The 56,917-nt window shown below is 63.0% G+C and carries 51 protein-coding genes, 1 tRNA gene and 4 pseudogenes; 23 read left to right on the plus strand and 33 right to left on the minus strand.

From position 1 onward, the window contains the following. Positions 1-404, plus strand: a 404-nt coding sequence (locus tag ACFSOZ_RS31715) for a hypothetical protein (RefSeq protein WP_379104668.1), incomplete at its 5' end; no start/stop codon positions are given. Positions 405-580: 176 nt separating this feature from the next. Here ACFSOZ_RS31715 and ACFSOZ_RS31720 read toward each other — a convergent pair. Genes ACFSOZ_RS31720 through ACFSOZ_RS31740 form a run of 5 tightly spaced genes read right to left on the minus strand, consistent with a single transcriptional unit; the run spans position 581 to position 2,949 of the window. After that, positions 581-886: an urease subunit beta gene (locus ACFSOZ_RS31720; protein ID WP_379104670.1), complete on the minus strand. Its 306-nt coding sequence runs from the start codon at positions 884-886 to the stop codon at positions 581-583. Positions 887-893: 7 nt separating this feature from the next. Then, the gene (locus ACFSOZ_RS31725; RefSeq protein WP_379104672.1) at positions 894-1,481 is read right to left on the minus strand and encodes a HupE/UreJ family protein; all 588 of its coding nucleotides are present in this window, start codon (positions 1,479-1,481) and stop codon (positions 894-896) included. Positions 1,482-1,514: 33 nt separating this feature from the next. Beyond that, a complete protein-coding gene (locus ACFSOZ_RS31730; protein ID WP_379104674.1) occupies positions 1,515-1,769 on the minus strand; it encodes a DUF1272 domain-containing protein in 255 nt (84 codons plus the stop codon). Positions 1,770-1,784: 15 nt separating this feature from the next. Continuing rightward, a complete protein-coding gene (locus tag ACFSOZ_RS31735; RefSeq protein ID WP_379104676.1) occupies positions 1,785-2,087 on the minus strand; it encodes an urease subunit gamma in 303 nt (100 codons plus the stop codon). A gap of 28 nt (positions 2,088-2,115) precedes the next feature. Next, positions 2,116-2,949 (minus strand): urease accessory protein UreD, encoded by an 834-nt coding sequence (locus tag ACFSOZ_RS31740; protein WP_379104678.1) that lies wholly within the window; start codon positions 2,947-2,949, stop codon positions 2,116-2,118. 214 nt (positions 2,950-3,163) lie between these two features. Between ACFSOZ_RS31740 and ACFSOZ_RS31745 the strand changes: the two genes are divergently transcribed. From ACFSOZ_RS31745 to ACFSOZ_RS31755, 3 genes are all read left to right on the plus strand, one after another. Beyond that, a complete protein-coding gene (locus ACFSOZ_RS31745) occupies positions 3,164-3,418 on the plus strand; it encodes an acyl carrier protein (RefSeq protein ID WP_224665779.1) in 255 nt (84 codons plus the stop codon). A 5-nt stretch (positions 3,419-3,423) separates the two neighbouring features. Further along, complete coding sequence (locus tag ACFSOZ_RS31750; RefSeq protein WP_379104680.1) at positions 3,424-4,632, plus strand: beta-ketoacyl-[acyl-carrier-protein] synthase family protein; 1,209 nt, start codon at positions 3,424-3,426, stop codon at positions 4,630-4,632. A gap of 205 nt (positions 4,633-4,837) precedes the next feature. After that, entirely contained in the window at positions 4,838-5,542 is a 705-nt protein-coding gene (locus tag ACFSOZ_RS31755) for a glutathione S-transferase family protein (protein ID WP_379104682.1), read from the plus strand. A 30-nt stretch (positions 5,543-5,572) separates the two neighbouring features. Here the strand turns inward: ACFSOZ_RS31755 and ACFSOZ_RS31760 are convergent, their stop codons facing one another. From ACFSOZ_RS31760 to ACFSOZ_RS31775, 4 genes are all read right to left on the minus strand, one after another. Continuing rightward, positions 5,573-5,920, minus strand: coding sequence for a hypothetical protein (locus ACFSOZ_RS31760; RefSeq protein ID WP_379104684.1), 348 nt, complete (start codon positions 5,918-5,920; stop codon positions 5,573-5,575). Between the two features lie 85 nt (positions 5,921-6,005). Next, positions 6,006-6,626 (minus strand): nucleoside triphosphate hydrolase, encoded by a 621-nt coding sequence (locus tag ACFSOZ_RS31765; RefSeq protein ID WP_379104686.1) that lies wholly within the window; start codon positions 6,624-6,626, stop codon positions 6,006-6,008. A gap of 114 nt (positions 6,627-6,740) precedes the next feature. Next, positions 6,741-7,844, minus strand: a complete 1,104-nt coding sequence (locus tag ACFSOZ_RS31770) for a hypothetical protein (RefSeq protein WP_379104689.1) — start codon at positions 7,842-7,844, stop codon at positions 6,741-6,743. A 110-nt stretch (positions 7,845-7,954) separates the two neighbouring features. Then, the gene (locus tag ACFSOZ_RS31775) at positions 7,955-9,769 is read right to left on the minus strand and encodes a methyl-accepting chemotaxis protein (protein WP_379104691.1); all 1,815 of its coding nucleotides are present in this window, start codon (positions 9,767-9,769) and stop codon (positions 7,955-7,957) included. Between the two features lie 193 nt (positions 9,770-9,962). Here ACFSOZ_RS31775 and ACFSOZ_RS31780 point away from each other — a divergent pair, with 193 nt between their 5' ends. From ACFSOZ_RS31780 to ACFSOZ_RS31800, 5 genes are all read left to right on the plus strand, one after another. After that, entirely contained in the window at positions 9,963-10,892 is a 930-nt protein-coding gene (locus ACFSOZ_RS31780) for a D-alanyl-D-alanine carboxypeptidase family protein (protein ID WP_379104693.1), read from the plus strand. 395 nt (positions 10,893-11,287) lie between these two features. Further along, complete coding sequence (locus ACFSOZ_RS31785; RefSeq protein ID WP_379104695.1) at positions 11,288-12,211, plus strand: DUF1003 domain-containing protein; 924 nt, start codon at positions 11,288-11,290, stop codon at positions 12,209-12,211. 295 nt (positions 12,212-12,506) lie between these two features. Beyond that, positions 12,507-12,583: transfer RNA gene (locus tag ACFSOZ_RS31790), tRNA-Arg, on the plus strand. A 101-nt stretch (positions 12,584-12,684) separates the two neighbouring features. Beyond that, on the plus strand, positions 12,685-13,716 hold the full coding sequence (locus ACFSOZ_RS31795; RefSeq protein ID WP_379104697.1) for a site-specific integrase: 1,032 nt from the start codon (positions 12,685-12,687) through the stop codon (positions 13,714-13,716). Next, positions 13,713-14,114, plus strand: a complete 402-nt coding sequence (locus ACFSOZ_RS31800) for a hypothetical protein (RefSeq protein WP_379104698.1) — start codon at positions 13,713-13,715, stop codon at positions 14,112-14,114. Before ACFSOZ_RS31795 ends, ACFSOZ_RS31800 begins: the two co-directional genes overlap by 4 nt. Before the next feature lie 63 nt (positions 14,115-14,177). Here the strand turns inward: ACFSOZ_RS31800 and istB are convergent, their stop codons facing one another. Both istB and istA read right to left on the minus strand, forming a co-directional pair. Further along, complete coding sequence (gene istB, locus ACFSOZ_RS31805) at positions 14,178-14,990, minus strand: IS21-like element helper ATPase IstB (protein WP_379095118.1); 813 nt, start codon at positions 14,988-14,990, stop codon at positions 14,178-14,180. Next, on the minus strand, positions 14,980-16,509 hold the full coding sequence (istA, locus tag ACFSOZ_RS31810; RefSeq protein WP_379099792.1) for an IS21 family transposase: 1,530 nt from the start codon (positions 16,507-16,509) through the stop codon (positions 14,980-14,982). Before istA ends, istB begins: the two co-directional genes overlap by 11 nt. A 27-nt stretch (positions 16,510-16,536) precedes the next feature. Between istA and ACFSOZ_RS31815 the strand changes: the two genes are divergently transcribed. Then, positions 16,537-17,229 (plus strand): P-loop ATPase, Sll1717 family, encoded by a 693-nt coding sequence (locus ACFSOZ_RS31815; RefSeq protein ID WP_379104701.1) that lies wholly within the window; start codon positions 16,537-16,539, stop codon positions 17,227-17,229. A gap of 47 nt (positions 17,230-17,276) precedes the next feature. Here the strand turns inward: ACFSOZ_RS31815 and ACFSOZ_RS31820 are convergent, their stop codons facing one another. Beyond that, entirely contained in the window at positions 17,277-18,788 is a 1,512-nt protein-coding gene (locus ACFSOZ_RS31820; RefSeq protein WP_379104704.1) for an ROK family protein, read from the minus strand. Between the two features lie 220 nt (positions 18,789-19,008). After that, on the minus strand, positions 19,009-19,914 hold the full coding sequence (locus tag ACFSOZ_RS31825) for a tagatose-bisphosphate aldolase (protein WP_379104706.1): 906 nt from the start codon (positions 19,912-19,914) through the stop codon (positions 19,009-19,011). A gap of 284 nt (positions 19,915-20,198) precedes the next feature. On the opposite strand from ACFSOZ_RS31825, the gene ACFSOZ_RS31830 reads away from it, so the two are divergent. The 5 genes and pseudogenes from ACFSOZ_RS31830 (at position 20,199) to ACFSOZ_RS31850 (ending at position 25,347) form a co-directional block, all read left to right on the plus strand. Then, positions 20,199-21,104, plus strand: a complete 906-nt coding sequence (locus ACFSOZ_RS31830; RefSeq protein WP_379104708.1) for a sugar-binding transcriptional regulator — start codon at positions 20,199-20,201, stop codon at positions 21,102-21,104. A 213-nt stretch (positions 21,105-21,317) separates the two neighbouring features. After that, a pseudogene (locus tag ACFSOZ_RS31835) lies at positions 21,318-22,072 on the plus strand (IS5 family transposase). Between the two features lie 388 nt (positions 22,073-22,460). Then, positions 22,461-23,438 (plus strand): ABC transporter substrate-binding protein, encoded by a 978-nt coding sequence (locus ACFSOZ_RS31840; RefSeq protein WP_379104711.1) that lies wholly within the window; start codon positions 22,461-22,463, stop codon positions 23,436-23,438. A 102-nt stretch (positions 23,439-23,540) separates the two neighbouring features. Then, the gene (locus tag ACFSOZ_RS31845) at positions 23,541-24,599 is read left to right on the plus strand and encodes an ABC transporter permease subunit (protein WP_379104713.1); all 1,059 of its coding nucleotides are present in this window, start codon (positions 23,541-23,543) and stop codon (positions 24,597-24,599) included. Then, positions 24,592-25,347, plus strand: a complete 756-nt coding sequence (locus ACFSOZ_RS31850; RefSeq protein WP_379104715.1) for an ATP-binding cassette domain-containing protein — start codon at positions 24,592-24,594, stop codon at positions 25,345-25,347. Before ACFSOZ_RS31845 ends, ACFSOZ_RS31850 begins: the two co-directional genes overlap by 8 nt. Before the next feature lie 199 nt (positions 25,348-25,546). Here the strand turns inward: ACFSOZ_RS31850 and ACFSOZ_RS31855 are convergent, their stop codons facing one another. Beyond that, positions 25,547-26,623, minus strand: coding sequence for an NAD(P)H-dependent flavin oxidoreductase (locus ACFSOZ_RS31855; RefSeq protein ID WP_379104717.1), 1,077 nt, complete (start codon positions 26,621-26,623; stop codon positions 25,547-25,549). A gap of 76 nt (positions 26,624-26,699) precedes the next feature. Continuing rightward, positions 26,700-27,809 carry a LacI family DNA-binding transcriptional regulator gene (locus ACFSOZ_RS31860; RefSeq protein ID WP_379104719.1) on the minus strand — a complete coding sequence of 370 codons (1,110 nt, stop codon included), beginning with the start codon at positions 27,807-27,809 and terminating at the stop codon, positions 26,700-26,702. Positions 27,810-28,386: 577 nt separating this feature from the next. Here ACFSOZ_RS31860 and ACFSOZ_RS31865 point away from each other — a divergent pair. From ACFSOZ_RS31865 to ACFSOZ_RS31880, 4 genes are all read left to right on the plus strand, one after another. After that, entirely contained in the window at positions 28,387-29,349 is a 963-nt protein-coding gene (locus ACFSOZ_RS31865; protein WP_379104721.1) for a sugar-binding protein, read from the plus strand. Between the two features lie 122 nt (positions 29,350-29,471). Further along, positions 29,472-31,010, plus strand: coding sequence for a sugar ABC transporter ATP-binding protein (locus ACFSOZ_RS31870; RefSeq protein WP_379104765.1), 1,539 nt, complete (start codon positions 29,472-29,474; stop codon positions 31,008-31,010). Between the two features lie 74 nt (positions 31,011-31,084). Then, complete coding sequence (locus tag ACFSOZ_RS31875; protein ID WP_379104723.1) at positions 31,085-32,080, plus strand: ABC transporter permease; 996 nt, start codon at positions 31,085-31,087, stop codon at positions 32,078-32,080. 48 nt (positions 32,081-32,128) lie between these two features. Next, a complete protein-coding gene (locus ACFSOZ_RS31880) occupies positions 32,129-33,028 on the plus strand; it encodes an aldose 1-epimerase (protein WP_379104725.1) in 900 nt (299 codons plus the stop codon). 58 nt (positions 33,029-33,086) lie between these two features. Here ACFSOZ_RS31880 and phnN read toward each other — a convergent pair whose 3' ends face one another. From phnN to ACFSOZ_RS31925, 9 genes are all read right to left on the minus strand, one after another. Beyond that, positions 33,087-33,716, minus strand: coding sequence for a phosphonate metabolism protein/1,5-bisphosphokinase (PRPP-forming) PhnN (gene phnN, locus ACFSOZ_RS31885; protein ID WP_379104727.1), 630 nt, complete (start codon positions 33,714-33,716; stop codon positions 33,087-33,089). Next, positions 33,713-34,867 carry an alpha-D-ribose 1-methylphosphonate 5-triphosphate diphosphatase gene (locus ACFSOZ_RS31890; RefSeq protein WP_379104729.1) on the minus strand — a complete coding sequence of 385 codons (1,155 nt, stop codon included), beginning with the start codon at positions 34,865-34,867 and terminating at the stop codon, positions 33,713-33,715. The genes phnN and ACFSOZ_RS31890 overlap by 4 nt, the downstream gene beginning before the upstream one ends. Before the next feature lie 51 nt (positions 34,868-34,918). Continuing rightward, a complete protein-coding gene (locus ACFSOZ_RS31895) occupies positions 34,919-35,626 on the minus strand; it encodes a DUF1045 domain-containing protein (protein WP_379104731.1) in 708 nt (235 codons plus the stop codon). Positions 35,627-35,779: 153 nt separating this feature from the next. Further along, entirely contained in the window at positions 35,780-36,592 is an 813-nt protein-coding gene (iolB, locus tag ACFSOZ_RS31900) for a 5-deoxy-glucuronate isomerase (protein WP_379104733.1), read from the minus strand. Between the two features lie 5 nt (positions 36,593-36,597). After that, on the minus strand, positions 36,598-36,816 hold the full coding sequence (locus ACFSOZ_RS31905; RefSeq protein WP_378918623.1) for a DUF3329 domain-containing protein: 219 nt from the start codon (positions 36,814-36,816) through the stop codon (positions 36,598-36,600). A 73-nt stretch (positions 36,817-36,889) separates the two neighbouring features. Next, positions 36,890-37,807 (minus strand): myo-inosose-2 dehydratase, encoded by a 918-nt coding sequence (iolE, locus tag ACFSOZ_RS31910; protein ID WP_379104735.1) that lies wholly within the window; start codon positions 37,805-37,807, stop codon positions 36,890-36,892. 71 nt (positions 37,808-37,878) lie between these two features. Continuing rightward, on the minus strand, positions 37,879-39,729 hold the full coding sequence (gene iolD / locus ACFSOZ_RS31915; RefSeq protein WP_379104737.1) for a 3D-(3,5/4)-trihydroxycyclohexane-1,2-dione acylhydrolase (decyclizing): 1,851 nt from the start codon (positions 39,727-39,729) through the stop codon (positions 37,879-37,881). A 34-nt stretch (positions 39,730-39,763) separates the two neighbouring features. Continuing rightward, positions 39,764-41,698 carry a bifunctional 5-dehydro-2-deoxygluconokinase/5-dehydro-2-deoxyphosphogluconate aldolase gene (locus tag ACFSOZ_RS31920; protein WP_379104740.1) on the minus strand — a complete coding sequence of 645 codons (1,935 nt, stop codon included), beginning with the start codon at positions 41,696-41,698 and terminating at the stop codon, positions 39,764-39,766. A 141-nt stretch (positions 41,699-41,839) separates the two neighbouring features. Next, on the minus strand, positions 41,840-42,685 hold the full coding sequence (locus tag ACFSOZ_RS31925) for a MurR/RpiR family transcriptional regulator (RefSeq protein WP_379104768.1): 846 nt from the start codon (positions 42,683-42,685) through the stop codon (positions 41,840-41,842). A gap of 156 nt (positions 42,686-42,841) precedes the next feature. Here ACFSOZ_RS31925 and ACFSOZ_RS31930 point away from each other — a divergent pair, with 156 nt between their 5' ends. Continuing rightward, positions 42,842-43,951, plus strand: a complete 1,110-nt coding sequence (locus ACFSOZ_RS31930) for a Gfo/Idh/MocA family protein (RefSeq protein WP_379104742.1) — start codon at positions 42,842-42,844, stop codon at positions 43,949-43,951. A gap of 19 nt (positions 43,952-43,970) precedes the next feature. Here ACFSOZ_RS31930 and ACFSOZ_RS31935 read toward each other — a convergent pair whose 3' ends face one another. Beyond that, positions 43,971-44,672, minus strand: coding sequence for a helix-turn-helix transcriptional regulator (locus ACFSOZ_RS31935; RefSeq protein WP_379104744.1), 702 nt, complete (start codon positions 44,670-44,672; stop codon positions 43,971-43,973). Between the two features lie 126 nt (positions 44,673-44,798). Between ACFSOZ_RS31935 and ACFSOZ_RS31940 the strand changes: the two genes are divergently transcribed. Next, positions 44,799-45,434: a LysE family translocator gene (locus ACFSOZ_RS31940; RefSeq protein ID WP_379104746.1), complete on the plus strand. Its 636-nt coding sequence runs from the start codon at positions 44,799-44,801 to the stop codon at positions 45,432-45,434. A gap of 51 nt (positions 45,435-45,485) precedes the next feature. Here the strand turns inward: ACFSOZ_RS31940 and ACFSOZ_RS31945 are convergent. The 8 genes and pseudogenes from ACFSOZ_RS31945 to ACFSOZ_RS31980 form a co-directional block, all read right to left on the minus strand. Then, positions 45,486-46,562, minus strand: a pseudogene (locus tag ACFSOZ_RS31945) (3-deoxy-7-phosphoheptulonate synthase); the annotation flags it as partial. A 233-nt stretch (positions 46,563-46,795) separates the two neighbouring features. Continuing rightward, a complete protein-coding gene (locus ACFSOZ_RS31950; RefSeq protein WP_379104749.1) occupies positions 46,796-47,080 on the minus strand; it encodes a DUF1330 domain-containing protein in 285 nt (94 codons plus the stop codon). Positions 47,081-47,249: 169 nt separating this feature from the next. Beyond that, a pseudogene (locus ACFSOZ_RS31955) lies at positions 47,250-48,045 on the minus strand (SDR family oxidoreductase). A gap of 37 nt (positions 48,046-48,082) precedes the next feature. Beyond that, complete coding sequence (gene iolG / locus ACFSOZ_RS31960; protein ID WP_379104752.1) at positions 48,083-49,084, minus strand: inositol 2-dehydrogenase; 1,002 nt, start codon at positions 49,082-49,084, stop codon at positions 48,083-48,085. Between the two features lie 111 nt (positions 49,085-49,195). Further along, the gene (locus ACFSOZ_RS31965) at positions 49,196-49,963 is read right to left on the minus strand and encodes an ATP-binding cassette domain-containing protein (RefSeq protein WP_379104755.1); all 768 of its coding nucleotides are present in this window, start codon (positions 49,961-49,963) and stop codon (positions 49,196-49,198) included. Between the two features lie 2 nt (positions 49,964-49,965). Beyond that, positions 49,966-51,042: an ABC transporter permease gene (locus tag ACFSOZ_RS31970; protein ID WP_379104758.1), complete on the minus strand. Its 1,077-nt coding sequence runs from the start codon at positions 51,040-51,042 to the stop codon at positions 49,966-49,968. Between the two features lie 98 nt (positions 51,043-51,140). Further along, positions 51,141-52,082 carry a sugar ABC transporter substrate-binding protein gene (locus tag ACFSOZ_RS31975; protein WP_379101028.1) on the minus strand — a complete coding sequence of 314 codons (942 nt, stop codon included), beginning with the start codon at positions 52,080-52,082 and terminating at the stop codon, positions 51,141-51,143. Positions 52,083-52,427: 345 nt separating this feature from the next. Next, a pseudogene (locus ACFSOZ_RS31980) lies at positions 52,428-53,138 on the minus strand (substrate-binding domain-containing protein); the annotation flags it as partial. A gap of 329 nt (positions 53,139-53,467) precedes the next feature. Between ACFSOZ_RS31980 and ACFSOZ_RS31985 the strand changes: the two are divergent. Together ACFSOZ_RS31985 and ACFSOZ_RS31990 are read left to right on the plus strand one after the other, a co-directional pair. Next, positions 53,468-53,836: a hypothetical protein gene (locus ACFSOZ_RS31985; RefSeq protein WP_379104760.1), complete on the plus strand. Its 369-nt coding sequence runs from the start codon at positions 53,468-53,470 to the stop codon at positions 53,834-53,836. Between the two features lie 687 nt (positions 53,837-54,523). After that, positions 54,524-54,730, plus strand: coding sequence for a hypothetical protein (locus ACFSOZ_RS31990; RefSeq protein ID WP_379104762.1), 207 nt, complete (start codon positions 54,524-54,526; stop codon positions 54,728-54,730). Positions 54,731-56,917 lie beyond the last annotated feature (2,187 nt).

The raw sequence follows: 56,917 nt of genomic DNA on the forward strand, positions 1-56,917 counted from the left end.
ATGCGCAGGGACTTGAAAGCCCGGAGACCGTCAACCGCATCGTCGGCTCGCAGGTCAAGCAGGAAGAGGCCAACGCCACCGTCGAAGCCGGCAACGTCAACACCGCAATCGACCGGACGCGCGAAAACATCGGCACGGTGCGCAAGACGTCCAAGCTCGACAAGGTCGATATCGTGTTCCTCACCGATGCCGCGCGCAGCGAAGGCGGCCCGCCGCCAGTGATCGAGAGCAAGGTCAAACAGCATCAGGACGACATCGCGGAACTGCGCAAGGAGATCGAGGCCAACGCCTTGCTGTTTAACGCCATCGAGTCGCGGCGTGTGCTTGCGCAGGATATTCTTGCCGTCGAATTCGACACTCCTGGAAAGATCGTCATCTACGCCGCGGCCAAGCCGTCGAACTAGAGCAGTTCCAGGAAAAGCGTGAAACGGTTTTCCGTCCGGAATTGCGTCAAAACAGAGAGATAAAGCGGCTCGACGTTTCCGTGAAACGGTGACCCGCCCTGGGCCAAAAGCGCCGCTTGTCGTTGCCTCAAAACCGCTCGACACTTTTAGGCGACAGGCATGAGACACCATCGATCTCACAGCTTGCCCATCACCTTCTGCTGAAATCCATAGACCTCGCGCTTGCCGCCGAGCGGCACCAGCGTCACGTCGCGCTCCTGGCCGGGCTCGAAGCGCATGGCCGTGCCGGCGGCGATGTCGAGGCGCATGCCGCGCGCACGGTCGCGGTCGAATTTCAGCCCTTCATTGGTCTCGAAGAAATGGTAGTGGCTGCCGACCTGGATCGGCCGGTCGCCGCTGTTGGCCACTTTCAAGGTGACGGTCGGCAGGCCCTTGTTGAGCTCGATGTCGCCGTCCTTGGGGATGATTTCGCCCGGGATCATCGTGCCCTCACACGACGCCGAAGGCGAGGCCGACGCCGATCGCCGCGCAGGCAGCACCGGCGGCGCGGGCCAGGCCACGGAACCTGATGCCAAGACCGAGCCCGGCCGCGATGCCGACGGCATGCAGCAGCACGGTGGCGATGGCAAAGCCGGCCATGTATTCGAGCCCGCCGGCGTTTTCCGGCACCTCGGTGCCATGGGCGTGGCCGTGGAACAGCGCGAACAGGCCGATGATGGCGACGCCGGCCGATACAGGCAGATCGACTGCCAGCGCCACCAGCAGGCCGAGCGCCACGGCCGACGCCAGTATGCCGGGTTCAACGAAGGGTAGGGGCATATGCAGCATGCCGAGCCCGCCGCCAACCAGCATGACGCCGACGAAGGCCGCCGGCCACGCCCAGATTGCCTTGCCGCCCTTGAGCGCCGCCCACAGGCCGACCGCGATCATCACCGTCATATGATCGAGGCCGGAGAGCGGGTGCATGAAGCCGGCCATGAAAGAGGAGGTCGTGCCGATGCCGACATGGGCATAGGCCGGCATGGCGGCGGCCAGCAGCAGGATCGCCGACAGGCATAAGCGCTTGGCTGACGTCATTCTAAGTGCCTTTCATTTGCTGTGTCGTGGTGTTCACGCGGCCTTGCGCGGGCCACACCCTTCGGCTTTGAGAACACGCTTGGTCGAAGCGGGATATTTCTTCAGCATCGCCGCCGGGCGGATCGGCCGCGCCGAAAAATTGCCGCCGCAATTGGGGCAGGTGCCGCCCAACACTTGTTCCACGCAGTCGGCGCAAAAGGTGCACTCGAAGGTACAGATCAGCGCGTCGGCCGCCTCGGGTGGCAGGTCCTTGTCGCAGCATTCGCAATTGGGGCGCAGCTCGAGCATTTTGGTCTCCTCACCTCACCGGACAGGTTCGTGCACGGTCACCAGCTTGGTGCCGTCGGGGAATGTCGCTTCGACCTGCACGTCATGGATCATCTCGGCGATGCCTTCCATCACCTGCGCGCGGGTGACGACATGGGCGCCGGCCTCCATCAGTTCGGCGACCGGGCGGCCATCGCGGGCGCCCTCGACGACGAAATCGGTGATCAGCGCGATCGCTTCCGGATGATTGAGCTTGACGCCGCGTTCGAGCCGCTTGCGCGCCACGACCGCCGCCATGGCGATCAGCAGCTTGTCCTTTTCCCTCGGCGTCAGGTTCATGCGCTTCCCTGGATTGGCATAGACAGACTCACAGTGACCATAATTTGGGCAGTCCCGCCCTTCCGTTGAGCAATTCGACGAGTGGAACCAGCCGCTGGCGCAGCTGATAGCCGTCCCCGGCGTAGAGCCTCGCAAGAAGCTTGCCAGATTTCTTCACGCTCCAGACGCTGGCGCTGCCCTGGCCGCCGACGATCGCCAGAACCGGATCGAGCAGCGCCTCGGCCCGCGGCGACACCAGCAGCAGCGTCGCCATCGCGATCGCGCCTCCGGCAACCGCCGGACGGTCGAGCGTTGCCGCGATATCGGGTCCGATGCGAAAATCCTCGGCATGAATGAGTTCGCCATCCCTGCGGACACGCCAGCGGTCATGGAAATGGCCCTGTGTGGCGCGCTCGCCCATCGCCAGGCGGCCGAAGACGGTGGCCTCCAGCACCAGCGCCTCGGCGCCGACGGCAAGCTCGACGTCGAGCGTGCGGGCAAACGCTGCCCGGTCGAAGACGATGGTTTCCTGCGGCAGCCAGGCGATGCGGCCGTTTTCGCCGACCGACAAATTGACCCGCACTTCGGCCCGGTCGGATGCGGCCTTGTAGATCTTCTCGCAAGCCTGGGTCGTGATCGACGCCGAAGCAGCCGCGCCGACGTCCACCTCCCAGCCGAGCCGGTCGCCGCCGGTCATCCCGCCGGCGGTGTTGATCAGCACGGCCTCGAGCGGATCGGCCGAGACAGTCGGCATCCTTATTTTGGCGGCACCATCCTGATAGAGGCGCCGCAGGCGCGTGCGACCCTCGCCGACAGCACAGGAAAGCCGCGCCACGCCCGCAACCCGCTGCGTCGAAATCCTGCCATCTTCGATCGTATCCATGCCAGCACGTTAAGCACTCAGGCGGCTTTGTCGATATATGGCTCGATATAGCTTGTTGCTTGACAACGTTTCGGTTTCTATAGAGGGAACCACCTTGGTACGGTCATGCAGCGCTTGGCGGGGGTATAGAGCGAAGACGGCGGCTTGATGCCAGGAAAAAAGGGGCGCTGCTCAATTGGCGTCGGGAAACGCGACATAGTGGGGAAGAAACCGAATGGCCGACCAGCTGGCAACGGATATCATCGCGAAGATCAAGGCCCATGCCGAGCCGGGCGGCGAAGAAATCACCGCCAACACTGAATTGACCTCGCTTGGTATCCATTCGCTCGAGCTGACGGAGATCATCTTCGATCTCGAGGAAGAATATGGCATCGAGATCGAGATGAACACGGTCGATGCCTGGAGCAATCTGAAGAATGTCGGCGATATGGTCGAAGCTGTTCGCGCGCTGATCGCGAAAAAAGCTTGAACTGAATGCGGCAGCGCGTCGTCATTACCGGCATGGGTGGCATTTGCGGGCTCGGCACCAGCGCGCCCGCGATCTGGAACGAGATGCGCGCCGGCCGCTCGGCGATCGGCCAGATCACCAGTCCACAGCTGCATGACCTGAAGGTCAAGGTCGGCTGCGAAATCAAGACGCTTCCCGATCACGGCATCGACCGCAAGCAATTGGTGTCGATGGACCGCTTCAGCCTGCTGGCGGTGATCGCGGCCAGGGAGGCCATGCAGCAGTCCGGCCTGGTCTCGAACGAAGCCCGCACCTATCGGATGGGGACTGTCGTCGGCGTTGGCGTCTGCGGCTGGGAGGCGATCGAAGAGAGCTATCGCGCCATCCTGGTCGAGGGCAAGAACCGCGCCGGCATCTTCACCGTGCCGAGGGTAATGCCCAGTGCGGCCTCCGGCCATGTCAGCATGAGTCTCGGCCTGCGCGGTCCGGTTTTCGGCGTCACCTCGGCCTGCTCATCGTCCAATCACGCCATCGCCTCGGCGGTCGACCAGATCAGGCTCGGCCGCGCCGACGTCATGGTCGCCGGCGGTACCGATGCGCCGCTGGTCTGGGGTATCCTGAAGGGCTGGGAAGCGTTGCGGGTGCTGGCGCCCGATACTTGCCGGCCATTCTCGGCCGATCGCCAGGGCCTGTCGCTCGGTGAAGGCGCCGGCATGGCGGTGCTGGAAAGCTACGAGCATGCCATGGCGCGGGGCGCCACCATCCTTGCCGAAATTGCCGGCGCCGGCCTTTCCGCCGACGCGTCCGACATCGTCGCACCGACCATCGAAGGACCGACGGCCGCCATGCGTGCCTGCCTGGCCGATGCCGGGTTCAATCCCGAGGATGTCGACTACCTCAATGCCCATGGCACCGGCACCAAGGCCAACGACCAGATCGAGACGGCGGCGATCAAGCGCGTTTTCGGCGACCACGCCTACAGGCTGTCGGTGTCGTCGACCAAATCGATGCATGCCCATTGCCTGGGCGCATCGGGCGCGCTGGAGATGATCGCCTGTGTGATGGCGATCCGTGAAGGCATCGTGCCGCCGACAGCCAATTTTCGCGAAGCCGACCCCGATTGCGATCTCGACATCACGCCGAATGTCGCACGTGAGCGCAAGGTGCGCACCGCGATCAGCAACGGCTTCGCGTTCGGCGGCACCAATGCGGTGCTGGCCTTCAAGGCGGTCTGATCCCAGCCGGTCTTGATCGGCCTCGGGCAGTTACCACCTGTCGCAAGGATGGTCCTGACGTCCCGACCGCTCGAGTCCATTGACTGTCCGTGCATGGCGAAAATCTCGCTGCCATATTGATCAGAATCGGCCGCGCCCCTAATTCTCCGTGGACCCGCCAAAACCAGCGCCGCTTGGCGCCAAAATCCCCCCTCAGGAGTTTTCCATGGCCGACCTGTCCGCCTTTCCGATCGCAACGCGCTGGCCGGCCAGGTACCCGGACCAGATCCAGCTCTATTCGGCCACAACGCCGAACGGGGTGAAGATCTCGATCGCCCTGGAAGAACTCGGCCTTCCCTACGAGCCGCATCTGGTCAACATCAGCAAGAACGAGAGCTGGACGCCGGAATTCCTGTCGCTCAATCCCAACGGCAAGATACCGGCGATCATCGATCCGAACGGTCCGGACGGCAAGCCGATCGGCCTGTTCGAATCCGGTGCCATCCTGCTCTACCTCGCCGAAAAGACCGGCCTGCTCATCCCGGCGGACGCGGCGCTGCGCTACGAGACCATCCAATGGGTGTTCTTCCAGATGTCTTCGGTCGGACCGATGTTCGGCCAGGTCGGTTTTTTCCACAAGTTCGCCGGCCGCGAAATCGCCGACAAGCGTCCGCTGGAGCGCTACCGCGATGAATCGCGGCGGCTGATCGGCGTGCTCGACGGCAGGCTGAAGGGCCGCAAATGGATCATGGGCAATGACTACACCATCGCCGATATCTCGCTGCTCGGCTGGGTGCGCAACCTGATCGGCTTCTACGAAGCGCGCGAACTGGTCGGCTTCGATGACTTCGCCAATGTCGGAGCGTGGCTGGAACGCGGTCTGGCGCGTCCGGCGGTGCAGAAGGGTCTGACCATCCCGGCGAAGGGCTGAGTTTAAAACCAGCCAGGCCCTAATACGGGGCTACTTTGCCTTCGCCTTGGCTTTCGAACCGCCCTTGCCCATCATCGAGGCGGCGTACGATGCAGCACCCCGCGCTGCCACGACGACGGCACCGGCTGCTACATTGGCCGTCGCCTTGACCGTGCGCATTGCGCTGCCCGCCAGCGAATCGTCAGCGTTTGCCGGCTTTTTCGGCTTTGCGGTTTTAGGCGCGGCTTTCGCCGCCGCCGGCACCACTTTCTTCGGCGGTGACTTGCCGAAGGCCGGCTTGGCGTCCTTTGAACGCTCGGCGATCGCCGGACCGGCGCCTGCTTTCGACTGGGTCGCCTTGCCCTTGGCGGGCGCAGGCTTTCTTGCCTTTTGTGCCATCGGGTGGAATCCCTCTTCTGGCAGAATTGCCGTGTCGCGATAACGGCCTGAAAGTCTTAAGGTTCCCCTTGGAGAATCTTTAGAATCAAACGGAATCGCCGATCACCAGGTCGGCGGCCCGGCGGCGGGCAAGCACCCGGTCGATGTTGGGCATGTCGTTGGAGGCGATCCAGGCGCGGGCATCCGCGTCGGAGCGGCCATGGCCGTGCCAGCGCTCGAGCAGCCGGCGCTCGAGCTCGTCGCGCGGCACGTCGACGAAGATCGAGAAATCGAACAGCGGCGCCAGCCGCGACCACGGCTCCTCGTCGAGCAGCAGGTAATTGCCCTCGACCAGGATGAACTTGGTCTCGGTGGCGACGATCGCGGCGGCGGCGCGCGACAGTTCCATGCTGCGGTCGAAGACCGGGATGGCGATATCGGGTTCACCGGCCCGGATGCGCTTCAACAGGGCCTCAAACCCGGCAAAGTCGAAGGTTTCCGGAGCACCCTTTCGCGCGCGCAGGCCGCGCCGGTCGAGCACTATGTCGTCAAAGTGGAAGCCGTCCATCGGCACCACTTCCACGGCACCTTCGGGCAGCAGATCATGCAGGCTTGCCGACAGCGTCGACTTGCCGGCGCCGGGCGGACCGGCAATGGCGACGATGAAGCGCGGCGCCTTGCCGGCGCGCTTGAAGATGGTGGCGGCGAGATGGGCGATTTCGGACATGAGAGCCTCTCTCTGGCAGGAGCTTCAAATCCACCATGGTCCGCATGATGATTTCGGCCGCATCTTGGCGGCAGTTGGCGGAAATTTCAAACCCTACGGCCGCGCGACCCCGCCTCAGGCAGCCACCGGCTGGCCGATGCGCAGGAAATCGCTGTCGAAGGGAACCTCCCATGTCGAGCCACCGGCTGCCAGCCGCATGCGGCCGTTGGACGTGGTGATCTCCCGCGGCGGCTCGCCGCCGGACAGGGGCATGGCGCCGATGACATGGCGGAAGGAAACGCTGTGGCCGTCGCCGAGCGCAAAGGCGGTCGCCACGCCTTCGCGCTTCAGCCAGTTGTCGCCGATCGAGGCGGCATGACCGACGGACGCGCGGCCGTCCTCGATGCCGAGCACGCCGCGATGGCGGCCGCTCCATGGCGCGTAGTCGCGCCCGCCATTGCTGAGCCACAGCATGGTGATCGGCAGTTCGGCCGGGTTCTTCAGCACCAGCACCAGATCGTCCTCGGCCTGGCGCGCCAGTGCCGTCCAGCCCGGTCCGCCATGGTCGGCCTCGACCAGCGTGACGAAATCCTCGCGGAGGTCGCCCATGCGGTACTCCGTCAGGTCGAGTGTGCCGCCGCCGGCGGCGGGAAAATGGCCGAGATCTGCGGACCGCGCCGGATAGGCCAGCATGAAGCGGCCGCGTGCGGGGTCAGGCTCCAGCGGATCGTCCAGCGTCGCGGCGAACCGCTTTGGCGAAAAGGCCAGCCTGCCGCCGCCCGTCATCGCCGTCATCGGGTGATGGGCGACCGAGATCGCACCGTGGCCGCCGGAAAACACATGCTCCTGGTAGAGGAAGGGATGGCCGTCGAGCAGCCTCAGGATCTTGTCGACCATCGCGCCCATCACCTTGTGGCGCAAGCGGAAGACCGCGCGCCAGCCATCGTCTGTCGCAGCACTCTCGACGACATCCCAGGCGCTGTTGGCCGGCCAGCCATGCAGCGGCGCGTCCTCGACATCGCTGCGTGAAAACGGCGCGCAGAGAAAGTCGCCGGACAGGCGGACGGTGCCCTCGGGCAGGTCCTTGGGCAGCGTCTCGCGCGCTTCGTCGATCCACGGTGCGCGATGCAGCGGCCGCAGCTGGCGCCCGTCGCCGTCGACGACCATGTCGGCGATGTGGCCGACCGTGAGATCGAGCGAGACCGAAATGCCTTTTGCCTTGATCGTGCTGGTATCCATTGCGCTCTCACCGAATCTGATGGCGCAAACAGAACCCCTTCGGCGCCGCTTGCGCAAGCACCGCAATCGGCATTTTGCATCAGGGCTCGCTTCGACCCTGGCCGCGCCTGCTACTGACGCTTGTATTCCCGCACCGGCGACTTGGTGCCGTCGGTATAGGTGACCTGCACCGACATCGACGTCACGCTGTCGGCGACCTTGAAATAGGGCTGGTAGTCGTAGGGGATGGAATATGGGTCCTTCTTGTCGCAAGGCGGTATCTCGAGCGACTTGTCGAGCGTGGCACCGTTCAGGCTGTAATGCACCTCCTTGATGGCGCAGCGGTAGGACAGCATCTGGGTGAAATAGACCAGGCCGTGATTGCCGCTGGCGTCGAAGGCGATCCACGACGTCCAGAACTGGTCGAGGATCTGCTTGTCGCCTTGCTGCAGGGCTGTCTCGGGGTCGAAGCGGATGTCGAACGGTCCGGTCTCGCGGCCCCTGATATCGAGATACTTGACGGCAATGATGCCGGCCACGGTGCTGCCGGGCATCTCGAAACTCGGATTGGGCATCGGCTTGCCGGTGGTCTGGTCGTTGACCGCCAGGAAGCCGGTGTCGGTGAACGGACCGCTGTCGCCCATGCGCCAGGAGATGGCGGTCGCCGGTTCCGGCAGCGAGATGGTCATCGACCAGCCCTGGTTCGAGCGCATCGGTGTCAGCGTCGGGACGAAGCGGGAGGGATCAAGCACGTCGCCAAGTGCCGCCAGCCGGCTGCGGCTGCGGTCGAGCCAGTCGGCGAGCTGGGTCTGGTCGACGAAATATTTGAGCAGCCCGCCGTCCTTTTCGTAAGACATGAATTTGGTCAGCGCCTTGGCCTCGTTGCGCTTGTCGGCCAGCGTCTGGGCGCCGAGGCGGTCCTCCGAAAACTCCTGCGCCAAAAGGAAATAGGCCGGCGCGAAATCCGCATTGGCCGCCAGGAAGGCATTGAGCTTGTCAAGGCGCTGGGCGTCGTCGAACTGCAGGATATGCACCAGCTTGATCGACAATGCCTTGCCCTTGTCGGAAAGGGCGCCGAACACCTCGCGGGCGCCGGCCTTGCCGTCCTGGACCCTGAGCAGCGTGGCAAAGCGCGTGTAGGGATCGATGGCGTCGACATCGAAGCCGGCAAAGGCGAGATAGGCGCGCCGCGCATTGAGCATGTCGCCGGACAGCTCGTAGACGCGGGCATTGTGGTAGAACTCGTCCGGCCGCTTCGGCTCGGCGATCGCCCCGCCTTGCGCGGCAAGGGCGGCAAAGCCCTTGGCGATTGTGTCGATCGAGGCGGCGATCTGCTCGGTCGTCGCCTGCAGCTTTTCGGTCTGGGCCTGCTGCTGCGCCTGGCCGGCGGCCAGCGTCTCGGCCTGCTTCTTCACCTCTTCGGTGGTCTTCTGCACTTGCGCCGTCTGTTGCGTCTGCTGCTGCTGGGTGGAGGCGATCTCATCGGTCTTCTTCGCCACCGTGTCGGTCGACTGCTTGACCGCTTCGACCGTCTTCTGCGTTTGCGTGACCGTCTGCTCGATCCTGGCCACCTTCTCCGAGACGATGCCCATCGACTGCTGCAGCCCGGCCACGGCCGGCACCAGACTGGCGATCACACCGTTCTGCGAATTGGTCTCCTTCTGCACGGCATAGACGCCGCCGGCGACGGCCGCCGCGCTGGTGGCGAACACCAGCGCCGGCAGCGCCTTGGCCGCCAGCACCAGCCGCAGCACGATGGCAATGGCGATGATGACCGCCGCCACCGAGGCGACCAGCGCGATATAGGCGGCGAACGGCGCCAGCGGATTGAGGAGGTCGGACACCGCGCCGCCGACAAAGGCGATGCCGCCGGCCCATTTGCCGGTGCGGCTGAGTGATGCCTTGATAAGCGAGGGTGCTACGCCCCCAGCCCCGATATTCGTCATGCCCAAGCCCCCCAGCTATCAGATGCCACGCCCCTTCCCACAGGAAACGCGGCTTTGGCAAGGGAAGACAGGAAACAGGCGATTTCGCGGCGGGGCAAGCCTGGGAAGACACGACAATCCTGGGTATGACCGCCATTAACCAAATGGACGCAGCTGGCGCGTTACGTTAGCTTCGCCTCATCTCAGCAACAGCATGACCAGAACAGTCCAGCCCTTGTCCAGCCCGCGTCCCCTTCCGCTCATCCAGAAGCTTTTCGCGGCGCTTGCGCTGCTGGTGCTGCCCCTGTTGGCGCTGCTTGCCGGCTGCACGACCGTGACGCCACCGGATGCCGTGCTGGCGGTGCCGGCGGCGCCGCAGAAATATGCCGCGATCGTCGTCGACGCCAAGACCGGCAAGCAGCTGTTCGAGGTCAACTCGACGGCGCAGCGCTATCCGGCGTCGCTGACCAAGATGATGACGCTCTATCTGCTGTTCGAGGCGCTGGACGCCGGCCGCGTCACCAAGGAAACCCAGATCCCGGTGTCGGACCACGCCGCCTCGCAGCCGCCGACCAAGATGCGCTTCCGGCGCGGCGAGACCATCGACGTCGATTCGGCGATCCGCGCCATTGTCGTCAGGTCGGCCAACGACGTGGCGGTGGCGGTCGGCGAATATCTCGGCGGCTCGGAGGAGCAGTTCGCCGCCATGATGACCGCCAAGGCGCGCCAGATCGGCATGACCAGCACCGTGTTCCGCAACGCGTCCGGCCTGCCCGACGGCGACCAGCACACCTCGGCGCGCGACATGGCGGTGCTCGGCATGGCGCTGCATTCCCGCTTCCCGCAGCAGTTCCACTATTTCTCCGAAAGCGATTTCATGTTCCGCGGCAGGCTGGTGCGCGGCCACAACGACATGCTCGGCCGCGTGCGCGGCGTCGACGGCATCAAGACCGGCTACATCAGGGCCTCCGGCTTCAACATCGTCACCTCCTACAATGCCGACGGCCGCCAGCTGATCGTCGTGGTGATGGGCGCCGACAGCGCCCGCCAGCGCAACGACCATGTCGAGGCGCTGATCCAGCGCAGCCTGTCGCCTGATATGGCCGACACCAGGACCAGGCTGATGTTCGCCGAACAGCAGTGATCCGCAGCCCCCGATGCGCGCCCGGCTGCCCCTGACGGATTGCAAAGTGAGGGCAGTTATGCTACTGTTTTGGGCATGGTGCTGATTTGCGCCAGCGACCCGCCGCAAGGCGGGTTTTTTGTTTCCGCCGCCATCCTTCCACGGAAGTCATCCCCCTCGCTTCGTCATCCTCCGGTCTGCGCGTTCGCTCCGTCCATGGATGACGAAGGCGGGGAGGCTTCGGCCAATCTCGAATGTCTCTGATGGTCCGCGGCCTGCGAACCACCGCCGGCAGCGGCGGCCTCTCCCGATCATCACAACCACTTGTACGGGATGCGAAATCCGCCGTGACGGTGGATAAACTCTCGGCTATTGGCGTATCGTCTCAATCCAGCACCATTGCAGGAGCCCGCACCATGAGCACCGTCCCGAAACCGCCGCCCGAGCAGGCGGCAGACAATCAGCACGATGACGGCGGCGAATATTTCGAGGCCCCGACCACCGACGAGCTCGAGGCCGAACATGGTTCGGACGAGCATCTCGAAACGCCCGACGTGCCGGACTCGGAACCATCAGGACCCGGCGGCCACCGCGGCAAGCCGAAGAAAAAACCGTCGGCGATCTCGGGCCGAAAATTCCGCAAGCGCGACCTCGTCCGCATCGACACCTTGCGCCCGAGCCTCGCCGACCGCATCCGCGCCGATCATCCGGACCTGCCGGCCGGCGCCCGCATCAGCCGCGCCGAGCTTGGCCGTTACCGCATGCGCTACATGGAGGAGCTTCTCCAGCAGGAGCACGGCGAATTCTCCGAGCTGGACCGCCAGGTGGTCGAATCGATTGCCAGGCAGGACACCATTTCCGAAAACAGCGAGGAGGAGTTCGAGGAGCACCGGACGTTTGCCGACCGCGTCTCCGACAACATGGCGGCCTTTGGCGGCAGCTGGTGGTTCCTGATCTCGTTCGGCAGCGTGCTTCTGGTGTGGATCGGCATCAATCTGCTCGAGGGCACGGTGAGCGCCTTCGATCCCTATCCCTTCATCCTGCTCAACCTCTTGCTCTCCTGCATTGCCGCCATCCAGGCGCCGATCATCATGATGAGCCAGAAGCGGCAGGAGACCAAGGACCGCCTGCGCTCCTTCAACGACTACCGGGTCAACCTCAAGGCCGAGCTGGAAGTGCGCCATTTGCACGAAAAGCTCGACTACCTCATCTCGCGCCAATGGCAGCGGCTGGCCGAAATGCAGCAGATGCAGCTCGACGCCATGCACGAACTGACCGGCGCCAAGAAGCCGAAGCGCGCACCACGGAGGAGGCAGGCGGGTGAGGCGCGGTCCGCGTAGCGGACGAAAAGCCAATTGCTTGGCTTTTCGAGCGACGAACGGTGAAGCCCCGGTCCGCCTTTGGGCGGATCGAAAGGTCCAGTGGACCTTTCGAAGGGGCTGAACGCCCGAAGGGCAGGGAGCCTGCGAAGGGCCGGGCGCGGCGCGACCCTCATAGTCGCTAACCTGGGACGCACCGAGCCAGGTCGCTGCGCCAATCTCCAATTGCCCGTTGAAGCCCGCCCCGGCTTCCGCTAAGAAGCCGTGACTTGCCGGTTCACCGGCTGGTTCGTTTTCCGGATCACCGGTCCTGAAAGCACCCGTAGCTCAGCTGGATAGAGCGCTGCCCTCCGAAGGCAGAGGTCACAGGTTCGAATCCTGTCGGGTGCGCCACTAAAAGCTGTTGTAAATCAATAGCTTATGGTGACCGCACTTCCCCCAGAAATGCTCCTTTCTACAGCCAGTCACAATCTGGTCACAAGGAGCAACGCCACATGGCGTCCATACGCAAACGAAACGATAAATGGCAGGCACAAGTCCGCCGCACTGGACATACCCTTCGCACCAAAACCTTTATCAACCGCGCAGACGCAAAGCGTTGGGTACGGCAGACCGAGTTAGAACTGGATCGTTCGACACTCGCCTATGATCCATCAAGTTTGGATCGTACCAGCGTTGGAGACCTTTTGCGCCGATATGCAAGGGATGTAACACCGGCAAAACGCGGGAAAGCATCGGAAGCCAAGCGAATAGAAGTCTTCTTGAGGCAGCGCTGGGCAAATGTCACGCTCGCACGGATAACGCCACAGGCATTTTCGCAGCATCGGGACAAGCGGCTACGCGAGGTCGAGGCCGGAACTGTCTTAAGAGAACTTGGACTGCTCCAAGCGGTGTTCGAAACGGCGCGGCAGGAATGGGACATCCCTCTTCCTGAGAATCCGCTGGCAAAGGTGCGCAAGCCAAAAGCAGCCAATGGTCGTACGCGAAGACTGCAGTCGGGCGAGCTTACAGCACTCCTATCCGCATGTACTGAGGGCCGGAGCGAGTACCTGAGACCGGGCATATTGCTTGCCATCGAAACGGGTATGCGTCGGGGAGAAATCCTCAACGTTCGCCGTAGAGACCTTGATGCAGAGAACGGCCTGCTATCCATCCCAGAGACGAAGACAGACGTTCCCAGGACGATTCCGTTGTCAGAAAATGCCGCACGCATACTGATCGAACTGCGAGCCGAATCCACTGACAATGATGCTCGCTTGTTTCCAGTGTCTGCGAACGCTTTCCGGCTTGCATGGGAACGTTGCAAGCGCCGGGTGGCCAAACATTTGCCAGACATCGAGGGACTTAGGTTCCACGATCTGCGGCATGAGGCAGTTAGCCGGTTCTTCGAGATGGGTCTCAGCGTGCCAGAGGTAGCAACGATAAGCGGGCACAAAGACCCTAGAATGCTATTCCGTTATACGCATCTTAAGCCGGAAGACATAGTTGCGAAGTTACGAAAGACGAAACTGAGGGTCGCAGCATGACGAACAGAGCACTTGTAATGCCAGACTACGTAGTCGAGCTGGTAAAGCTATCGCTTGCGCAGCTTGGATTGGACCCATCGGACGAACACACTGATATCATAACCGCAGCGCTTCGCTACGAAGACGGGACCGAGCTTTCAGTTGTCGTCATGTGCGTAGCTCAGAGAAGTTGGTTTCGTGAAAAACCAACCGTGGCAGTTTCGATAGCGAAGTTGGATGCCAGCATGAAGGCAACAGAGGTTCATTTGAGGGAGGTGATGCCAGTTCCCTACGGTCCAAGTGATTTGCAGTTTCTGCTAACGCTAAACAACAATATTCTGTCCATGGCATGGACCATCGCAGCGACTGCCGGAATGGGAGAATGCATCAGCTTGCGCAGTCGTCCGCCTATGCCGTAACGACTAGGTGTTGATTTCCACCGAGAACTGACCCGGCATTTTCACCGAGAATTGACCCGCCTCTCATGTATGTTTCGGTTCGGTGTTGACGGTCAAGGTTCTGGCTTTCTCCTTCGCTTTTTTCGGCTCGTGGGCTGAGCTGTTCTTGAACCGGAAGCTGTCGTTTCCAGTTTCGAGGATGTGGCAATGGTGCGTCAGTCGGTCGAGAAGTGCGGTCGTCATCTTGGCATCGCCGAAGACACTCGCCCACTCGCTGAAGCTGAGGTTTGTGGTGATGATGACGCTGGTGCGTTCGTAGAGTTTGCTCAGCAGATGGAAGAGCAGTGCTCCACCTGATGCGCTGAACGGCAAATAGCCGAGCTCATCCAGGATCACGAGATCGGAATGCACGAGGCGATTGGCGATCTGGCCGGATCGTCCCTGTGCCTTTTCCTGTTCGAGCGCATTGACCAGTTCGACAGTCGAGAAGAAGCGAACCCGTTTGTGATGATGCTCAATAGCCTGCACGCCGAGAGCGGTCGCAATATGGGTTTTGCCTGTCCCTGGGCCGCCGACGAGCACGATGTTGTGGGCGTCATCGATGAACTCGCCGCGATGAAGCTGACGCACCAGGGCCTCGTTGATGTCACTGCTGGTGAAGTCAAAGCCGTTGAGATCGCGATAGGCTGGAAAGCGTGCCGTCTTGAGCTGGTAAGCTGTAGACCTGACCTCCCGTTCCGCTGTCTCGGCCTTCAGCAGTTGCGACAGGATCGGAATGGCGGCTTCAAACGCCGGCGCTCCCTGTTCGGTGAGTTCGCCTACAGCTTGCGCCATGCCGTGCATCTTCAGGCTCCTGAGCATGATGACGATTGCGCCGCTGGCAGGATTATGACGCATGGCGGACCTCCAAAGCCTTCCTCAAGGCGTCGTAGCGCTCGACGTTGGCCTTCGGCTCATTGGTAAGCGCCAAAGCCTGAGGAGCACTGATGGTCGGAGGCGTAAGCGATTTGCCGTCGACGAGGCGATGGAGCAGATTCAGCACATGCGTCTTGGTTGGAACACCGGCCTCCAACGCCATCTCCACAGCCAGGAGCACCGCCTGCTCGTCGTGCTGAAGGACAAGTGCCAGGATGTCGACCATCTCGCGATCGCCGCCCGGCTTCTTGAGCAAATGTTGCTGCAGCGTCCTGAATGCATCGGGAAGTTCAGCAAAGGGTGCTCCGTTGCGAAGGGCGCCGGGTTTGCGCTGAACGACAGCCAGATAATGCCGCCAGTCGTAGACCGTCTGGCCAGGCCGATCATGTGAGCGATCGATGATGCGGCGATGCTCACAGAGGATCAGACCCTCTGCAGCGACAACGATGCGATCTGGATAGACCCGAACGCTGACAGGCCGATTGGCAAAGGATGCAGGCACGCTGTAGCGGTTACGTTCCAGATGGACGAGGCAGGTCGGAGAGACCCGCTTGGTGTATTCGACAAACCCGTCGAAGAGACGAGATGTCGGCATCAGAGTCCGGGCTTCTTCGGCCCAGATGTCATCGATGGTTCCTCGCATCCGGCCATGCGGCGTCTGCTGCCACAGTTCTCGGCAACGCCGCTCAAGCCATTCGTTCAGGGCATCCAGCGATGGAAAGCGTGGAAGCGGTTGCCAGAGCCGATGACGTGCATCCTGAACATTCTTCTCGACTTGCCCTTTCTCCCAGCCGGATGCTGGATTGCAGAACTCGGGTTCGAAGAGGTAGTGGCTGGCCATCGCCATGAAGCGCACATTGACGTCGCGCTCCTTGCCTCGTCCGACCCTGTCGACCGCCGTCTTCATGTTGTCGTAGATGCCGCGGCGGGGAATCCCGCCAAAGACTCGGAAGGCATGGTTGTGTGCGTCAAACAGCATCTCGTGCGTTTGCAGCGGATAGGCTCGAACGATGAAGGCGCGGCTGTAACTCAGCTTCGTATGCGCCACCTGCAGCTTGGTGCGCTCATTGCCGATGATCGCCCAGTCCTCAGACCAATCGAACTGGAATGCTTCCCCAGGCTCGAACGCAAGCGGCACGAATGTCCCGCGCCCTGTCGTCTGTAATTCCCTCTGCAGATCCGCCTTCCACTCCCGGGCGAAAGCAGCAACACGACCGTAAGACCCCTCATAGCCAAGGCTCAGCAGATCGGCATGGAGCTGCTTCATCGTGCGTTTCTGCTTGCGGTTCTTTTTGGCTTCCGTCCTCAGCCAAGCCGACAAACGGTCGGCGAAAGCGTCAAGTTTGCTCGGCCGATCCGCCACCTTGAACTTCGGCTCTACGTCATCAGAGCGCAGATATTTGCGGATGGTATTCCGGGACAGGCCGGTCCTGCGGCAAATCTCCCGGATCGATAGATGCTCTCGAAAATGCCAGCGTCGGATTACGCTCAATAACGCCATGTCGATCACTCCAAAGCCCCCGCTAACGTGCAGGGGTGGTTCAAACATGGGTCAATTCTCGATGGAAATATCCTGTGTTGCCGGGTCAGTTCTCAGTGGCAATCAACAGACTGGTATCATGATCCAAATCAACCAGATAAATCACTTTTGGTTGAAGCCGCCACGTTGCGTGCGACGCGTAGCCTAGGCTCTGGCATCAGGCTTTTCGATGAGTTCTTTCCACAGAAGATAGAATCGTCAGATGCAAGGAAGGCGCTGCTCGACATGACGCGCCATACTCCGAGAGACTTCTTGCAACTATTAACTCATATTCAGCGCTTCACTACGTCATCACGTCCGTCTCTTGCTGAGATCAAGTCTGGAATTAGAGACTATTCTATTAAATATTTTCTGCCTGAAATCCAAGACGAACTCAGTGGGTATGCAAGTCCTGACGAAATTTCCCGGATGGTAACGGCGCTTGGTCGCGTCAGGAAGCGGGAATTCAAGATGCCCGAATTGATCGGAGCCTCATCTGGCTCTGCGAAGCCTCTATCGAGCGAGCGAATTTATGAAATACTCGAAGCGCTTTTTCAGTGTAGCGCGCTCGGAAACGTCAAGAGTGGCGGGTCTGGAAATAGTATCTTTACCTTCAAATATCGGAATCGACATTCGACGTTTAATGAGAGCGAAACTATCATCCTTCACCGAGGGCTATGGAAGGCGCTGAACCTTGTGTAGCGCCAAGGGTCTTGTCTCGTGAAAACGACGTCGAGCCCAGCGACCACCTACCCCTGCATCACCCCCCGCAGCCACCCGACAATCGCCTCGAAATCAACCGCCCTCGTCGTATCGACCTCGAACAGCGGTCCGCGCCGCAGCGGCTCGGCGCGTTTGGCCAGTTCGATCAGTTCGGGGATGTAGGCGGCACCGGGATGGCCGGGGAGGCGCTGGTCGAGGCGGGCGCGGTAGCGTTCGGCCAGCACCTCGCCGGGAGCGTGGCACCAGATCTCGAAGGTCTCTTCGACGCCGGCCCGGCGCAAATGGTCCTCGAGCACCTGGCGCGGCTGGAAGCCGAACCAGGCATCGACGACGAAAATGCTGCCCGCAGGCGCCTCCGCGACGACCGACCAGATCGCCTGGTAGCTGGCGCGGCCGAGCGTGCGGTTGAACTCGCGGTCGCCGCCGCCGAGCACTTCGAGGAACGGATTCTTGATCGTATCCAGCGCCATCAGGGGCCAGCCCATGCGCTCGGCGATGCCGCGCGAGACCGTGCTCTTGCCCGAGGCGGGGATGCCGTTGACCAGCACGGCGCGCCGGCCGCGATCGGGCCGGGGCCGGGCGGATGGCAAGGACACCGGCGACACTTGCGGCGACACTTGGGGCGACACCGGGGGCGACACCTGGCTGGCTGGCGCCTGCGCCGCCATCGCCTGCAGGCCAGCGCCGATGACGCCGGCGTCGTCGCCGAGCTGCGCCGGTTCCACCGGGCATTGATACCACGCAGCCAAAGCGGGGGCCCTGGCGAGCGCCCTGTGCGCCGCCTGGCCGAGGCCGCCGCCGAGCAGCACCAGATCGGGGGCGAACATGGCGACCGCCGTGTCGATCGCCGCCCTGAGCGGCCTAGCCCAGGCGTCCAGTACGCCGCGCGCGACGGCGTCGCCGCCGGCATCCCGGGCGAAAAGCTGATCGACCGAAACGTCGGGACCGAGGCCGGCGCGGGCGATGTGGCGGCCCAGCGCGGTGCCGGAGCTGGTGGTTTCGACGCAGCCGCGCCGCCCGCAGATGCAAGGCTCGCCGTTGACGTCGACGCCGATATGGCCGAGCTGGCCCGCCGTCGCCTTGCCGCGCACGATCCGCCGCTGCTGGACGACGGCGCCGCCAATGCCGGTGCCGATGGTGAACATGACGATGTTGTCATGGCCTTTGGCGGCGCCCCGCGCCATCTCGGCGATCAGCGCCATGTTGCAGTCATTGTCGATGACGACGGGCTTGCCGGCCATGCCTTCCAGCCGTTGCGCGAGCGCCACCGAAGCGAGGTCGACATAGCCTCCGGACAGCACCGCGCCGCGCCGCGCATCGACGCGCCCGGGCACGCCGACGCCGATGGCCGTCACTTCGCGAGCGTCGAGCTGGCGCACCATGTCGGCGATCCGGCCAAGCACCAGCTCCGGGTCGGGCGCGCTCTTCTCGGACAGGCGCCTGAGGATTTCGCCGGTGCCGGAAATGCGGGCGGCGCGCAGGTTGGTGCCGCCGATATCGATCCCGATGGCCATCGAACTATCTTGCGGTTTGACCATGATCTTTTCCGAAAACCGGTTCCACTTTTCGGGATCATGGTCGAGGCATGACGTCCCGTACTTGTCTGACCGTGCTCCAAGGTGTGTTGAGATTCAGGTCAGGCCGAGTCGAGAATGGTGGCTTCCGAGAACCGGAGCGGAGCGTACTTAAAGTACGTGAGCACCGGAAGCGCGGGAAGCCGCCATTCGCAGGCCGGCATCACCTGAATATCGACAACAGCTAGGCCGCCTTGCGGCGATAGTTTCCGATCACCGCCTGAAGCTCGCGCAATCTCGACACGGCGATGGTCCTGAGCTTTTCACGCTGAATGTCACGGTCGAGCGAGATGCAGTCCTTCCACAGCGAGCGGCCGGCGATGACACCCGAGGCACCGTTCTTCATCGCGATTTCGACCTGGCCGAGGAACGTCGCGTGGTTGACGCCGGCCGACAGCACCGCCCACGGCACCTCGCCGGCCATGCTGGTGATCCTGGCGCAGGCTTCCGGCGTGCCGGGATAGGGAAGCTTGAGCACCTTTGCCCCGCATTCCAGGGAAATCCTTGTGCCTTCCTCGACCAGCGACGGAATTCTGGCCGTATAGTCCTCCAGGCTTTCGCCATCGAGCTGATAGGTCAGGAACTCGACCACGAGCAGCAGGTCCTCCTTGCTGAAATCGGCAATGCACTGGCGCAGGATGGCGATGTTGTGCTCGTTTGCCTCGGGCTTGTCGGCCCGCAGATAGACCATGATCTTGCCGCCGGTGCCGCCCAGTTCGCGCACCCGGCGCGCGTCGATGCCGGGGACGAGGCGCGACAGCCGGTAGCCGGCGGGCGAGACGTCGAAGCCGGAGGCGTCGAGGCCGATGAGCAGGGCCGTATCGCGGTTCAGCACCCCTTCATCGACAACGCGCGGCACCGCGCAGAGCGGGTCGAGCAGCACGCAGGATGCCTGGCTGGCGAGGTATCGCGTGATGTCCGCCTTGGTGTCGCCCAGCATGTCGTTGGTGATCCTGGCCTGGTCTTCGGGATCCGAGGCCAGCAAGGTCCTCATGCCGCCGCGCTGGTCACAGGCGATGGCCATCATTGCACCGTCCTTGCCGCAAATCTGCTGGTAGCCGCGCAACTCCGCCGTCGTCATCTTTGTCATGGTGTTTTGTCCGATGTTGGCGCCCATTCACCCGGGCGCAATTCCGTGGAACAAGAAGGGTTCAGTTTTTTACCTGCCTGTCGGCAGGCAGGTCTTGCCGCTTTGATGCGCTATCGAACCGGCAATTCCGGCCCGGCCCACACTGTCCGGCGGGAACGAACCCACGTTGCGAACCTGCCGGATTTGCGCGATAACTCGATCGGTCGCCGGACCTGTAACACATTGCTGAAAGGAATTGCAAGCTGTCTGCCCCTCCCGCAAACGATGCGGCCGCATCGCGCACGATGCTGCATACGGTCGCCAAGATGCACTACGAGGCGGAGATGTCGCAGGTCGATATCGCGCGGCGGCTCGGTGTCTCGACCGCGACCATATCGCGTCTCCTGCAGCGGGCGCGGGCAGAGGGCATCGTGCGGATCGAGGTTCTCGATCTTGCAACGCCCGAGGTGGTCACCATGCAGCTGATCGACGGGCTTGGGCTTCGCAATGCGGCGGTCATCGAGACGCCGGCAGCCGGAGCCCTGACGGCGCTTGGCGCGCCGCTCGGCGCCTTGCTGAGGCAAGCCGAGCTGACCGCCGGCTCGGTTGTCGCCATCGGCTGGGGCCGCGCCGTCCGCGAGGTGATCCGCGCCGGCCTGCCGCGCATTCCCGGCGTTCTGACCGTCGCCGCCACCGGCGGCATGCAGCAGCAGGCGGCACATTTCCAGATCAACGAGTTCGTGCGGCTGGCCGCCGAGGAATTCGGCGGCACACCGCATTTCATCCATGCGCCCTACCTGCCATCCACCGAATTGCGCGACGTCTTCCTCGGCGACGCGGCTATTCGTGACAGCGTCGCACTCTGGGACCGGACCGATGTCGCGATCGTCGGTATCGGCCTGCCGCATGCCATCAACCCACCCGAGGCGAGCGCGGCGACGCTGAGCGAGCAGGCGCTGTTTCAAGCGGCTGGAGACGTCCTTCGCCATTATTTCGATGCCGACGGTACCCTTATCGCGTGGGAGGGGGAGAGCCGGATGATCGCCATGTCGCCGGCCCAGCTTCGCGCCGTCCCGCTGGTGATCGGTGTTGCCGCCTCGCCGGAAAAGGCGACGGCCATCATCGGTGCCGTCCGCGCCGGGCTCATCAATGCGCTGATAACGGACACCAAGACGGCCCAGGCTATCCTCGAGGCGCTGTCACCTCGATAGCGTCGGCCGCGCCAGCTGGAAAAATCACCCGTTGTGCCATCGGCGGGTTGGGACCTTGTTGGAGCATGATCCCTGGACAAACGGTTTCCGTTTGTCCGAGAAAACCGGTTTCCACTTTTCCCGATCATGCTCTAGGACCAATCGACATTCAGGATTCAAATTTGCGTTGATGCATGATTCATAGGCTTCCAGATTCGGTCTGGAGAGCGATGGATGGCACGGCGATATGAACTGAGCAGCGAGCAATGGCAGCGTATTGAAGGTCTGTTGCCTGGCAAGGCTGGTGATCCCGGGCGCAGCGGTCGGGACAATCGCCTCTTTGTAAACGGCGTGCTTTGGGTTCTGCGCTCCGGAGCGCACTGGCACGACGTTCCCGAGCGCTACGGCAAGTGGAAGACGCTGCATCAGCGCTTCAGCCGCTGGTCAAAAGCCGGAGTTTGGGATCGCGTGTTCGCCGATCTGATCGATGATCCGGACAACGACTACGTGATGCTCGACAGCACACTGGTCCGGGCTCATCAGCAGGCAGCGACAGGAAAAGGGGGGACCAAAACCAGGCTTTGGGGCGCTCCCGAGGAGGATTGACTACCAAGATCCATATGGCGGTGGACGGTCGAGGGCGCCCGCTGCGACTGATCCTGACGCCTGGCCAGCGGGGCGATGTTACCCAAGCGCCCGCCTTGCTCGAAGGGCTCGAGGCCAAACGTGTCCTCGCCGACAAGGCCTATGACAGCAACGCCCTGCGCGCCATCGTCGCCGGGATGGGAGCCGAGGCTGTCATCCCCTGCAATCCGACCCGCAGGAAGCTGATCCCCTACGACTTCGAAGCATACAAAATGCGCAACCTAATCGAACGGTGCTTCAACAAACTCAAGCACTTCAGACACATAGCCACACGCTACGACCGACGCGCCATCCATTTCCTCAGCTTCATCCAACTCGCTTGCGCAATGTTATGGATGCGATGAATGTCGATTCAGCCTAGTCTGCCGCGCGGGGCTGTGCAGAGCAGACAGATGTCTGATTTTGAAAAGCGTTTCACCGGGGAAATACCCGGTTGCAATTTCTTTCAGCAAAGTGTTACAACCTTGAAGTCAGGCCGCATACGCGCCGGGCAGCGCGGTTCCCTTGACCTTGCGGAGGCGAGGAAACGGGACTGCTGATATCAGGCCGGTCGGTTTCGACCGGCTGATCCAACGACTTTTGGGGGCGCCTGGGAGGAGCTGCCCGTGACCGCAAGCAGGCGAAACCCGTGTTCCGGCCGTCAGCATATTTGCGATCCGTAGCCTGAACGGGTTGACGGCCATTCCGATGTCAATCGCAAGGCAAATCTGCCAACACCATGAGGAGGATGTCATGAGGAAGATTGTTGCCGCGTTCGCGGCTCTCGCCATCAGCGCAACGGTGCTGATCGCGCCGGCACAGGCGCAGGACAAGAAGTACACCATCGCGCTCGTCCCGGGCCTGACCACCGATGGTTTCTACATCACCATGCGCAAGGGCGCCCAGGCCGCAGCCGATGCCCTTGGCGTGAACCTGGTTTTCCAGGGCGCCCCGGATTTCAATCCGGTCACGCAGGTCCCCGTGCTCGACGCGGTCATCGCCAAGAAGCCGGACGCCATCCTGATCGCGCCGACCGACAAGGTTCAATTGGTCGAGCCGCTGCGCAAGGCCAATGATGCCGGCATTCCGGTGATCACCGTCGACACCTTCATCGGCAGCGGCGTCTACCAGACCGGCGCCGGCGATGCGGATTTCCCGCTGGCCTACATTGCGTCGGACAATGTCCTGGGCGGCGAGATCGCCGCACGCGCCTTGGCCACTGCGATTGGCGACAAGGGCAAGGTCTACGTTTCGAACGTCAAGCCTGGCATTTCGACCACCGACCAGCGTGAGGAAGGCTTCAAGAAGGAGATGGCCAAGCATACGGGCATCACCGTGCTCGAGACCCAGTTCAACGACGACGACGCCAACAAGGCAGCCTCGCAGCTGCAGGCCGTGTTCGCGCGCAATCCCGATCTCGTCGGTGTGTTCGGCGCCAACCTGTTCTCCGCTCTCGGTGCCGCCAACGGCGTCAAGCAGGCCGGGCAGAGCGGCACCGTCAAGGTCGTGGCGTTCGACGCGCCGACCAGCATCGTCGACAACATCAACACCGGCCTGGTCGACGTTGCGATTGCCCAGCATCCCGCCGAGATCGGCTATTTCGGCGTCGTTTCGGCCTATGCCCACCTGACCGGTCATTCGATCCCGGTTGCGATCGGCACCGGCTTCACGATCATGGACAAGTCCAACATCGCCGACCCGAACATTTCGAAGTACCTTTATTCCGAATGAGCCCAGCCGACCTGGTCTCCTTCCCGCCTGCCGGGAGGAGACCAGCGCCGGGTGACCCGGGACCCTGTTTGACGGAGGCCGCGCCGCGGATCGGAACCATTCATGACTTCAACATCCCCAACCCAAGGCGAGACCCATGTCGCCCCTCAGGCGGACCATGGTGATCCGGCCAGGACCTTGCTCGGACGCATCGCCGAAGGCCGCGCCTGGCTGTTCCTCGCCGGCCTGATCATCTGTTTCGAGGTCTGGTCGCGGCTCTCCTTCGGCGCGACCTTCGTGCTCAACCCGTTCAACGTGCAGTCCATCGCGATCTTTGCCGTGGCGCCGTTGCTGCTCGCGACCGGGCAGACATTCGTCATCATTTCGGGAGGCATCGACCTCTCGCTGGGCTTCATCATGGGCCTTGCGGCCGTCATTGCCGCCCACGCCACCAACATGGCGGGCGCCGCGATCCCGCTGCCGCTGGCCATGCTGGCGGGCATTCTGGCCGCCGTGCTTGTCGCCGGCGTGCCGGGCGTCATCAACGGCCTTTTGATCTCGCGGCTCAGGATCCCGCCCTTCATCGGCACGCTTGGCATGTTCGGCGTGGCGCGCGGTGCTGCCTTCCTGCTGGCCGGCGGCACCACGGTGCCAGTGCAGAATTCCTGGTTCGCGCTGCTCGGCAACGGCAAGTTCTACGGCGTGCCCTATCTTGTCATGATCACCGCCGTCTTCGTCATCGTCATGCACTACATCCTGAGCCAGACCCGGTTCGGCCAGCACAACTACGCCATTGGCGCCAACGTCCAGGCGGCGCGTCGCGCCGGCATCGACATCAGGGGGCACATCCTGCGCCTCTATGTGCTTTCGGCGATGTGCGCCGGCCTCGGTGGCGCGCTCTATGCGGCGCGCTTCACCGCCGGTGCCGCCCAGGCCGGCGAGCCCTTGCTGCTCGACAGCGTCGCGGCCGTCGTGATCGGCGGCGCCAGCCTGTTCGGCGGATCCGGCACCATCTTCGGCACGGTCGCCGGTGCCCTGGTGATCGCGGTCATCCAGTACGGGCTGGTCTTCGTCAATGTCGAGCCGTTCTGGCAGTTCATCGCCGTCGGCGTCGTCATCATCATCTCCGTCCTTATCGACCAGGCGCAGCGCCGGTTCAGTGGAGCTCGCCAGGATGAATAATTCGCAACAAGCCACACCGCTTCTCGAAGTCCGCCACCTCTCCAAGCATTTTGGTGCCGTCCAGGCGCTCAACGATTTCTCCATGGCCGTGCGGCCGGGCGAGGTGGTGGCGCTGGCGGGCGACAACGGTGCCGGCAAGACAACGCTGATCAAGGCGATATCGGGGGTGTTTCAGCCGACGGGCGGCGAGATCCTGCTCAGGGGGCAACCGGTGACCTTCGCGACACCGCAGGAGGCGCGCGAAAAAGGCATCGAGACCATCTACCAGGACCTGGCGCTGGCCGACAATTTGTCCATCGGCGCCAATATCTTCCTCGGCCGTGAACCGATGCGCAAGGCCTTCGGATTCCTGCCGGTGCTCGACCGCAAGGCCATGGCCGTGGCCGCCAAGCAGACCATGGGGCGGCTGGATTTCCATGTCAGCCGGCTCGATGCCCCGGTCAGCAATTTCTCCGGCGGTCAGCGGCAGGCTGTCGCCATCGGCCGGGCCGTCTATTGGGACGCGCAGATCCTGATCATGGACGAACCGACCGCAGCACTTGGCGTGCCCGAACAGCGCAAGGTCATCGCGCTCATCCACCAGCTCAAGGCGCAAGGTCGCGGCGTGATCTTCATCTCGCACAATCTGCAGGACATCTTCGCCGTTTCGGACCGCATCGTCGTGCTGCGGCGCGGCGTCCAGGCGGGCGAGCGCAAGATCTCGGAGACGAACCATGACGAAGTCGTCAAGCTGATGGTTGGCGGATAAGGCGCCGGCGCGCGAGCGGACGCTTTATCCCACCGACGCTTCGCTCGAACGCGCGGACGAGCCGACCACAGCCCGCACGCTCTCCCGCTCTACCAGCGGGCACTCCAGCTTGGTGATCGTGCTCGGCTGTGCCGCGCGAGACCGTGCTTTTGCCCGAGGCGGGAATGCCGTTGACCAGCACTGCGCGCCTGTCGCCATATTATGCCGAGAGGGCGCCGAATATCACTTGTGTTTCGGCGACAAGCGTGCGCATCAACTGCTCTGCCGGAAGCTCCCGGTTCAACGAGGCCGCTTGCCCGTAGAGGTGAAAGCCGAAGTCCCCACGCCCCGTTGCGCGTTCGGCATCGCCGAGTGGGGTGCTGAGCGCGACCATTTGCGGGAAATCTGGAAGCCGCGTCCGGCGCTCTTCCATCTCCAGGACGTAGCGCGTGCGCCTCATCCGCGCCGCGCGGCCGGAAAAGGCATTGCTGACCATTGTGTCCATGTCGGTCGCAGACCGGATCAGGGCGCGGCGCGGCGCATCGGTGCCGGCCTCGTCGCAGGACAGAAAGCCAGTACCGATCTGGACGCCGCTGGCGCCAAGGGCAAAGGCGGCCGCTATGCCTCGACCGTCGGCAATGCCTCCCGCGGCAATAATCGGAAGATCGATGGCATCCACGACCTGGGGAACCAGCGCCATCGTTCCCACGCCGTCACCTGACCCGTTCGGAACGTGAGAGCCGCGGTGCCCTCCCGCCTCCCATCCCTGGGCGATGACCGCGTCGGCTCCACTCTCGGCAAGCTTGCGCGCCTCGGCAACGGTCGTCGCCGAACTCAAGATCACGATACCGGCCTTCTTCAGTCTGGCGATCGCAGCCTGGTCCGGAATGCCAAAGTGGAAACTGACGACAGGCGGGTGCACCTCCAGCACGAGATCAAGCTTCGCATCGTCGAAGCCCGGCCCGATCGGTGGAAGCCGCGCAGGCGGCGCGCCAAGGGACAGCTCCTCATAGTAGGGCCGCAACCTGTCAATGGTCTGTGCCAGGACGGTATCGCTCGTGTCGGGCTGCGGATAGACGAAGAAATTGAGATTAAACGGATTTTCCGTCCAGCCGCGCAGCTGGCGGACAACGTTGCGCAGAGCATCTGGCAGCATCGATGCGCAGCCCAGCGATCCCAACCCGCCGGCATTGCTCACTGCCGCGGCAAGTTCTGGCGTTGCCGAACCAGCCATCGGGGCCTGGATGATCGGATGCTCGATCTTCAGCAGATCGCATAGGCGACGGTTCGGCCACATGAGCGACTTTCCACTACCCAAGGGAGGATCGCACGAAATCCCAGCATAGGCCTACGATGGGGTCAGGTCACCGGAATTATGTCGACGCCACCGCCCTTACACTCTCCCGTTCCACCAGCGGGCACTCCAGCTTGGTGATGGGATACCGTCCCCGCCCCGGAGCCGCCGGCGCTTCCAGCTGCTCGATTGCCCATTGGCCCATTGCCATGTGTGGCAGGATCGAGGTCGTCAGCGGCGGGAACAGGTGGCGGGCGATTTCCTCGTCGTCGTAGCCAACCACGGAAATATCCTGCGGAATGTGCAGGCCGGCTTCCTTCAGCGCCTCGTAGCAGCCGATCGCGGTGCGGTCGTTCTGGCAGAAGATGGCGGTCGGCCGGTCCTTCAGCGCCAAGAGCTTGACGGTCGCGGCATAGCCGGCGCTTGCCGACCAGTCGCCTTCGACCACCAGTTCCGGGTCGAACGGGATGTCGGCGGTGGCGAGCGCCCGGCGATAGCCCTTCAGCCGGTCCTGCGCGGCTTGCATCCAGGGCTCGCCGGTGATGGTGGCGATGCGGCGGTGGCCGTGGGCGATCAGGTGGCGGGTGGAGTTCTGGCCGCCGGCGATCTCGCTCGGCACCACGGCCGGGAAGGCATAGTCCGCCGTGTAGCAGTTGAGCAGGATCACCGGGATGTCGAGGCCGTAGAGATAGTCGGGCGCAACGATCTCGCGGGTGAAGATGGTCATGTAGATCAGCGCCGAAATGCCCCGCTTAGTCAGGGCCGCGATGGCGCGTGGCTCCATGACCGAATCGCCCAGCGTCTGCGCCACCAGCAGCACGTTGCCCGCATTCCACGACGCCTGCCGAGCGCCCTCGATGGCGACCACGGCCTCCGGGCTGGTGGCGAGCTGGTCGACGGCGAAGCCGATCACGCCGTCAAGCCCTTCGAAGGCTGGAAGCGGCTTTTGCAACGCCGAGAAGGCCGGCGGCGAATAGCCGAGCGCACGCGCGGCCTCGATCACCCGTTCGCGCGTCTGCTGCGACAGCTTGATGCCGGGCGAATTGTTGAGCACGAAGGAAACGGTCGCCTGCGAGCAGCCGGCGGCTCTGGCGATGTCGGTCATGGTGACGCGACCCCTGGCGCTCTTCGCCGGTGGCTTGCGCCGCCGCGCCGTATCGAGGGCTTCCGGATCCGTCGTCTCGCTCATGGCATCCCCAATCCTAGGCCTGTCTAGTGGCAGCCGGTCAGGCCGACAAGATGGCGTGACAATATCGATTTATAGAAATCGTCATCGCCATTTATATCTATTAGTGACCTCGTGGTCCATCCACCACGCCGTTACCGCAGTCCGAAACCCAAAAATCACAAGGCTCGGCTTGGGCAAGGCCAACGCATCGGCTCGCCGGCAGACAGGCCCGAAACCGCAGTATGCCCTGAGATATCGCCTCGCAACTAATACTGTTTACTAATACAAAGATGCGCTGTACCGTCAATCCGTCGCGTCCGGCCCGGTTGGGTCGGGAGCGGAGGGAGTGAGCGTGAATGGCACGATGGCGAGCGGATCCTATCTCCGCAAGCTTGTCTCGGACATGTGATATGTCAGACAAATCGGACTATTTACGAACGATAGATGAGTCTCTAAGGTCCGTGATCGTGGCTGGAACGCCGCCATTCTTTCGGTGTCGGGAACCCTTTGAGGAGGAGGGCGTCCAAGCTGCAAACGGCAAAATCAGGTCAGTGCAAGATCGGTCAGTCGAGCGACTGAACCAAACGGGAGGTTGAACATGAAATCCTTGATACGAAATGCATCCGTAGCCACAGCTGTGCTGCTGCTCGGCCTGTCGGCGACGGCAATCGCGCGCGCCGACGACAAGCCGACGCTGGCCTTCGTCGTCAACGGCGCTTCCGATTTCTGGAAGGCCGCCGAAGCCGGCGTCAAGAAGGCGCAAGGCGAGCTGCCGGACTACACCCTGGAGCTTAAATATCCCGAGCAGTCCTCGGTCGCCATCCAGCAGCGGCTGATGGACGATCTGGTGACGGCCGGCGTGAAGGGCATCATGGTCTCGGCGGTCGATCCGAAGACCTCCACCGATGGTCTCAACAAGATCGCCTCGGAAACGGCGCTGTTCACCACCGACAGCGACGCCCCGCAGACCAAGCGCGTCGCCTATATCGGCTCTTCCAATGTCGATGCCGGCAAGCAGGCGGCCGAGATCGCCAAGAAGGCGATGCCCAATGGCGGCAAGTGCCTCGGCTTCGTCGGCCTGCTCGGCGCCGACAATGCCAAGGAGCGCATCCAGGGCATGAAGGATGGGCTGGCCGGCACCAAGATCGAACTCATCGACGTGCGCGGCGACGACATCGACCAGGCGCGCGCCAAGAAGAATGTCGAGGACGCGCTGGTCGCCAGCCCCGACGTCACCTGCATGGTCGGCTTCTACTCCTACAACACGCCGCGCATCTATGAAGCGCTGCGCGACGCCGGCAAGCTCGGCTCGATCACCGTCGTCGGCTTCGATGACGATCCGATCACGCTGGGCGGCGTCAAGGAAGGCACCATCGCCGCGACGGTCGTGCAGCAGCCCTTCGAATGGGCCTATCAGGGCATGAAGCTGATGGCTTCCTATCTCAAGGGCGACAAGTCGGGCATCCCGGCCGGCGGCCTGATCATCATCCCGACCAAGATCATCGGCAAGGATGACGTCGACGCCTACGCCGCCAATCTGAAGGCGATGTCCGGAAACTGAGACCACAGGCAGTTCAGCCGGCTCAAGTTCGCCTTGGGCCGGCTGCTCGCATTGACGAACACCGTGAGGATCGTCAGTCTGAAGATGGACCAAAAACGGCCCACCGGCTGCTGTCAGGCATGATGAATTATTCCGACACATCCATAACCGCGTCCATCCCGTTCCTCAGCCTCGAGAACGTGCGCAAGACCTATCCGGGCGTCGTCGCGCTCGATGGCTTTTCCATGGAGGTCAGGCCGGGCGAGGTCATCGGCCTCGTCGGCGAAAACGGCGCCGGCAAATCGACCTTGATGAAGATCCTCGGCGGCGTCACCACGCCGGACAGCGGGACGATCACCGTCGACGGCACCGCCCACCAGGGCCTGACCGTCGAAGGCAGCCTCGGTTCCGGCATCGCCTTCGTCCACCAGGAACTCAACCTGTTCGAGAATCTCGACGTTGCCGCCAACATCTTCTTCGGCCGCGAGCCGTTGCGCGCCGGGCCGCTCAAGCTCGTCGACCGCGCCAGGCTGCGCACTATGGTGGCGCCGCTGTTGAAGCGCGTCGGCGCCAATTTCTCCGCCGACACGCCGGTCTCCGCTTTGTCGCTGGCCCAGCAGCAGATGGTCGAGATCGCCAAGGCGCTGTCGATCAAGGCGAGGCTGGTCATCCTCGACGAGCCGACATCGAGCCTGCCTCTCGCCGAAACCGACAAATTGCTCGACGTCATCAAGGCGCTGAAGGCCGACGGCATCAGCGTCATCTTTATTTCGCACCGCCTGCACGAGGTCGAGCGTGTCGCCGACCGCGTCGTCGTGCTGCGCGACGGCATGCTCGCCGGCACGCTGCAGAAGAGCGTCATCAACCACGACCAGATGGTCAAGCTGATGATCGGCCGCATGCTGAAGGAGCGCGAGAAGGCCTCCGAGGCCGCGCGGGCTCCGGGCGCGGTCGCGCTTGCCGCCAAGGCCATCCGCACCCCCGCCTATCCCGGCCGGCCGGTCGACCTCGATGTCAGGCGCGGCGAAATCCTTGGCCTTGCCGGGCTTGTCGGCTCCGGCCGCACCGAGCTGGCGCGAGTGTTCTTCGGCATCGACAGCAGCCTTGGCGGCGCGCTCGAACTCGACGGCAAGCCGCTTGTGCTGGGCTCGGCGGCGGATGCTGTCTCGCACGGCATTTTCCTCGTGCCAGAGGACCGCAAGCTGACCGGCATCCTGCTCGACCTGTCGATCGCCCAGAACATCTCGCTGCCCAATCTGCCGGCGCATGCGCGCCGCTCCCTGGTTTCGGCAAGTGCCGAGACCGCCACCGCCGAGAAGCAGAAGACCAATCTCGGCATCAGGGCGCCGTCGGTGCAGACGCGCACCGGCACGCTGTCGGGTGGCAACCAGCAGAAAGTCGTGCTCGGCAAGTGGCTCGCCATGAGCCCGAAGGTGATGATCCTCGACGAGCCGACACGCGGCATCGACATCGGCGCCAAGGCGGAAATCTACGGGCTGATGCGGGCACTCGCCGATGCCGGCGTCGCCGTCCTGATGATCTCCAGCGACATGGAGGAGGTGATCGGCGTGTCCGACCGCATCGCCGTCATGCATGAAGGCCAGATCTCGGGCATTCTCGACAAGGAACAGTTCAGCCAGGAAAACGTGCTGCTGCTGGCGGTGGGCAAGCAGCCGAAATAGTTTTGTTCTGCCGCGGTCCCGGTCGCGGGAAACACTTTGTAGAACCTGTTCAAGCAGGCGTTTGGGAGAAGACGATGAGCAAGAAAGATCTCGGCCTGCTGATCCTGATCCTGGTGGTCGGTGCCATCGTGGCGATCATCAACCCGCGCTTCCTGTTGCCGATCAATCTCGCCAACACCTCGAACCTGATCGGCCTGTTCGGCATCCTGTCGATCGGCCAGGCCTTCGTCATCATCACCGGCGGCATCGAATTGTCGGTCGGCTCGGTGGTCGCGTTGCTGGGCACGCTGTTCATCGACTTCATCGCCGTGCGCGATCTGGACTGGCCGTTGGCTTTCGTGCTGATCATCGCGCTCGGCGCCATCATCGGCCTGGTGCATGGCTGGCTGATCACGCGGCTCAAGCTGCAACCCTTCGTCGTCACGCTGTGCGGTCTTTTGATCTATCGCGGCGTCGCCCGTTTCTACACCGCCGACGGCACCGCCGGCTTCGCCTTCGGCCAGAATTTCCCCGAACTCGAATTCCTGACGGCCGGCCGCTCCTGGGGCGTGCCGAACAGCTTCATCGCGCTGATCGTCATCGCCATCGTCATGTGGGTGGTGCTGCACCGCTCGGTGTTCGGACGCTACCTCTATGCCATCGGCAAGAACGAGGAGGCGGCGAAATACTCCGGCATCCGCACCGGCCGCGTCGTCATGGCCGCCTATGTCATCTGCGGCGTGCTGACGGCGCTGTCGGCGATCTATTTCGCCATGTACACGCGCTCGATCTCGCCGGCCAGCCACGGCCAGTTCTACGAGCTCTATGCCATTGCCGCGGCGGTGCTCGGCGGCTTCTCGTTGCGTGGCGGCGAGGGCTCGCTGATCGGCGTCATTCTCGGCACGGTGCTGCTGCAGGAACTGCAGAACCTCGTCAATCTGCTCGGCATCCCGTCCTCCCTCAACTTCGCGGTGATGGGCGGCGTCATCCTCATCGGCGTGCTGGTCGACCAGCAATGGGGCGTGTTCAGGGCACGGCGGCTAATGGTCGATGCCTCCCGCAAGAACGTCGCCGGTGCGGCCGCGGAATAAATGTCGGGGTCAAATGCCTGATATCGATGGGTGGATGGATGGCAGGCGATGGGTGGAATTCCTGAACCGTTGACACTCAAGGACGGGGCGCTTGAAGTCGGATTGGTGCCGCAAATCGGCGGCAGCGTCAGCTCAATGCGCTGGCGCGGCATCGATCTCATGCGCCGGCTTTCAGATGACGATCGCGAAGCGGGCGACGTGCTTGGTGTTGCCATGTTCCCGATGGTGCCCTACGCCAACCGCATCGCTGGAAATGCCTTCGACTTCGCAGCGAAGCGCTGGCAGGTCCAGCCGAACAATCCACCCGAAACAGTCAACGTGCATGGCAGTGGCTGGAAACACGCCTGGACTGTCGCCCAAGCGGGCGACGCCCAGGCAACGCTGTCGCTGGATATCGCAGCCGGCGTCGAACCCTACTCCTATCACGCGACGCAGGCTTTCACGGTGTCCGAACAAGGCCTCGGCGTGACCATGACGCTGACCAACACGGGGCCGGTTTCCATGCCGTTCGGCTTTGGCCTGCATCCCTGGTTCGATCGCGACCCGGGCGTCACACTGCAGTTCGAGGCCACGCGATTCTATCTGGAAGAACCGCAAGGCCTCGCGGGCGATCCGATCACACTTGCGCCCGAACTCGACTTCGCCAACGGCCGGCCTTTACCCGCCGGCTGGCGCAACAATGACTATGGCGGCTGGACCGGTGAGGCAACGCTTCGCTTTCCGGCGTGCGGCGCAGGTCTGCTCATCAAGGCCGATCCCGTCTTCAAGCACCTGATGTTGTACGCCGACCCGACGAAGCCGTATTTCTGCGTCGAGCCGCAGACCAATGCCTCCGGTGCTTTCAACCGGGGCGGATGGAACGATGCGGACGAGGGCATCATCGTGCTCGCCCCAGGCGAAAGCGCGACTGGCACCGTGTCGCTGATGCCCTTTGCGCTTGGGGCTTGAAAGCAACCGCGCCAGCGGCACCTGCATCGATGGAGAATGAGCGTCGGGAGCCGACGCTCTAGATCAGGCCCGACATGTCGGAGAAGGCCATCGCCTTGCGCAGCACTTCGGCGAAACGCTCGCCGGCCGCCTCGCGCGGGCCGCTGTTGTCGATCGAGGTGACGCCCGGTCCCGAAAAGGTCACATTGGCGCTGCGCGCCAGCCGCGCCAGCACCTCGCCGCGCGACTCGCGGCCGCGCATCGCCAGCCGTTCGGCCAGCACCTGCGGCGAGGCGGTGACCTCGACAATGGCCAGATTGGCATAGCGCTCGCGCAGGACCGGGATGATCCCACGCGACACGTTCGCCACCGCGACACGGCCATTGGCGACCGACCAGTCGACATCGGCCGGGATGCCGTAGCGCAAGCCATGCGCCTCCCAGGAGATGGCGAAGGCGCCATCCGCTTCGGCTTCGACGAAGGCAGCGTCTGCCAGCGTGTCGTGATCCTCGCTCGCGGCATCGCTCGGCCTTGTGATGACGCGGCGAACGAACTCCAGCCGGGTCTCGTCGGCAAAGCGGGCGCGGGCGTAGCCGATAACCGTATCCTTGCCGGCGCCGCTTGGGCCGACGACGGCGACGAAGACGCCGTCGCGGATCGGAAACGTCTCGGCGGACAATTCACGCTCGATCAACGCCGACACCATCACGCGACCCGCCGTCCCTGCCGCCAGACCGTGCGCACGACCGGAACGTGGTCGTCGACACGCACGCGCACCAGATCGGCGCGGCGGCCCTGCTCGATGATGCCGCGGTCGGTCAGCCCGACCGCTTCGGCCGGGTTCTTCGAGACCATGGCGACCGCCTGCGGCAAGGAAATGCCTTCGACGACGTCGCCGAGGAAGAACGCCGACTGGATCAGGCTGAACGGAATGTAGTCGGACGACAAGATGTCGAGCAGGCCATCGCTGGCCAGCGTGCGGGCCGAGACATTGCCCGAATGCGAAGCGCCGCGCATGACGTTGGGCGCACCCATCAGGACGCCGAGCCCGGCCTCTTTCGAGGCCCTGGCGGCTTCTTGCGTGGTCGGAAACTCGGCGACGCGCACGCCCTGTTCGATCGCCTCGCCGACATGGCCAATGGTGGCGTCGTCGTGGCTTGCCAGCACGATGCCGCGCGCATGGCAGGCGGCGGCGATCACCGCCCGGTTCGGTGCCGAATTGCGCGCCGATTCCCCCATCCGCTTTTCGCAGAACAGTTTGAAGTCGCGGTCAGTCAGCTTCAGCTTGCGCTGGTAGTAATAGGCATAGGTTTCGAGGTTGACGAACTGGCGCTGGCCGGGCGCATGGTCCATCAGCGATGCCAGCTTGACGCGCTCGTCGCCGTCGAAATTGGCGAAGGCCCTGAGGCAGTCCGGCGCCGAAACCTCGCAGCGCAGATGGATGAAATGGTCGGCCCGCAGACGATCCTGCTGGACACTGTCCTCGATCGCGTCGGTCAGCTTGCGGATGTCGTCCGATGTCAGGTCGGCGTCCTCGTCCATGCCGACGCGCAAAGCGTCGAGCACGGTGGTGATGCCGGCGGTTGCCACTTGCGCGTCATGGGCAAGCACGGCGGCGATCGGGTTCCAGCGCACCTTCGGCCGCGGCGCGTAGTGGCCTTCGAGATGGTCGGTGTGGAGTTCGACCAGCCCGGGGATGATGTAGTCGCCGCCCATATCCTCGCCGGCCATGTTCCCGCCGGTTTGGCCAGTGCCAGCATCGATGCCGGCGATAAAGCCGTCGCGCAGCACCAGCGAGCCCACGACGATCTCGTCGGCAAGCACGATGCGGGCGTTGGTAAGAACAGTCTCGGCGGTCATTTCAGGCAGTCCTTGCTTGGTTCCGGCTGGGGTTGTTCCGGCAGGGGTTCTTCAGGCAGTTCTTCTGGCCGGGCGGCGCCCGAGCGCGTGATGGGAGAGCACCATGAACGGTGCGCCCGGTTCGGTTTCGACAAACAGCGTCAGCGCATCCACCAGCACCGGCTGTTGCAGCACCTCCGCGAACAGGCTGTCGATTGCTAGGCGAAGACGAGGGCTTTCCTGTGGCCCCGCCCGGCCGGACAGCGTCATGTGGAAGCGGAAGGTCTCGAAGACATAGGGGTAGCCCCACTGGCACAGATTGCGGAACTCGGCCGGCCTCAGCGAATCCGGGCTGCGTCGCTCGATCTCCGCCTCGGTCAACGGCGCGCGAAAACGGTCGAAACCGAGCACGACGTCATCGGCGAAGCGGTTGAGCGCAGGCAGCGGTCCTTCCGGCACCAGCGCGAAGAAGCTGTCGATCTGGCTGGCGACAAGGCGCGGGATCGTCACCACCGGCGTCGCTTCGGCAAAATGGTCGAGCGCGGCGCGCAGCGAGGCCTCCGTCTCGTTGGCCGCCAGACGGAAGGGTGCTTTCAGCGTCGCGTGAAAACCGTAGCGCCGCGCCGAAGCGGTGTGGAAGGCGACTTCCGCCGCCGACAGTTCGGCCACCGCCTCCACCGGCCTTGTCGCGGCCCCAAACGGGTCGCGACCGAGCCAGTTGGCAGCGATCCGCGCCAGCGGCTCGTCCTGCCGGGGGGTGAAATAAATGGCGTAGCGCATGAGAAGTCCTCGTCAGCTCCGCTGCCATAGGTGATTTCCATGACGGATTGACGAAGCTTTGAAGGGTTTTCGAGGGCAAATCGACCCGGCGGGGTCCTTAGCCGACGATTTTTCCAAGCTGGACCAATAGCTTCACCCGAAAGGTATGACCGATCAGGCCTTCATCAACCATTCATGCTCGGGTGCGTTGTGGAATTTCCACGTCCGCTTCGGCCCGGCCATCACGTTGAGATAATAGAGGTCATAGCCATGGCAGGCGGCGCAGGGATGATAGCCCTCGGGCACCAGCACGACATCGCCGTCCTCGATCGCCATGGCTTCGTCCAGCGCGCGATGGCCATTCTTGTCGGCGTCGGTGTAAACGCGCTGGAAGGCAAAACCCTGCGGCGGGTTGAGGCGATGATAATAGGTTTCCTCGAGATAGGATTCGGCCGGCAGATTGTCCTGGTCGTGCTTGTGCGGCGGGTAGCTCGACGTGTGGCCGCCGGGCGTGATGACCTCGACCACCAGCAGTGAATCGGCCGGCTTGCCCTCCGGCAGTATGTTGGTGACGTAGCGCGTGTTGGTGCCCTTGCCGCGCACCTCCTGGCCGAGATCGTCCGGTCCGATCACGCGCACCGGCAGACCGCCGCCAAGACCTGGCGCCGAGCAGACCGCGAGTTCCAGTTCGGTGTCGGCTGTTACCGACCAGCCGGAGCCTTCCGGTATATAGACCGACCACGGCTTGCCCTCGAACGGCGACATGCGCCCGCCGAGCAGGCCGAGGTCCTTGCCGCCGGCGGACGCCGTGCCCTTGCCGGTGACGAACACCAGGCAGACCTCGCGATCGTCCGTTTTCCCCGAGGCGCTCTCGCCAGGCTTCAGCCGATGCAGATCGAAACCGACATAGGTCCAGCCGGCGTTTTTCGGCGTCACATGAGCGACGCGGCCATGGCCCTTGTCGGCCTTCACCAGCAGTTTCGACATCCGGGTTACTCCTTCGGTTCGGCCTCGGCCGTTGCCTTGCTCTCGTCGGCCGGTTTGTAGAGATAGAAGAATTGCCAGACGGCGTAGCCGGCGAAGCCGAGCGCGATCACGCCCCAGAACGGCGTGCCGGTGGCGAATTCGATGATCGACCAGATGACGCAGACCGCGACGACGGCGACACGCCGCCACAAAGGCCGGAAAAACGGGTGCTCGGAATCTTTCATGCGGCCAACCTACAGCAACCCGGCGTCGCCGAGAACCAGCGCGTCAGGCAAAGCCCTCGGCATTCGGAAAGCCCTAGGCATTGGGAAAGCCTTGTGTCTCGACCGTGTAGCCGGCCGCCGTCATCACCCGCATCAATTCCTTGTGGCCAACCTGCGCCATCCTGAGCGGCGGATTCTTCTTCGGGTCCTGCTCGGCCTCGACCACGAACCAGCCCTCGTAGCCATGGTCGGCGAACCGATGCACGATGGCGCCGAAATCCAGCGAGCCGTCACCCGGCACCGTGAAGGCGCCGAGCGCAACCGCATCGAGGAAGGACTGCTTCGTGCGATCGAGCTTGTCGATCACTTCCATGCGCACATCCTTCACATGCACATGGCTGACGCGCTTGTGATGGTTGTCGATGGCGCGCAGGACATCGCCGCCGGCAAAGGCCAGATGTCCGGCATCGAGCAGCAGCGGAATGCCGGCTCCGGAATAATTCATGAAGGCATCGAGCTCCGGCTCGGTCTCGACCACCGCCGCCATGTGGTGGTGATAGGAAAGCGGCATGCCTTGTTCGGCGCACCATTCGCCAAATGCGGTGAGGCGTTTCGCATAGGCCTTCATCTCGTCGTCCGACAGCTTCGGCTTGGTGGCGAGCGGCTTCGAGCGGTCGCCCTGGATCGAGCGGCCGACCTCGCCATAGACGATGCAAGGCGCGTTCACCGCCTTGAACAGATCGATCATCGGCTGGATGCGATCCTTGTTGTCAGCCATCTCGCCTTCGACCAGCGTGCCCGAGAACCAGCCGCCGCACAGCGTCACGTCGGCTTTCTTAAGGATCGGCAGCATGACATCGGGATCGTTGGGAAAACGCCGGCCCATTTCCATGCCGGTGAAGCCGGCCGAGCGCGACTGACGCAAACACTCCTCCAGCGACACGTCATCGCTGAGTTCCGCAAGATCGTCGTTCCACCACGCAATGGGGGACATGCCCAGTTTGGCTTTCAAGTCGTCACTCCGGTTTCAGACCATTCGGACCAGGTTCGCCCGGTCTTTTTCAATTCAAGGCAGCGTTGGCATCAATCGCCAATGGTTTGCATCTGCCGCTTTTCGTCATAGGCCTTGCGCGCCGCGTTCACTTGGGCTCGCGTTGACACTTCCGGAACCGCCACATCCCACCAATGGCCGCCGGCATCGGTCGAAACCAGCGGATCGGTGTCGATGACCAGCACGGTTGTGCGGTTGTTCTTCTTCGACTTTTCCAGAGCGTTTTCCAACCCGGCGATCGACGGCACTTTCTCGGCAATCGCCCCCATGCTCGCCGCATGCGCGGCGAAATCGATGTCGGGCAGGATCTCGTGGCGCGAGTCCTTCAGGAGATTGTTGAAGTTGGCGCCGCCGGTCGCCATCTGCAGCCGGTTGATGCAGCCATAGCCGCGGTTGTCGAGCAGCACGATGGTGAGCTTCAGGCCGAGCATCACCGAGGTGGCGATCTCGGAATTCAGCATCAGATAGGAGCCGTCGCCGATCATGACGACGACCTCCTCGCCGGGCTTCGCCATCTTGGTGCCGAGCCCGCCGGCAATCTCGTAGCCCATGGTCGAGAAGCCGTATTCGGCGTGGTAGGAGCCGGGCGCGCCCGCTTGCCAGAGCTTGTGCAGTTCGCCCGGCAGGCCGCCGGCGGCATGCAGCAGCGTCACGCCAGTGCCCATCGCACGCTGCACGGCGCCGATCACTTGCGCGTCGGACGGGTAGGCGGCATTGGTCGACGCCGTCACCTTGGCCGCCTCGGCCTGCCAGACCGTCTTGCCGGTGGCCGCATTGTCGGTCCAGCTTGCCGGCGCCTTCCAGCCCTTCAGCGCCGCAGCGAGTTCGGCGAGCCCCTCGGCCGCATCGGCGACCAGTGGCAGCGCCCGATGCTTGCCGGCATCGAAAGGCTGCACGTTGAGCCCGATGATGGTCTTGCCGGAATTCTTGAACAGCGCCCACGAACCGGTGGTGAAATCCTGCAGCCGCGTGCCGATGGCCAGCACGACATCGGCTTCTTCGGCCAGCCGGTTGGCGGCCGAGGTGCCGGTGACGCCGACCGCCGCCATGTTGAGCGCATGATCGTCCGGCAGCGAGGATTTGCCGCCTTGCGTCTCGCAGACCGGAACGCCGGCGCCTTGCGCGAATTTCGCCAGCTCGTCCGAAGCCTGGGAATAGAGGACTCCGCCGCCGGCGATCACCAGTGGCTTCTTCGCCCCCTTGAGCGCCGCCACCGCGGCGGCAAGCTCATGGCGGTCCGGACGCGGCCGGCGTTGGTGCCAGACCCGCTCGGCAAAGAAGCTCTCGGGATAGTCATAGGCCTCGGCCTGTACGTCCTGGCAGAGCGACAGCGTCACCGGGCCGCAATCGGCCGGATCGGTCAGCACCTGCATCGCGCGGTTCAGCGCCGGGATGATCTGTTCCGGCCGCGTGATGCGGTCGAAGTACCGAGAAACCGGACGGAAGCAGTCATTGACCGTCGCGGTGCCGTCGGAGAAATCCTCCGCCTGCTGCAGGACCGGATCCGGGATGCGGTTGGCGAAGACATCGCCGGGGAGAAACAGTACCGGCAGCCGGTTGACGTGAGCCAATGCCGCCGCCGTCACCATGTTGAGCGCGCCAGGGCCGATCGACGAGGTCGCCGCCATGAAGCGACGGCGGAAATTGGCCTTGGCATAGGCGATTGCCGCATGCGCCATCGCCTGTTCGTTGTGGGCGCGGAAGGTCGGCAATTCGTCGCGCACCTGATAGAGCGCTTCGCCGATGCCGGCGACATTGCCATGGCCGAAAATCGACCAGATGCCGCCGAAGATCGGGACTTTCTTGCCGTCGATCTCGGTCATCTGCTTGCTGAGAAAGCGGGTCAGCGCCTGCGCCATCGTCAGGCGGATTGTCTTGCTCATGGTATTTTCCTCCGCAGTCCTATGCCGCGCCTTCTTATGCTGCTTTGCGGCCGCGCGCGGCAAGCCACGCTTCGGTCAGTTGTTCGAAGCGCGACGCCATGTCGGCGATCGCCTCGTCATCCGACATCTTGCCGGCCAGCCATTGTTCGGCCGCGTGGACGAAGATAGTGCGGCCGACGGCAAACCCCTTGACGATGGGCGCCTTGGCGGTGGCGGCAAAAGCCGCTTCCAGCTCGTCCTGCGGCGCTTCCAGCCCGAGCAGCACGACGCCCCGGCACCACGGATCGTGCTTCAGGATCACCGCTTCGATCTTGGCCCACGCTGCTGCCGAAGCCTGCGGTTCGAGCTTCCACCAGTCCGGCTTGATGCCGAGCGCATAGAGTTCCTCCAGCGCGCGCGGAATGGTCGTGTCGTCGAGCTTGCCGTGCTTGCCGGCGATGATCTCGACGAGAAGTTCTCGGCCTACTTTCCGCGCGGCCTCGAACAGCGCGCGCAGCTTCTGCTGCTGTTCTTCCTTCAACGCCGCCGGATCGTCCGGATGATAGAAGCACAGGCACTTGATGCAGTGGTCGACCGGCCATTCGACGAGCTGCGAGCCGATGTCCTGCGAGAATTCGAAACGCAGTGGCCGCGAGCCCGGCAATTCGACCGGCCGCCCGAGCCAGGCGAAGGGATGGCGGGCGAATTCGAACATCGCCTCGCGGCCATGCTTCTCGTCGATCAGCATGCCGTAGCCGTCGCGGCCGGCAGCGACCTTCGCCGCCGCCTTGACCGCCAGCACCTTGAAATCGCGGATGCGTGCGGGATCGGCACCGGCCTTCGCCGCCACATCCTCGAGCTGGATGCGGTGGTCGCAGGCGAGCGCCATCAGCGAGGGAACGTCGCGCCGGCGGGTGGTAGCCCAATGAATGTGGTTGATCGCCTCGTCCTTGCGCAAGGCGAGATGCTTGCTGCCGTTCTTGAGGAAGAACTGCAATTCCTCGAAGGTCGGATATTCCGGCGCGCAGAGCAGCCGCGACACGGCGAAGGCGCCGCAGGCATTGGCCCAGGTCGCCGCCGTTGCATGATCTTCCCCACCCAGCCAGCCGCGCAGGAAGCCGGACATGAAGGCGTCGCCGGCGCCCAGCACATTGTAGATCTCGATCGGAAAGCCCTTGCCGACGACGCCGTCTTCCAGATCGTCGCTGATCGGCCCGTCATAGACGATGCAGCCCATGGCGCCGCGCTTCAGAACGATGGTCGCCGCAGACAGCGAGCGGATCGTCTTCAGTGCGCTCAGGCAGTCGTCGGCGCCCGACGCGATCATGATCTCTTCCTCGGTGCCGACGATCAGGTCGCAATCGGGCAGCACCGTCTTCAGCTGGGCCGAGACCCGGTCCGACTTGACATAGCGCTCGAAACCCTCGGCATGGCCGGCCAGACCCCAGAGGTTCGGCCGATAGTCGATGTCGAACACCACCTTGCCGCCCTTGGCCTTGATGATGCGGATCGCCTTGCGCTGGGCGGCATCGCTGTTGGGGCGGGAAAAATGCGTGCCGGTGACGACGATGGAGCGCGCCGAGGCGATGAAGGCCTCGTCGATGTCTTCCGGCGCCAGCGCCATGTCGGCGCAATCCGAGCGGTAGAAGATCATCGGCGAAACGCCTTCGTCCTCGACCGACAGCAGCACCAGCGCGGTCAGCCGCTCCTTGTCGGTCTTCAGCGCGTCGACGTTGACGCCTTCGCGCTTGAGCTGTTCGCGGATGAAGCGGCCCATCTGCTCGTCGCCGACGCGGGTGAGCAGCGCCGAGCGCAGGCCGAGCCTGGCCGTGCCGACCGAGATGTTGGCCGGGCAGCCGCCGACCGACTTGGCGAACGAGGTGATGTCCTCCAGCCGCGAGCCGATCTGCTGGCCATAGAGGTCGACGGAAGCGCGCCCGATGGTGATGACGTCGAGCGGCGCCTGTTTCGCGTCCACGGCTTCGCTCATTGGAACCTCCCATCGGCCTTGTTGTTTTGGGGTACACGCGCGAGCGGCAGCGTGGCGCCGGGGAATATGAAATAATAATTCCAATCCATAGTCAATATGGAATGAGCATTCCTTTGCCTAAAATTGCCCTTGAGGTGCCTGCTAGGACTTGCGTCTCCTACCTGTGCTGCGCCGCTTCTCACCGACGCCGACGGTCAGCGCCATGGCCAGAGCCATCGTCGCCGACAGCGAGCGAAAGCCGGCGAAATCCGCCTCGGCAACCTCGAACCAGACGCTGGCGAACTGCGCAAGCGGTGAGAACGAGCTGTCGGTGATGGCGACGATCGGCACGCCCTGTTCCGAAATGCTGCGCGCCTCCTCGATGGTGGCCGGCGCGTAGGGCGAGAAGCTGATGGCGATGACGGCATCCGCCGGCGTGGCGAATGCGATCATCTCGGCGTTGAGACCCGCCACCGATTCGATCAGCTGGTTGCGGATCTTCAACTTGCCCAGCGCGTAGGCGATGTAGGACGCCACCGGATAGGAACGGCGCTTGGCCAGCACGAAAATGGTCTCCGCCTTTGCCAGCAGGGAAATCGCGTCTTCCAGATGCGCGTCGTCCAGGGTGCGCGAAATGTCGTTGAGCGAGGTGCTGGCGGCGGCGACGAAGCCGTCGAAGATCGCCCGATGGCCGGCGCCGCCCTCGGCCTTGACGCGCAAGGCCTGCAGGCGTTCGTCATAGGATGAATTGCGCTCGCGCAATCGCTCGCGAAACACCTGCTGCAGGCTGGTGAAACCGTCGAAGCCGAGCTGCTGGGCAAAGCGGATCAAGGTCGACGGCTGCACGCCCGCCGAAGCGGCGATGCTGGCGGCGGTGCCGAAGGCGATGTCGTCGGGATTGTCGAGCGCATAGGCGGCGATCTGGGCGATGCGCTTCGGCAGGCTTTCGCGCCGGTCCAGGATGGTGGCGCGCAGCGTCTCGAAGTCGCGAGGTACCCGTTCGTCCATCGTCGCTCTGTCCAGGCTCATTTATATGGGTACCCTCTCTGCCCCATCATAGCGAGCCTGCGCAAGAACGCCATAAAAAATGAGGCAGACATTCCATTCCAAGGGAAAATGGACTAATTCATCCACGCAACGCTTCAGGCAGTGGAGAAACGGAAAATGGTCGGCGTCGGTCTCATCGGCACGGGTTTCATGGGCAAGTGTCACGCCATCGCATGGAGTGCCGTCGGCGCCGTCTTTCCCGACGTGGCCAAGCCCCGCCTCGTCCATCTTGGCGAGGTCAATGAAGACCTCGCTAGGCGCAAGGCGGGCGAGTTCGGTTTCGCCAAGGCGTCCGGCGACTGGCGCGCCGTCGTCAACGATCCGGAAGTCGATATCGTCTCGCTGACCACGCCCAACCAGTTCCATCCGGAGATGGCCATCGCGATCCTCGAGGCCGGCAAGCATCTGTGGTGCGAAAAGCCGATGGCGCCGAGCTTCGCCGAGGCCGAAGCCATGGCCGCGGCGGCGAAAAAGTCGGGCAAGGTCGCCGCACTCGGCTACAACTACATCCAGAGCCCGGCCCTCCGCCACATCGGCGCGCTGCTCGACGAGAAGATCATCGGCGAGGTCAATCATCTGCGCATCGAGATGGACGAGGACTTCATGGCCGACCCGGAGGCGCTGTTCTTCTGGAAGCATGAAGCCGCTTCCGGCTATGGCGCGCTCGACGATTTCGCCGTGCATCCGCTGTCGCTGGTTTCAACCCTGTTCGGCCGCGTCGCCAGCGTCATCTGCGACATGGCCAAGCCCTATGCCGACCGCAAGCTCGCCGCCGGCGGGCGCCGCGCGGTGGAAACCTACGACATCGCCAGCGTGCTGATGCATCTGGAAAACGGCATCGCCGGCACGTTGCTGGTCAATCGTTCGGCCTGGGGCCGCAAGGGCCGCATCGCCATCCAGATATTCGGCTCGAAGGGATCGATTCTGTTCGACCAGGAGCGGATGAACGAAATCCAGCTCTACGTGACGGCTGATCGCCCGACCGAGCAGGGTTATCGCACCATCCTGGTGGCGCCGCATCACAAGCCCTACGACGCCTTCCTGCCGGCACCCGGCCATGGCCTCGGCTTCAACGATCTCAAGATCATCGAGTGCCACGAACTGCTGACTCGGCTTGCCGGCAAGCCGGCGCGGGTGATCGAATTCGCCGAAGGGCTGGAAATCGAGCGCACCGTGCACGCAATGGCACGCTCGTTCGAGGAAAAGCGCTGGGTGGATGTGAGGTAGTCCGCTCGCGATGGTCGCCTCAGCCACCGGTGGCCGGGGTGGTCGTCTCCCAGCCGTCTACCCAGACCTGCCGCAACCGATCGCCCTCGCCCTTGAACCGTAGCCCTGTCGCCTGGCAATCCTCGATCCGGTCGCTGCGGAAATTGCGGATCGCCTGGCGCAGCTCGCACCAGGCGACGATGTTGGCGCTTTCGGCGTAATAGATGAGGGCGATCGGGCGGATCAGCCGCTCGGAGGCGCGGCCGTGTTCGTCGCGATAGGACAAGTCGAGCTTCTCCTCGTCGCGGATGGCGCGGCGCACCAGCGCCAGGTCGACCGCGCCGACCGAGGGCGCGGCGAACCCCCAAGCGTGCAACGCATTGGCGTCGAATGTCTGCCGCAACGGCGGCGGCACCGCGCCGGCGATCTTGGCGCTGACACGCTTGGCCGCCTGCTTGAGCTCGCTGTCCCCCGTGCGTTCCAGCAGCGCGAGCGACAGAACGATCGCCTCCATCTCCTCGATCGAAAACATCAGCGGCGGCAGGTCGAAGCCGGGGCGCAGGATATAGCCGATGCCGCGCCCGCCCTCGATCGGCACGCGCATCGCCTGCAACGCGGCAATGTCGCGATAGACGGAGCGCACCGTCACTTCCAGCTTCTCGGCCATCATCGCCGCCGTCACTGGCTGCCTCGCCAGCCGCACGATCTGGATGATCTCGAACAGGCGTGACGCCTTGCGCATTTCCTCACCAAGCTCCGATCGCAACTGACACTACATCGTCAGTAGGGCTGGCCTATACGACTGGCTATCGAGTTGAAAATCAACATTCCTCAGCGGCTTGGCCGGGTGAGGCGACAGGCAACTGACATGAACTATGCAGAAAATCTCTGGCTGTTCTTCCTTCTCCTGTTCGGCATCATCATCGTGCCCGGCATGGACATGCTTTTCGTGCTTGCCAATGCGCTGACCGGTGGCGGCAACCGAGGGCTTGCCACGACCGGCGGCATCATGCTGGGCGGTATGGTGCATACGCTCAACGGCGCCGTCGGCGTCGGTTTGCTGATGCACTTCATGCCGATCCTCTACAATCCGCTGCTGATTGCTGGCGCTGCCTACATGGCCTTTATCGGCCTGACGCTGATGCGCAGCTCGATCAAGGTCGGCCACGAGGGGCCTGCCGGCAGCCGCTCCGCATGGAAGGCGTTTCGTCAGGGGCTGGTGATCTGCCTGATCAATCCCAAAGCCTACCTCTTCGTCTTTGCGGTCTATCCGCAATTTCTGAAGCCAGCCTACGGTCCGATCTGGACCCAGGCGGTCATCATGGGATTGATGACGGTCGCCACGCAGTTTGCCGTCTATGGCGGGCTCGCCATATCAGCCGGGCGCAGCCGCAACCTCCTGGTCGCCAATCCCCGGGCGACCGCATTTGCCGGCCGGGCGGCCGGACTGCTTCTGGTTGCGGTTTCGGTGCTGACCGCCTGGCAAGGTTTGAAGGCGGCATGAATCGCCGCCTTGTCCCCACTGGCATCCTCGGCCTTGTCGGGCGGCTCCCTGCCGGCTGTCGATCATGGCGCGGCGCACGGAGCGGCGCCACTCGACGGCGCCGGCAAGGCCGTGCAGCACCGTCTCGGTGGTCGCCCAGTCGATGCAGCCATCGGTGATGCTCTGGCCATAGACGAGCGGCTTGCCGGGCACCACGTCCTGCCGCCCCGCGACGAGATTGCTCTCGATCATGACGCCGATGATGCGCTCGTCGCCCGCCGCGACCTGGCCCGCGACATCGGCCGCAACCGTCGGCTGGTTCTCGGGCTTCTTTGCGCTGTTGGCGTGGCTGACATCGATCATCAACCGGGGGGCCACGCCGATGCGGGTGAGTTCCACACTCGCGGCCTCGACGCTTGTCGCGTCGTAATTGGGCGAGATGCCGCCGCGAAGGATGACGTGGCAGTCCTCATTGCCGGTGGTCGTCGCGATGCCGCTGCGTCCGCCCTTTGTCACCGCCATGAAATGATGCGGCTGTGCAGCCGATTTGACCGCCTCGGCGGCGATCCGCAGATTGCCGTCGGTGCCGTTCTTGAAGCCGACCGGGCAGGACAGGCCGGAAGCGAGTTCGCGATGGATCTGGCTCTCGGTCGTGCGCGCGCCGATGGCGCCCCAGGCGACGAGGTCGGCGATGTATTGCGGGGTGGTCATGTCGAGGAATTCGGTTGCCGCCGGCAGGCCGAGATTGTTGACGGCGGAGAGCACGTTGCGCGCCATCCGCAGCCCTTTGTCGATGTTGAAGCTGCCGTCGAGGTCGGGGTCGTTGATCAGCCCCTTCCAGCCGACCGTCGTGCGCGGCTTTTCGAAATAGACCCGCATCACGATCTCGAGCCGGTCCGCCAGGCTCTCGCGCAGCGCCGCCAGACGGCTGGCATAGTCCACGGCAGCGACCGGATCGTGGATCGAACACGGGCCGACGATGACGAGCAGCCGATCGTCGGTGCCATTCAAAATAGCGTGGATCGCATTGCGTGACGCGCTAACGGTGCGCGTCGCCGTCAGCGTGCGCGGTATCTCCCGCATCACCTGGTCCGGCGTACTCAATTCCCTGATTTCCTTGACCCGAAGGTCATCTGTGGTGGTCAACACGGCTTTCTGCTCCTGTTTAGGAGACCTGCCGGCTGAAACAAAAAAAGCCGCCAGGTCTGGCGGCTGTTCGGATATTGATGCTGCAATCTTCAGATCGAGCGCAATCCTCCCGCCGCCAGCGAGCTCCTAAAGTACCAATACGTGGCGGTCAGGTTGATCATGAGGCTCATATAGTCGAAGCGGAGGCGCTTGTCACGTACCTGATGAGGCGGTTGTAACTCAGTTTGAAATTGCTATGCCTCGATAGCAAGCAGCACGTTCGTTGCCGCACCCTCGCGAATGCCAATTAAAGATTGGTAGTCAGGCGACTCGTACATGGCCTTGAGGGCCGTCATATCGGCAAATTCCAAGACAACGAACCTATCTGGTTGCCACGAGCCTGCGAGCACCTCAATGCTACGAGCGCCTAAGAAAAGCTGGCCACCATAGCGATCTACGGCAGCCAAAGCCTTGCTCCGATACTCCGCATACGCAGTCGGGTCGGTAATCTTATGTTCGGCAACAAAATAGGCCGCCATCTGCCATCTCCCACGAGTTGAGAAGTCTGGCAGGTTAGCACAAAACGACTAAGTTCGCTTCCTGTACGGCCCGCGCTTGCCCGGCTTCGGCGCAACGGCGTCCATCTTCTCGCAAAGATCGTCCATTGACCAGAGCCTCATGGGCACGCTGCCCAGAGACTCCATGATGCTACTCCGGCGATGACCCCGCGACGCTCTGGTCGTAGTCGACCAGCGATCCGGTCATCACGCCGGACTGCGGGCTGACCATGTAGCTGATCAGCCGGGCAAGCTGGTCCGGCTTCACCAGCTGGCCCATGGGCTGCGCGGCCTCGGCCTTAGCCAGCCAGTCGTCAGGCGCATCGTGCCATTTCTTCTGCACGATGTCCTCGCCCTCGGTGTCCATCCAGCCGGGCAGCACGGCATTGCAGCGGATGCGGCTGCCTCGATGGGCATTGGCGACATTCTTGGTCAGCGTCATAAGCGCGCCCTTGCTGGTCGAATAGGCGGTCAGGAACGACTGGCCGCAATGCGCCGACATCGACAGCACATTGACGATCGAGCCCGGCGCCTTTTTCTCGAGCAGATGCGGCACCACGCCCTGCATCAGGAAAAAACGGGCCGCGCACATTGGTGTCGAAAATAGTGTCGAAAAGCTCCTCGCTCGTCTCGACCAGCGAACCGCGTGCCGACGTCGCGGCGGCGTTGACCAGCGCGTTGATGGTGCCGAAATGCGAGATCGCGGTGGCGACCGCGCGCTTGCAGTCGGCGACCTTCGAGACGTCCGCGCTGATGAAGATGGCGTCGACGCCTGCTTTCTTGAAATGGGCGACGGCCTTGTCGCCTTTCTCCTGCGAGCGGCCGATGAGCGCCAGTGCCCGGCAGCCCTCGTCGGCCAGCGCCTCGGCGACGGCGAAGCCGATGCCTTGCGCGCCGCCGGTGACGATGGCGCGCGTTTCATGATTGCGACCGGCGGATGCGCTCATCGCTCTTCTCCTTTGCCCTGGGTCCGGATCCCGGATCTTACTTTGCCGTGTCGAGACGGACGGTCTTGCCTGACGTCGCCGACTTCAGCGCCGCATCGGCCAGCTTCAGGGCTACGAGGCCATCGGCGCCGCTCGGTGCCGCCTTCTTGCCTGATGTCGCGGATGTGATGAAGGCAGCGATCTCGTTGGCATAGGCGTCGAGGTAGCGGGTCATGAAGAAGTCGTGCAGCGGCGGGCGCGTATAGCCTTTCTCGTTGGCCAGTTCGATCGACACCGGCCGCTGGTTCTCGGCCGCGACCATGCCCTTCGAGCCATGCACCTCGATGCGCTGGTCATAGCCATAGGTGGCGCGGCGCGAGTTGGAGATGACGGCCTGCTTGCCCGAAGCGGTCTCGAGGATAACGCTGACGCTGTCGAAATCGCCGGCCGCGCCGATTTTCTTGTCGACCAGCACCGAGGCATGGGCGCTGACCGCCACCGGCTCTTCGCCGAGCAGGAAGCGCGCCATGTCGAAATCATGGATGGTCATGTCGCGGAAGATGCCGCCGGAGCGCTTGATGTAGTCGATCGGCGGTGCACCCGGATCGCGCGAGGTGATGGTGACCATCTCGACGGTGCCGATGGCGCCGTCGTCGATCGCCTTGCGCACCGCGGCGAAGTGCGGATCGAAGCGCCGGTTGAAGCCGACCATCAACGTCGCCTTGGTCTTCTCGACCACGGCCAGGCACTTCTCGACGCGCTTGACGTTGAGGTCGATCGGCTTCTCGCAGAAGATAGCCTTGCCGGCCTTGGCGAAACGTTCGATCAGGTCGGCATGGGTGTCGGTCGGTGTGCAGATGACGACGGCATCGATGTCCTTGGATTTTTCGATGGCGTCGATGCTGCGCACTTCGGCGCCATAGGCCGTCGCCAGCTCGGTCGCCGCCTTCTCGAACGCATCGGCAACGGCAACCAGTTTGGCCTGCGGATTGGAGCCGACGGCGCGGGCGTGAACCTTGCCGATGCGGCCGGCACCGAGGAGGGCGAAGCGGAGAGTCATGGATATTTCCTCTAGGGATGGTTCGAAGCGGGGCGCCGGTCATGGGCGCGGGTGATTTTCCGGTCAAGACAAGATCGACAGGGAGGCGGTGACCACCGCCTCCGCGCCGGCCTAGGCCGCGAGTTCCGCCTCCCCGGTCTTGGCGCCGGTGATGTAGGAGACGATATCGTTTCCGTCGGTGTCCTGCTTGCGCAGGTTGGCGACGATGCGGCCGCGGCGGAAGACGACGATGCGGTCGCAAAGGTCGAACACCTGGCGCATGTTGTGGCTGATCAGGATCAGCGGCTCGCCATTGTCCTTCAACGTGCGGATGATGTTTTCGACCTGCGCGGTCTCCTGCACGCCGAGGGCTGCCGTCGGCTCATCCATGATGATCAGCTTGGAGGCGAAGGTGGCGGTCCGGGCGATCGCCACGCACTGGCGCTGGCCGCCCGACATGTGGCGGATGGTGTTGGACAGATTAGGGATCTTCACCGCCGTGCGGATCAGCGCCGCCTCGGTCGCCTTGCGCATGTATTTGCGGTCCAGGATCGAGAAGGGCCCGAGATTGAACAGCACCTTTTCGCGGCCGAGGAACAGGTTCGACGGCACGTCGAGGTCGTCGGCCAGCGCCAGGTTCTGGAACACCGTCTCGATGCCGGCCTCGCGCGCCGCGATCGGCCCGGTGAAATTCACTTCCTTGCCATCGAACCAGATTTTGCCGTCGGTGCGCTGCTCGACGGCGGTGATCTGGCGCACGAAGGTCGACTTGCCGGCGCCGTTGTCGCCCATGATGGCGACATGCTCGCCCTTGCGCAGCTCGAAGTTCGCGCCCTCCAGCGCATGCACGCCGCCATAGCGCTTGGTCAGGTTTTCGGTCTTCAGAACGATGTCTGCCATGATCAAGCCCTCATTGCCCGCAGGCGTTGACGCCACTGGTCGAGAACGACTGCGCCGACGATGATCACGCCCTTGACCATCTCCTGGTAGTAGGCGTCGAGGCGCAGGAAGGTGAAGCCGGAGATGATGACGCCGAAGATCAGCGAGCCGATCACCGTGCCGACGATCGAGCCGCGGCCGCCCGACAAAGAGACGCCGCCGATGACCGCCATGGCGATCGCATCGAGTTCGTACATCACGCCCATGCCCGATTGCGCGGTGAGGTTCTTCGAACTCAGCACCACGGCGGCCAGTGCTGCAAGCACGCCGGCGATGACATAGACGAGGATCTTGTGGTTGGCGATCTTGATGCCGGACATGCGCGCGGCGTCCTCGTTGGAGCCGATCGCGTAACAGTGCTTGCCATACCGTGTGTAGGTCATGATCAACTGGAACAGCACCGCCAGCGACAGGAAGATGATGACCGGCATCAGGCCTTTGCCGATTGCCGCGAAACCTTCGGTGGGAAACGAAATCGGCTGACCCTTTGACCACCATTTGGCGATGCCGCGCGCGGTGACCATCATGCCGAGCGTGGCGATGAATGGCGGGATGCGGGTGTAGGCAATCAAGGCGCCGTTGACCAGGCCGGCGAACAGCCCGCAGCCGATCGCCACCAGCACCGGCACGATGACGGGCAGATCGGTCCAGCCTTGCGCCAGGAACATCGCCTTGGGGTTGGGGTTGCCGTTGACGGTCGCCACCTGGGCGAAGCTCATGGCGATCATCGCGGTCGCGCCGACGATCGAACCCGAGGACAGGTCGATGCCGCCGGTGATGATCACTTGCGTGACGCCGATGGCGATGATGCCGACGATCGACACCTGCAGGATGATGATCTGCAGGCGCGCCTCGTTGAAGATCGCGCTGACGTCGCTGCGGGTGTTGAACAGGAAGCTGTCGCCGAGAAAGATCCGGCCGATCAGTTCGAAGACGACGACGAGGATTACAAGCGCCAGGAAGACGTTGATTTCGGCAGGCCATGCGCGCTTCTTCGCGTCATAGCCGACCCCGCCGACGCCATGAGATGTCTGTGCCAAATCTTCTATCCTCCGTCAGCCGCGGTCGCCCCTCGCCGCCTTGCCGGCGCTGAGGGAAAGGGAGCGGCGCTCTTGGCGCCGCTCCGTATGTCCGCCGTTCAGTTCTTCTTCAGGAACTTGTCGATGTTCGCCGGCGTCACCAGTTGGAAGGGCACATAGACCTTGTGTTCGACCTTCTCGCCCTTGGACAGTTTCAGTGCCGCATCCAGCGCGCCCGCGCCCTGGCCGGCCGCGTCCTGGAACACGGTTGCGTCAAGGTCGCCGGCCTGCATCGCGGCAAGCGCGTCCTGGGTGGCGTCGACGCCGCCGACCACGACCGACTTCATGTCGATGTTGGCGGCCTTCATCGCCTGGATGGCGCCGATGGCGCTTTCGTCATTGTTGGCAATGACGCCATCGAACGGCTTGCCGGTCGACAGCCAGTTGGTCATCAGGTTCTGCGCCTCGTCGCGGTTCCAGTTCGACGTCTGCTTGTCGATGATCTTGATGAAGCTGCAATCCGGCGTGGCGATCACCTCTTCAATATCCTTGGTGCGCTGCACGGCGGCCTGGTTGGAAAGTTCGCCCATGATCACATAGACGTTGGCTTCCTTCTTGCCGGCTTCCTTGAACAGGCGGCAGACTTCCTTGGTCTCGAGCGTGCCGGAATCGGCCTCGTTCGAAGCGACGAAGGCCTGGTTGTCCGGCAGTGTGTCGACATTGACCGGTTCGCGATTGACGTAGACCAGCGGGATCTTGGCGGCCGCGGCAGCGTCCGACATGGCCTGCGTGGCCGAGGTATCGACCGGATTGACGATGATCGCATCGACGCCCGAGGCGGCGAAGTTCTTGATCTGGTCGAGCTGCTTGGCGACGTCGTTCTGCGCGTCCTCGACCTGCAACTCCACGCCGCTCATGCCCTTGGCCTGCTCGATCATGCCGTTGCGCAGCACGGTCAGGAAGTTGTCGTCGAACTTGGCCATCGACACACCGACCTTGGCGGCCATGGCGGATGAACTCATCAGCGCCGCGAAAGCGACGCCCAAAATCAGTTTCTTCATTGTGTTTCTCCTCCACATATTGGTGTCCGGTTGCACCGATCTATCCGGAATCCCCGATCTCCCCGGGGAATCTCTCCCGATTGTCATTTCTGTTCCATGTGGCGTTTCCCGTTTGCTGGAACGCCAAACCCTCTGTTTGAAACAGATGTTCCGGAACGAAAGAACCAAAATACACAGTTGGTGAAATATTTATTCCATTTTGCCTCGGGGCGTCAAGGGAGATTCCAAAACCGGATGCGCGATTTTCGGATGATGAGCGCTTGCTGTGTTTCTCCGGCGCCGACGATCAGCCGGGGCCTTCGGGGCATCGACGAAGGCGCTTCGGCCGACGCGAAGGTCGAGAGCCTAGATGTTCTCAGGCAGATAGATGTCGAACGGCAGGAACGTCTGGCCGGGCGCGTTCGCGGCGCCGGTTTCGATGGCATGTGCCATCAGGGCGACCAGTTCACGGCAAAGTGCTGCCAGCGGCGTCGAGATCACCATCGTCAGGACGCCGTCCGCCAGGGCGGAGCGCGATACCGCCGTGATCTCGTTGCAGATGACCGCGGGCATCTCGGCCGGCTTTGCTTGCCTGAGCGCCGCGACCGCGCCCTCCATGCCGCCGCCGGCGACATAGCAGCCGACGAGATCAGGGTGGTGGCCGAGGAGGTCGACGAGCGTGTCCTGCGTGATCTGGTTGGCTTCGAGATTGACCAATGTCTCAAGCAAGGTGAATTCCGGCGCCTGTTCGCGAAAGAAGGAGCGAAAGCCGATCTCGCGCAGCTCATGTCCGTGAAAGCGGTGGCTGCCGACGAACAGCGCGACCTTGCCCGGCCGCCTGGCGGCCTTCGAAATCATCCAGGCCGCGGTGCGGCCGACCTTGCGGTTGTCGAGGCCGACATAGCCTTCGCGAATGCCCGCCGCGAAGTCGGACAGCAGGGAAAACACCGGCAGCCCTTTCGCCTTCATCTCCTCGACGGCGACCGTCAGCGTCGGGTGATCCGGGCCCACCAGGGCGACGGCCCTGCATTTGGCTGCCAGCCTGCGCGCGCGCTCGACGATTTCATCGGGGGCCAGCTAAAGGGAAAGAACAGGGGAAAAAAAAAAAAAAGGGGGGAAAAAAAAGGGGGGGGGGGAAAAAGGGGGAAAAGGGGGAGTGAAAGGGTAGAAAAAAAAGGTAAAAAAGGGGGGAAAGGGTGGGGTGGGGGGGAGGGGGGGGTTAAGTGGGAAAGGGGAGAAGGTAAAAAAAGACAAAAAGAAAGGGAAAAAAGGGGTAAAAGGGGGGGGGGGGGGGGGAAAAAAGAAAAAGGGGGGGGGGGGGGGAAGGGGGGAACAAAGGGGGGGAAAAAGAAAAAAAAAGTGGGGGGAAAAGAGGGGGGGAAAGAAAAAGGGGGTGAAAAAAGGAGTTGGGAAAAAAAAAAAAAAAAGAAAGGGGGAAAGGGAAAAAAAAAGGGGGGAAAAGGGGGAAAAAAGGGGAAAAAAAAGGGGAAAAAAAAAGAAGGGGTAAGGAGGAAAAGAGGGGGGGAAAAGAGCAGGAGGGGGGGGTCAGGGGGGGGAGGAAGGAAAAAGAAAAAAAAAAGGGGAGAGGTGGGAACAGGTGGGAGGTAAGGGGAGGGGAGGGGGAAAAAAAAAAGGAAAAGGGTGGGGAGTGGGAGAAGGGGGAAAAAGGAGAGGGACGGGAAGAAAGGAAAAAGGAAAAGGGGAGGAGTAATAAAGAAAAAAAAAGGGAAAGGGGGGGAAAAGAGAGGAGGAGAATGGGTCCGGAAGTCGATTGATGGCGACACCGCGGGAAATGGCGCGGCGATCGCGACACGGCGAGCTCAGCTCGCGGGCGAATTCGCTGTAGAGTAGACATGAATTGCCTCGTGAGGTCAGCAGGAAATCGCGAGCCGGTACTCGTGGCAATTCGTGGTCGCATCCGCTGCTTGATCAGGCCGCGGCGCGTGCTAGCGCTGATCTCGGTCGCTGGCCTCGCTAGTTAGCCGCGGCGCGCGGTGTCTTCGCGCACTTGCGTGCAGGCGGCTGTTGAGGTAGCTGCGGTCCACCGTGGCAACTGGCTGACCGCCGGAGATGCGCGCCGCAGGTCAGGTGATGGTCGGCCGTTTACGCCATGGCTTGTTCCTCTGGTCGGATTGCTTGGCCTCTTCTTACATCATTCTGGATAAGAAATGATAGAAACTATCTTTGTGATGTTGATTCTATCATGGCGTCGGCGTTATTTCAGGGCTCTAAGGTGTCCGAGGGATATCGGGCATTCGCGCTGGCGGAATGCCTGTTGCCAGGGAGGCATACGCATGCGTACTGCGCGCGTCCCCGGCGTGACTACAGCCTGGATCGGGAACCCGACTCTCAGAGGCCCGGGGGGGGCCTCGCCGTCGAGACCGGCCTGGTCGGGCGCCCGAGTGTTATGCATACCGGACATCCGTGGTCGCGCAAGGCAGATGAAGGAAGGCTGATGGGCAGTGCGCTCCGACGCACCTGGCGATCCGGACACCATCATTGGCTCGCCGCCGCTGATCCGTCAGTGGCGTGCCGGCGGCGCCTGGTTCTGGGGGCACATGGTGGTGCGTGCCGTTCTTCTCGTCTATGGGCGTCGGCTCAATACGGCTCATGCCACTCGATTCACGCTGGCAGAATGCGGCCTACGGCACCGCATTCCGGACGGCTAATGGATGAATGACGCATGCTATGCAGATCCGCTGATCTTCATTGATCATGGCGCAATCGGCGGTGACCTGGGTCGCTGGAGGCGGCACACGCGCCACTCACACCGACGACAATCATTGTTGGGCCGCGACCCGAAATCTTGCGGTTCCATGCGTCCGGCTGGCTGGAAGGGGATCTCTGCGGCGTCGTCCTGGCCTTTGTCGGCGTGCGCCTATGAAGATCGCTATGCGCGGTCGACAGTGGCGGGAATAGCTCGGCTTCTGGACGTGTATTGCAGGCATCTGGCCGAAATAGGGCCGCTTATCTACGCGAACCGATCTCAGTCAGCGGGCTTTTACGGGCCGACATATCGTCAGACGGTTGCTGGAGCGAAAGGTGGTTGAAGGCGAATTCGACGGCAGCGTCTGCTGTTCATGGCGGGAACTCGGCATCGGTCGTTTCGATTTCCGCCAACAAGGTGCGCGGGGATACAGCGCCGCACTGACGTTCCACGATAAGCCTATTCGGGTCGCGAACTCACCACCCAAAAAGAAAAAAACCCGACGCGGTCGCGCTAAGTCCAACAATAGCGCAGATCATTCACCATGGGCGCTACGGCGTGATAGGCCCGAGAACTGGCGAAGGGATTGTCCGACAGTATGCATGTGCGTTCCAGCTTCGATCGCGCGCAGCCGGGCTTCTGGGCGGAGAACGTCAAGGCGTGTCGATCGGCTTGACCAATGCTAATGCGCTAGAGAATATGCCTGGCATTGTCAGAATTTCCGGTGCGGGCCTGCAACGCCGCCGTAGGTTTCGCGCAAGTGGTCGACGAATAAGCGGCGTTGATCGGTCAAACAAGCTCGGGGATCGCCAGGCAGCTATGGAGGGTCGTCGACGATCAAAGTACTAATATGGTTGTCGAAGCCGTTCAGCCGCTAAATCGGGGTCGACGACGGCTTACGGCATCGCCACCCATTCGCGCTATGTGCCGGCGCGGATGATGATGGGCTGAGGCAGCCTGGAGATGAAGGGGCATCGAGCTCGTTTGTCGGAGCTGAGCCGATATACCAGGCATGGACTTCGCGCATCGGCGGCACATTCTTCGAGAGCCTGCATATGGCTTCGACCATGCGTGCCGGGTGCATTCTCAAGGCCATCGCTGAAGACCCTGCGGTCGTGTTGGCGGGTTTGAGGATAGTGCGGATCGATCACACCGGGGCGCATCGTTGGCGGCGCGGGCCCTGCCCGGTGCGATGCGCCCGCGGGCTTTCGGTGGGTGAGCGGTGCCGCAGCAGGATTCGTGAAGGGCGGAGCCGTAGTGGTGGGGCACACAAAAATTCAGGGCTCACCTCGCCGGCTGACTGGCGCGACGACGGTCAGGGCGAGACCTATGTCGGACTTCCCGTCGTAACGGGTCCGGGTCTGTCGTCCATGCAGGTATGACTCAGCATTGCGGAGTTACTGCAGGTCGGGAGCGGCGGCATCCGCATTTTTCGTACTGTAGAGCATTTCCAAGAGTCCAGCAGATGGTCGCTGCAGGTTTGCGGCCGACATCGCGTCGGTTCGGCTAAGGCAGCGTTCCCCGCTTGCTTTCAGGAGTATCTCGCGCAACCAAGCCGCGAGCGCGGCATTGAGGAGGAGCGGCGTGGACACGGCGCCGGCGCAAAGAACAATCCGTCGGCGGAGGACAGCGTTCTGGTCTCATTCCTCGTAGGCAGCTGAGAATCAGCTACACCTTGGGGCGATAACGCCGGTGACCTTGTGGGCGCGTTCAGCACGAGATGCTCGACCTCGTGGGCGGCGGTAGCAAGGGTCAGGTTGCGGCGCGCCATGCGCCGCGGCGCATAAAAAAAATAAAATAAAAAAAAAAATTTTTTTAAAAAATATGGGGAAGGTTAAAAAAAAAAAAAATTGTTATTTAAAAAAATTTTTAATTTTTTTTATAAATTTTAAAAAAAATAATTTTAAAATAATAAAAATATTATTTATAAAAAATTAAAAAAAAAAAATATAGCTAGGCGTCCGGCGACGCTTACGCGCTTGCCGTCGTCGTGATGTTGAGGGAGTTTGGGGGCTGGTGGGCTCGACGCAGTTCGCCGCTGTTGGTGGTCGGCTCATGTGGGGGCAGTCCCATGCGTGGCCACCGCCCCGTGCGGCGATGTAGGCAGCGGCGACGACGGCGGGACTAACCTCGGCGTCCCGGCAGATAC

This window comes from Mesorhizobium newzealandense (genome assembly GCF_042682145.1).
GTDB classification, from domain to species: domain Bacteria; phylum Pseudomonadota; class Alphaproteobacteria; order Rhizobiales; family Rhizobiaceae; genus Mesorhizobium; species Mesorhizobium newzealandense.

Coding starts and splice junctions, on each gene's coding strand:
- ACFSOZ_RS31720 (WP_379104670.1), bottom strand. CDS start 886: ATGATCCCGGGCGAAATCATCCCCAAGGACGGCGACATCGAGCTCAAC.
- ACFSOZ_RS31725 (WP_379104672.1), bottom strand. CDS start 1,481: ATGACGTCAGCCAAGCGCTTATGCCTGTCGGCGATCCTGCTGCTGGCC.
- ACFSOZ_RS31730 (WP_379104674.1), bottom strand. CDS start 1,769: ATGCTCGAGCTGCGCCCCAATTGCGAATGCTGCGACAAGGACCTGCCA.
- ACFSOZ_RS31735 (WP_379104676.1), bottom strand. CDS start 2,087: ATGAACCTGACGCCGAGGGAAAAGGACAAGCTGCTGATCGCCATGGCG.
- ACFSOZ_RS31740 (WP_379104678.1), bottom strand. CDS start 2,949: ATGGATACGATCGAAGATGGCAGGATTTCGACGCAGCGGGTTGCGGGC.
- ACFSOZ_RS31745 (WP_224665779.1), top strand. CDS start 3,164: ATGGCCGACCAGCTGGCAACGGATATCATCGCGAAGATCAAGGCCCAT.
- ACFSOZ_RS31750 (WP_379104680.1), top strand. CDS start 3,424: ATGCGGCAGCGCGTCGTCATTACCGGCATGGGTGGCATTTGCGGGCTC.
- ACFSOZ_RS31755 (WP_379104682.1), top strand. CDS start 4,838: ATGGCCGACCTGTCCGCCTTTCCGATCGCAACGCGCTGGCCGGCCAGG.
- ACFSOZ_RS31760 (WP_379104684.1), bottom strand. CDS start 5,920: ATGGCACAAAAGGCAAGAAAGCCTGCGCCCGCCAAGGGCAAGGCGACC.
- ACFSOZ_RS31765 (WP_379104686.1), bottom strand. CDS start 6,626: ATGTCCGAAATCGCCCATCTCGCCGCCACCATCTTCAAGCGCGCCGGC.
- ACFSOZ_RS31770 (WP_379104689.1), bottom strand. CDS start 7,844: ATGGATACCAGCACGATCAAGGCAAAAGGCATTTCGGTCTCGCTCGAT.
- ACFSOZ_RS31775 (WP_379104691.1), bottom strand. CDS start 9,769: ATGACGAATATCGGGGCTGGGGGCGTAGCACCCTCGCTTATCAAGGCA.
- ACFSOZ_RS31780 (WP_379104693.1), top strand. CDS start 9,963: ATGACCAGAACAGTCCAGCCCTTGTCCAGCCCGCGTCCCCTTCCGCTC.
- ACFSOZ_RS31785 (WP_379104695.1), top strand. CDS start 11,288: ATGAGCACCGTCCCGAAACCGCCGCCCGAGCAGGCGGCAGACAATCAG.
- ACFSOZ_RS31795 (WP_379104697.1), top strand. CDS start 12,685: ATGGCGTCCATACGCAAACGAAACGATAAATGGCAGGCACAAGTCCGC.
- ACFSOZ_RS31800 (WP_379104698.1), top strand. CDS start 13,713: ATGACGAACAGAGCACTTGTAATGCCAGACTACGTAGTCGAGCTGGTA.
- istB (WP_379095118.1), bottom strand. CDS start 14,990: ATGCGTCATAATCCTGCCAGCGGCGCAATCGTCATCATGCTCAGGAGC.
- istA (WP_379099792.1), bottom strand. CDS start 16,509: ATGGCGTTATTGAGCGTAATCCGACGCTGGCATTTTCGAGAGCATCTA.
- ACFSOZ_RS31820 (WP_379104704.1), bottom strand. CDS start 18,788: ATGGTCAAACCGCAAGATAGTTCGATGGCCATCGGGATCGATATCGGC.
- ACFSOZ_RS31825 (WP_379104706.1), bottom strand. CDS start 19,914: ATGACAAAGATGACGACGGCGGAGTTGCGCGGCTACCAGCAGATTTGC.
- ACFSOZ_RS31830 (WP_379104708.1), top strand. CDS start 20,199: ATGCTGCATACGGTCGCCAAGATGCACTACGAGGCGGAGATGTCGCAG.
- ACFSOZ_RS31840 (WP_379104711.1), top strand. CDS start 22,461: ATGAGGAAGATTGTTGCCGCGTTCGCGGCTCTCGCCATCAGCGCAACG.
- ACFSOZ_RS31845 (WP_379104713.1), top strand. CDS start 23,541: ATGACTTCAACATCCCCAACCCAAGGCGAGACCCATGTCGCCCCTCAG.
- ACFSOZ_RS31850 (WP_379104715.1), top strand. CDS start 24,592: ATGAATAATTCGCAACAAGCCACACCGCTTCTCGAAGTCCGCCACCTC.
- ACFSOZ_RS31855 (WP_379104717.1), bottom strand. CDS start 26,623: ATGTGGCCGAACCGTCGCCTATGCGATCTGCTGAAGATCGAGCATCCG.
- ACFSOZ_RS31860 (WP_379104719.1), bottom strand. CDS start 27,809: ATGAGCGAGACGACGGATCCGGAAGCCCTCGATACGGCGCGGCGGCGC.
- ACFSOZ_RS31865 (WP_379104721.1), top strand. CDS start 28,387: ATGAAATCCTTGATACGAAATGCATCCGTAGCCACAGCTGTGCTGCTG.
- ACFSOZ_RS31870 (WP_379104765.1), top strand. CDS start 29,472: ATGAATTATTCCGACACATCCATAACCGCGTCCATCCCGTTCCTCAGC.
- ACFSOZ_RS31875 (WP_379104723.1), top strand. CDS start 31,085: ATGAGCAAGAAAGATCTCGGCCTGCTGATCCTGATCCTGGTGGTCGGT.
- ACFSOZ_RS31880 (WP_379104725.1), top strand. CDS start 32,129: ATGGGTGGAATTCCTGAACCGTTGACACTCAAGGACGGGGCGCTTGAA.
- ACFSOZ_RS31890 (WP_379104729.1), bottom strand. CDS start 34,867: ATGACCGCCGAGACTGTTCTTACCAACGCCCGCATCGTGCTTGCCGAC.
- ACFSOZ_RS31895 (WP_379104731.1), bottom strand. CDS start 35,626: ATGCGCTACGCCATTTATTTCACCCCCCGGCAGGACGAGCCGCTGGCG.
- iolB (WP_379104733.1), bottom strand. CDS start 36,592: ATGTCGAAACTGCTGGTGAAGGCCGACAAGGGCCATGGCCGCGTCGCT.
- ACFSOZ_RS31905 (WP_378918623.1), bottom strand. CDS start 36,816: ATGAAAGATTCCGAGCACCCGTTTTTCCGGCCTTTGTGGCGGCGTGTC.
- iolD (WP_379104737.1), bottom strand. CDS start 39,729: ATGAGCAAGACAATCCGCCTGACGATGGCGCAGGCGCTGACCCGCTTT.
- ACFSOZ_RS31920 (WP_379104740.1), bottom strand. CDS start 41,698: ATGAGCGAAGCCGTGGACGCGAAACAGGCGCCGCTCGACGTCATCACC.
- ACFSOZ_RS31925 (WP_379104768.1), bottom strand. CDS start 42,685: ATGGACGAACGGGTACCTCGCGACTTCGAGACGCTGCGCGCCACCATC.
- ACFSOZ_RS31930 (WP_379104742.1), top strand. CDS start 42,842: ATGGTCGGCGTCGGTCTCATCGGCACGGGTTTCATGGGCAAGTGTCAC.
- ACFSOZ_RS31935 (WP_379104744.1), bottom strand. CDS start 44,672: ATGCGCAAGGCGTCACGCCTGTTCGAGATCATCCAGATCGTGCGGCTG.
- ACFSOZ_RS31940 (WP_379104746.1), top strand. CDS start 44,799: ATGAACTATGCAGAAAATCTCTGGCTGTTCTTCCTTCTCCTGTTCGGC.
- ACFSOZ_RS31950 (WP_379104749.1), bottom strand. CDS start 47,080: ATGGCGGCCTATTTTGTTGCCGAACATAAGATTACCGACCCGACTGCG.
- iolG (WP_379104752.1), bottom strand. CDS start 49,084: ATGACTCTCCGCTTCGCCCTCCTCGGTGCCGGCCGCATCGGCAAGGTT.
- ACFSOZ_RS31965 (WP_379104755.1), bottom strand. CDS start 49,963: ATGGCAGACATCGTTCTGAAGACCGAAAACCTGACCAAGCGCTATGGC.
- ACFSOZ_RS31975 (WP_379101028.1), bottom strand. CDS start 52,082: ATGAAGAAACTGATTTTGGGCGTCGCTTTCGCGGCGCTGATGAGTTCA.